Source organism: Streptomyces sp. NPDC003393, assembly GCF_053589015.1.
In genome coordinates this window covers 55,214-112,884 of the sequence record NZ_JBSFRB010000026.1, presented here as the reverse complement: position 1 = coordinate 112,884, position 57,671 = coordinate 55,214, and the positions used below count along the sequence as shown (strand labels likewise).

43 protein-coding genes, 1 tRNA gene and 3 pseudogenes (1 of these 47 cut by a window edge) are annotated in these 57,671 nt (G+C 72.8%); 27 read left to right on the top strand and 20 right to left on the bottom strand.

The window, feature by feature from the left end; all coding sequences use genetic code 11:
• The 4 genes from katG to ACWDUZ_RS24080 all read right to left on the bottom strand — a co-directional run.
• Positions 1–2,006, bottom strand: the 5' portion of a protein-coding gene (gene katG / locus ACWDUZ_RS24095; RefSeq protein ID WP_451633858.1) for a catalase/peroxidase HPI. The gene continues 226 nt to the left of window position 1, outside the view; 2,006 of the gene's 2,232 nt are visible here — the first part of the coding sequence; it begins with the start codon at positions 2,004–2,006; the stop codon falls past the left edge of the window.
• A 24-nt stretch (positions 2,007–2,030) separates the two neighbouring features.
• Complete coding sequence (locus tag ACWDUZ_RS24090) at positions 2,031–2,477, bottom strand: Fur family transcriptional regulator (protein ID WP_451633857.1); 447 nt, start codon at positions 2,475–2,477, stop codon at positions 2,031–2,033.
• Positions 2,478–2,759: 282 nt separating this feature from the next.
• Positions 2,760–4,400, bottom strand: a complete 1,641-nt coding sequence (pgm, locus tag ACWDUZ_RS24085) for a phosphoglucomutase (alpha-D-glucose-1,6-bisphosphate-dependent) (protein ID WP_451633856.1) — start codon at positions 4,398–4,400, stop codon at positions 2,760–2,762.
• Positions 4,401–4,587: 187 nt separating this feature from the next.
• Positions 4,588–5,610, bottom strand: coding sequence for a GAF domain-containing protein (locus tag ACWDUZ_RS24080; protein WP_451633855.1), 1,023 nt, complete (start codon positions 5,608–5,610; stop codon positions 4,588–4,590).
• Positions 5,611–6,368: 758 nt separating this feature from the next.
• Between ACWDUZ_RS24080 and ACWDUZ_RS24075 the strand changes: the two genes are divergently transcribed.
• From ACWDUZ_RS24075 to ACWDUZ_RS24040, 8 genes are all read left to right on the top strand, one after another.
• Positions 6,369–8,321: a beta-ketoacyl synthase N-terminal-like domain-containing protein gene (locus ACWDUZ_RS24075; RefSeq protein WP_451633854.1), complete on the top strand. Its 1,953-nt coding sequence runs from the start codon at positions 6,369–6,371 to the stop codon at positions 8,319–8,321.
• Complete coding sequence (locus tag ACWDUZ_RS24070; protein ID WP_451633853.1) at positions 8,318–9,871, top strand: amino acid adenylation domain-containing protein; 1,554 nt, start codon at positions 8,318–8,320, stop codon at positions 9,869–9,871. The genes ACWDUZ_RS24075 and ACWDUZ_RS24070 overlap by 4 nt, the downstream gene beginning before the upstream one ends.
• 71 nt (positions 9,872–9,942) lie before the next feature.
• Positions 9,943–11,127: an NAD(P)/FAD-dependent oxidoreductase gene (locus ACWDUZ_RS24065; RefSeq protein ID WP_451633852.1), complete on the top strand. Its 1,185-nt coding sequence runs from the start codon at positions 9,943–9,945 to the stop codon at positions 11,125–11,127.
• 322 nt (positions 11,128–11,449) lie between these two features.
• Positions 11,450–14,062, top strand: coding sequence for a nitrate- and nitrite sensing domain-containing protein (locus ACWDUZ_RS24060; RefSeq protein WP_451633851.1), 2,613 nt, complete (start codon positions 11,450–11,452; stop codon positions 14,060–14,062).
• 12 nt (positions 14,063–14,074) lie between these two features.
• Positions 14,075–14,506 (top strand): roadblock/LC7 domain-containing protein, encoded by a 432-nt coding sequence (locus ACWDUZ_RS24055; RefSeq protein WP_451633850.1) that lies wholly within the window; start codon positions 14,075–14,077, stop codon positions 14,504–14,506.
• A complete protein-coding gene (locus ACWDUZ_RS24050) occupies positions 14,499–14,873 on the top strand; it encodes a DUF742 domain-containing protein (RefSeq protein ID WP_451633849.1) in 375 nt (124 codons plus the stop codon). The genes ACWDUZ_RS24055 and ACWDUZ_RS24050 overlap by 8 nt, the downstream gene beginning before the upstream one ends.
• Complete coding sequence (locus tag ACWDUZ_RS24045) at positions 14,854–15,450, top strand: GTP-binding protein (protein ID WP_451633848.1); 597 nt, start codon at positions 14,854–14,856, stop codon at positions 15,448–15,450. Before ACWDUZ_RS24050 ends, ACWDUZ_RS24045 begins: the two co-directional genes overlap by 20 nt.
• Before the next feature lie 170 nt (positions 15,451–15,620).
• Positions 15,621–16,301, top strand: coding sequence for a GPR1/FUN34/YaaH family transporter (locus ACWDUZ_RS24040; RefSeq protein ID WP_451633847.1), 681 nt, complete (start codon positions 15,621–15,623; stop codon positions 16,299–16,301).
• A 28-nt stretch (positions 16,302–16,329) separates the two neighbouring features.
• On the opposite strand, the gene ACWDUZ_RS24035 is transcribed toward ACWDUZ_RS24040, so the two are convergent.
• The 3 genes from ACWDUZ_RS24035 to ACWDUZ_RS24025 form a co-directional block, all read right to left on the bottom strand.
• Complete coding sequence (locus ACWDUZ_RS24035) at positions 16,330–16,698, bottom strand: cytochrome C oxidase subunit I (RefSeq protein WP_451633846.1); 369 nt, start codon at positions 16,696–16,698, stop codon at positions 16,330–16,332.
• Positions 16,695–18,374: an aa3-type cytochrome oxidase subunit I gene (gene ctaD / locus ACWDUZ_RS24030; protein ID WP_451633845.1), complete on the bottom strand. Its 1,680-nt coding sequence runs from the start codon at positions 18,372–18,374 to the stop codon at positions 16,695–16,697. Before ctaD ends, ACWDUZ_RS24035 begins: the two co-directional genes overlap by 4 nt.
• Positions 18,375–18,544: 170 nt before the next feature.
• Entirely contained in the window at positions 18,545–19,504 is a 960-nt protein-coding gene (locus ACWDUZ_RS24025; protein WP_451633864.1) for a LysR family transcriptional regulator, read from the bottom strand.
• A 103-nt stretch (positions 19,505–19,607) separates the two neighbouring features.
• On the opposite strand from ACWDUZ_RS24025, the gene mdlC reads away from it, so the two are divergent.
• The 4 genes and pseudogenes from mdlC (at position 19,608) to ACWDUZ_RS24005 (ending at position 25,077) form a co-directional block, all read left to right on the top strand.
• Positions 19,608–21,188: a benzoylformate decarboxylase gene (gene mdlC / locus ACWDUZ_RS24020; RefSeq protein WP_451633844.1), complete on the top strand. Its 1,581-nt coding sequence runs from the start codon at positions 19,608–19,610 to the stop codon at positions 21,186–21,188.
• A 65-nt stretch (positions 21,189–21,253) separates the two neighbouring features.
• Positions 21,254–22,708, top strand: coding sequence for a benzaldehyde dehydrogenase (locus ACWDUZ_RS24015; RefSeq protein WP_451633843.1), 1,455 nt, complete (start codon positions 21,254–21,256; stop codon positions 22,706–22,708).
• Between the two features lie 90 nt (positions 22,709–22,798).
• A complete protein-coding gene (locus ACWDUZ_RS24010) occupies positions 22,799–24,046 on the top strand; it encodes an MFS transporter (RefSeq protein WP_451633842.1) in 1,248 nt (415 codons plus the stop codon).
• 156 nt (positions 24,047–24,202) lie between these two features.
• Positions 24,203–25,077: pseudogene (locus ACWDUZ_RS24005) on the top strand (hypothetical protein).
• Here ACWDUZ_RS24005 and ACWDUZ_RS24000 read toward each other — a convergent pair.
• From ACWDUZ_RS24000 to ACWDUZ_RS23990, 3 genes are all read right to left on the bottom strand, one after another.
• Positions 25,020–27,629 carry a SpoIIE family protein phosphatase gene (locus tag ACWDUZ_RS24000; RefSeq protein WP_451633841.1) on the bottom strand — a complete coding sequence of 870 codons (2,610 nt, stop codon included), beginning with the start codon at positions 27,627–27,629 and terminating at the stop codon, positions 25,020–25,022. The pseudogene ACWDUZ_RS24005 and the gene ACWDUZ_RS24000 overlap by 58 nt on opposite strands.
• A gap of 320 nt (positions 27,630–27,949) precedes the next feature.
• On the bottom strand, positions 27,950–28,519 hold the full coding sequence (locus tag ACWDUZ_RS23995; protein ID WP_451633863.1) for a TetR/AcrR family transcriptional regulator: 570 nt from the start codon (positions 28,517–28,519) through the stop codon (positions 27,950–27,952).
• An 88-nt stretch (positions 28,520–28,607) separates the two neighbouring features.
• Complete coding sequence (locus tag ACWDUZ_RS23990; RefSeq protein ID WP_451633840.1) at positions 28,608–29,804, bottom strand: FAD-dependent oxidoreductase; 1,197 nt, start codon at positions 29,802–29,804, stop codon at positions 28,608–28,610.
• A gap of 679 nt (positions 29,805–30,483) precedes the next feature.
• Here ACWDUZ_RS23990 and ACWDUZ_RS23985 point away from each other — a divergent pair.
• Positions 30,484–31,224: a hypothetical protein gene (locus tag ACWDUZ_RS23985; RefSeq protein ID WP_451633839.1), complete on the top strand. Its 741-nt coding sequence runs from the start codon at positions 30,484–30,486 to the stop codon at positions 31,222–31,224.
• On the opposite strand, the gene ACWDUZ_RS23980 is transcribed toward ACWDUZ_RS23985, so the two are convergent.
• Positions 31,214–31,690, bottom strand: a complete 477-nt coding sequence (locus ACWDUZ_RS23980) for an ATP-binding protein (RefSeq protein WP_451633838.1) — start codon at positions 31,688–31,690, stop codon at positions 31,214–31,216. The two genes, ACWDUZ_RS23985 and ACWDUZ_RS23980, sit on opposite strands and share 11 nt — an antisense overlap.
• A 252-nt stretch (positions 31,691–31,942) precedes the next feature.
• On the opposite strand from ACWDUZ_RS23980, the gene ACWDUZ_RS23975 reads away from it, so the two are divergent.
• Together ACWDUZ_RS23975 and ACWDUZ_RS23970 are read left to right on the top strand one after the other, a co-directional pair.
• Positions 31,943–32,770, top strand: a complete 828-nt coding sequence (locus ACWDUZ_RS23975; RefSeq protein ID WP_451633837.1) for an ABC transporter ATP-binding protein — start codon at positions 31,943–31,945, stop codon at positions 32,768–32,770.
• Between the two features lie 148 nt (positions 32,771–32,918).
• Positions 32,919–33,080, top strand: coding sequence for a hypothetical protein (locus ACWDUZ_RS23970; RefSeq protein WP_451633836.1), 162 nt, complete (start codon positions 32,919–32,921; stop codon positions 33,078–33,080).
• Between the two features lie 25 nt (positions 33,081–33,105).
• Here ACWDUZ_RS23970 and ACWDUZ_RS23965 read toward each other — a convergent pair whose 3' ends face one another.
• Positions 33,106–34,749, bottom strand: coding sequence for a DUF1996 domain-containing protein (locus tag ACWDUZ_RS23965; RefSeq protein ID WP_451633835.1), 1,644 nt, complete (start codon positions 34,747–34,749; stop codon positions 33,106–33,108).
• A gap of 250 nt (positions 34,750–34,999) precedes the next feature.
• On the opposite strand from ACWDUZ_RS23965, the gene ACWDUZ_RS23960 reads away from it, so the two are divergent.
• From ACWDUZ_RS23960 to ACWDUZ_RS23940, 5 genes are all read left to right on the top strand, one after another.
• Positions 35,000–36,652, top strand: a complete 1,653-nt coding sequence (locus ACWDUZ_RS23960; protein WP_451633834.1) for a multicopper oxidase family protein — start codon at positions 35,000–35,002, stop codon at positions 36,650–36,652.
• A gap of 206 nt (positions 36,653–36,858) precedes the next feature.
• Positions 36,859–37,104 (top strand): ferredoxin, encoded by a 246-nt coding sequence (locus ACWDUZ_RS23955; RefSeq protein ID WP_451633833.1) that lies wholly within the window; start codon positions 36,859–36,861, stop codon positions 37,102–37,104.
• Positions 37,094–38,488, top strand: a complete 1,395-nt coding sequence (locus ACWDUZ_RS23950) for an NAD(P)/FAD-dependent oxidoreductase (RefSeq protein ID WP_451633832.1) — start codon at positions 37,094–37,096, stop codon at positions 38,486–38,488. The genes ACWDUZ_RS23955 and ACWDUZ_RS23950 overlap by 11 nt, the downstream gene beginning before the upstream one ends.
• A 22-nt stretch (positions 38,489–38,510) precedes the next feature.
• A complete protein-coding gene (locus ACWDUZ_RS23945) occupies positions 38,511–39,749 on the top strand; it encodes a cytochrome P450 (protein WP_451633831.1) in 1,239 nt (412 codons plus the stop codon).
• Between the two features lie 464 nt (positions 39,750–40,213).
• Entirely contained in the window at positions 40,214–40,678 is a 465-nt protein-coding gene (locus tag ACWDUZ_RS23940; RefSeq protein ID WP_451633830.1) for a hypothetical protein, read from the top strand.
• 77 nt (positions 40,679–40,755) lie between these two features.
• Here ACWDUZ_RS23940 and ACWDUZ_RS23935 read toward each other — a convergent pair whose 3' ends face one another.
• Complete coding sequence (locus ACWDUZ_RS23935) at positions 40,756–41,736, bottom strand: pyridoxal-phosphate dependent enzyme (protein ID WP_451633829.1); 981 nt, start codon at positions 41,734–41,736, stop codon at positions 40,756–40,758.
• 164 nt (positions 41,737–41,900) lie between these two features.
• Between ACWDUZ_RS23935 and ACWDUZ_RS23930 the strand changes: the two genes are divergently transcribed.
• The 5 genes from ACWDUZ_RS23930 (at position 41,901) to fdh (ending at position 49,152) form a co-directional block, all read left to right on the top strand.
• On the top strand, positions 41,901–42,353 hold the full coding sequence (locus tag ACWDUZ_RS23930) for a hypothetical protein (protein WP_451633828.1): 453 nt from the start codon (positions 41,901–41,903) through the stop codon (positions 42,351–42,353).
• A gap of 77 nt (positions 42,354–42,430) precedes the next feature.
• A complete protein-coding gene (locus tag ACWDUZ_RS23925; protein WP_451633827.1) occupies positions 42,431–43,609 on the top strand; it encodes a carboxylate-amine ligase in 1,179 nt (392 codons plus the stop codon).
• 47 nt (positions 43,610–43,656) lie between these two features.
• Complete coding sequence (locus tag ACWDUZ_RS23920; RefSeq protein ID WP_451633826.1) at positions 43,657–44,661, top strand: 4Fe-4S dicluster domain-containing protein; 1,005 nt, start codon at positions 43,657–43,659, stop codon at positions 44,659–44,661.
• Positions 44,658–45,695 carry an NrfD/PsrC family molybdoenzyme membrane anchor subunit gene (gene nrfD / locus ACWDUZ_RS23915; protein ID WP_451633825.1) on the top strand — a complete coding sequence of 346 codons (1,038 nt, stop codon included), beginning with the start codon at positions 44,658–44,660 and terminating at the stop codon, positions 45,693–45,695. Before ACWDUZ_RS23920 ends, nrfD begins: the two co-directional genes overlap by 4 nt.
• Positions 45,696–45,891: 196 nt before the next feature.
• A complete protein-coding gene (fdh, locus tag ACWDUZ_RS23910) occupies positions 45,892–49,152 on the top strand; it encodes a formate dehydrogenase (protein WP_451633824.1) in 3,261 nt (1,086 codons plus the stop codon).
• 58 nt (positions 49,153–49,210) lie between these two features.
• Here fdh and selD read toward each other — a convergent pair whose 3' ends face one another.
• Positions 49,211–50,236: a selenide, water dikinase SelD gene (gene selD, locus ACWDUZ_RS23905; protein WP_451633823.1), complete on the bottom strand. Its 1,026-nt coding sequence runs from the start codon at positions 50,234–50,236 to the stop codon at positions 49,211–49,213.
• A 31-nt stretch (positions 50,237–50,267) separates the two neighbouring features.
• Between selD and ACWDUZ_RS23900 the strand changes: the two genes are divergently transcribed.
• Positions 50,268–50,360 (top strand) — tRNA-Sec (locus ACWDUZ_RS23900).
• Between the two features lie 110 nt (positions 50,361–50,470).
• Here ACWDUZ_RS23900 and ACWDUZ_RS23895 read toward each other — a convergent pair.
• From ACWDUZ_RS23895 to ACWDUZ_RS23880, 4 genes and pseudogenes are all read right to left on the bottom strand, one after another.
• A pseudogene (locus ACWDUZ_RS23895) lies at positions 50,471–52,171 on the bottom strand (GTP-binding protein); the annotation flags it as partial.
• 9 nt (positions 52,172–52,180) lie between these two features.
• Entirely contained in the window at positions 52,181–53,464 is a 1,284-nt protein-coding gene (gene selA / locus ACWDUZ_RS23890) for an L-seryl-tRNA(Sec) selenium transferase (RefSeq protein ID WP_451633862.1), read from the bottom strand.
• Between the two features lie 323 nt (positions 53,465–53,787).
• Positions 53,788–54,399: a hypothetical protein gene (locus ACWDUZ_RS23885; RefSeq protein WP_451633822.1), complete on the bottom strand. Its 612-nt coding sequence runs from the start codon at positions 54,397–54,399 to the stop codon at positions 53,788–53,790.
• Positions 54,400–54,444: 45 nt separating this feature from the next.
• On the bottom strand, positions 54,445–55,002 hold the full coding sequence (locus ACWDUZ_RS23880; protein WP_451633821.1) for a hypothetical protein: 558 nt from the start codon (positions 55,000–55,002) through the stop codon (positions 54,445–54,447).
• A gap of 464 nt (positions 55,003–55,466) precedes the next feature.
• Here ACWDUZ_RS23880 and ACWDUZ_RS23875 point away from each other — a divergent pair, with 464 nt between their 5' ends.
• A complete protein-coding gene (locus tag ACWDUZ_RS23875) occupies positions 55,467–55,799 on the top strand; it encodes a hypothetical protein (protein ID WP_451633820.1) in 333 nt (110 codons plus the stop codon).
• Positions 55,800–55,936: 137 nt separating this feature from the next.
• On the opposite strand, the pseudogene ACWDUZ_RS23870 reads toward ACWDUZ_RS23875, so the two are convergent.
• A pseudogene (locus ACWDUZ_RS23870) lies at positions 55,937–56,349 on the bottom strand (SRPBCC family protein).
• A gap of 114 nt (positions 56,350–56,463) precedes the next feature.
• On the bottom strand, positions 56,464–57,669 hold the full coding sequence (locus tag ACWDUZ_RS23865) for an AI-2E family transporter (RefSeq protein WP_451633819.1): 1,206 nt from the start codon (positions 57,667–57,669) through the stop codon (positions 56,464–56,466).
• Positions 57,670–57,671: the final 2 nt, after the last annotated feature.

Genomic DNA, 57,671 nt, shown 5'->3' with positions numbered 1-57,671 from the left:
GTCGTGCCCAGGTCGAGCAGGTTGACGAAGAAGTCGTTGGTCAGCGAGCCGGGGGTGGTGGTGAACACGCCGAGCTGCGACTGCTGGTGGTTCGCGCCCAGCACGCGCAGACCACCGACGAGGACCGTCATCTCCGGGGCGCTCAGGGTCAGCAGGTTGGCCCGGTCGAGCAGGAGGTACTCGGCCGGCAGGCGGTTGCCCTTGCCGATGTAGTTGCGGAAGCCGTCTGCGGTCGGCTCCAGCGCCGCGAACGACTCCACGTCCGTCTGCTCCTGCGAGGCGTCCACGCGGCCCGGCGTGAAGGGCACCTCGATCTGGTAGCCGGCCTCCTTGGCGGCCCGCTCGACGGCGGCGCCGCCGGCGAGCACGATCAGGTCGGCGAGCGAGATCCGCTTGCCGCCGGTCTGGGCCGAGTTGAAGGACTCCTGGATGCCCTCCAGGGTGCGCAGCACCAGGGCCAGCTGGTCGGGGTCGTTGACCTCCCAGTTGCGCTGGGGCTCCAGGCGGACCCGGGCGCCGTTGGCGCCGCCGCGCTTGTCGCTGCCGCGGAAGGACGAGGCCGACGCCCACGCGGCGGACACCAGCTGGGACACCGTGAGGCCGGAATCGAGGACCTTGGCCTTGAGGGAGGCGATGTCCTCGGCGCCGACGAGCTCGTACGTCCGCTCGGGCAGCGGGTCCTGCCACAGCAGGACCTCGGTCGGCACCTCCGGGCCGAGGTAGCGGGCGACCGGGCCCATGTCGCGGTGGGTCAGCTTGAACCAGGCCCGGGCGAAGGCGTCCGCGAACTCGTCGGGGTTCTCCAGGAAGCGCCGCGAGATCTGCTCGTAGACCGGGTCGAAGCGGAGCGCGAGGTCGGTGGTGAGCATCGTCGGGGCGTGGCGCTCGGAGGGGTCGTGGGCGTCGGGTACGGTCCCGGCTCCGGCGCCGTCCTTCGGCCGCCACTGGTTCGCTCCGGCCGGGCTCTTGAACAGCTCCCACTCGTAGCCGAAGAGGATCTCGAAGAAGCTGTTGTCCCAGGTCGTCGGGGTGTTGGTCCAGGTGACCTCGAGACCGCTGGTGATCGTGTCGCCACCCTTGCCGGTGCCGTAGGTGTTCTTCCAGCCCAGGCCCATCTCCTCCAGGCCCGCGGCCTCGGGGTCGGGGCCGACGTGGTCGGCCGGGCCGGCGCCGTGGGTCTTGCCGAAGGTGTGGCCGCCCGCGATCAGCGCGACGGTCTCCTCGTCGTTCATCGCCATCCGGCGGAACGTCTCGCGGATGTCGCGGGCCGCGGCGATCGGGTCCGGGTTGCCGTTCGGACCCTCCGGGTTGACGTAGATCAGGCCCATCTGGACCGCGCCGAGGGGGTTCTCCAGCTCCCGGTCACCGGTGTAGCGCTCGTCACCGAGCCAGGTGGTCTCGGGACCCCAGTAGACGTCCTCCTCGGGCTCCCAGACGTCCTCGCGGCCGCCGGCGAAGCCGAACGTCGTGAAGCCCATCGACTCCAGGGCGACGTTGCCCGCCAGGACCATCAGGTCGGCCCACGACAGGTTGCGGCCGTACTTCTTCTTCACCGGCCACAGCAGGCGGCGGGCCTTGTCCAGGTTGGCGTTGTCCGGCCAGCTGTTGAGCGGGGCGAACCGCTGCTGGCCGGCGCCGGCGCCGCCGCGGCCGTCGCTGATCCGGTAGGTGCCCGCGCTGTGCCAGGCCATACGGATGATGAGCGGGCCGTAGTGCCCGAAGTCGGCGGGCCACCAGTCCTGCGAGGTCGTCAGGACCTCGGCGATGTCCCGCTTCACGACGGGCAGGTCGAGGGACTGGAACGCCTTGGCGTAGTCGAAGTCCTCACCGAGGGGGTTGGCCACGGCGGGGTTCTTCGCGAGGATCTTCAGATTCAGCCGTTCCGGCCACCACTGACGGTTTCCGCCACCCTGAGTCGGGTGCGTGGCGCGCCCGTGCGCGACCGGGCAGCCGCCCTTGGCCTCCGTCTTGGCGTCGGTGACGACTGCATCGTGGTTCTCGGACATGGGAATCCTTCCGGACAGGGCGGATCACGGTGCTGAGGAACTACGGCTGGTGGCACAGTCGGGGCACAGGCCCCAGTAGATGACCTCGGCCTCGTCTATGGCGAAGCCGTGGTCGTCGGACGCGGTCAGGCAGGGTGCCTCGCCCGCCGCGCAGTCCACGTCGGCGACGGCACCGCACGACCGGCACACGACGTGGTGATGGTTGTCCCCGACACGTCCCTCGAACCGCGCCGGGCTGCCGGCCGGTTCGATACGGCGCACGAGTTTCGCCGCGGTGAGGGCGTGCAGAGCCTCGTACACGGCCTGGAGGGAGACATGGCCGACGCGCTCACGCACTCCGGACGCGATCGCCTCCACGCCGAGGTGGTCACCCGCCCGCACGGTCTCCAGAAGTGCGACGCGCGCGGCCGTCACCCGCAGGCCCGCCCCGCGCAACTCCTGGGCCGCCGTCGGACGCTCGGCTTCCGTCATGCCGCCGAACCTACCCTCATAAACACGAACGGTTCAAGAAAACGAACGGTGAACGTCTGGTGTTTTTCGCACCGTCCGGCCGGTGTTCCTCGTTCCGGCCGGGGCCCCGGCCGAAAACGCGTCGGTCCCGGGAGGGCCCGGGCGTCGGATTTCCGCCGGGCGGGCGCTGTGACGGCAGGGCACGGGACCGCCCCGCCCGGACCGACGTACACCTCTGCCGTCCTCCCTCCTCATCCCGTCACCCCCGCGTCCGGTTCCGCCGCGTACGGCGCCCCGGGCCGGTCAGCCGCCCAGCGCCGCCAGGACCACCTGCTTGGCCTCGTCCTGCACCTGGCGGAGGTGGTCGGTGCCCCGGAAGGACTCCGCGTAGATCTTGTAGACGTCCTCGGTTCCGGAGGGACGCGCGGCGAACCAGGCGTTCTCGGTGGCCACCTTGATGCCCCCGATGGGCGCGCCGTTGCCCGGCGCCTCGGTGAGCACGGCGGTGACCGGCTCCCCGGCGAGGGCGTCGGCGCGAACCTGGGCCGGGGACAGCTTGGCCAGGCGTGCCTTCTCCTCCCGGGAGGCCGGTGCGTCGATGCGGGCGTAGGCGGGCTCTCCGAAGCGCGCGGTGAGGGCCGCGTAGTGCTCGGAGGGGCTCCTGCCGGTGACGGCCGTGATCTCGGAGGCGAGCAGGGCCAGGACGATGCCGTCCTTGTCGGTCGTCCACACCGAGCCGTCCCGGCGCAGGAACGACGCCCCCGCGGACTCCTCGCCGCCGAAGCCGAGCGAGCCGTCGACCAGTCCGTCCACGAACCACTTGAAGCCCACGGGGACTTCCACGAGCCGGCGGCCGAGGTCCGCGGCGACCCGGTCGATCATTCCGGAGGACACCAGGGTCTTGCCCACGGCGGCCTCGGCGGGCCACCGCGTGCGGTGGGCGTAGAGGTAGGAGATGGCGGTGGCCAGGTAGTGGTTGGGGTTCATCAGTCCGCCGTCGGGGGTGACGATGCCGTGCCGGTCGGCGTCGGCGTCGTTGCCCGTGGCGATCCGGAAGCGGTCGCGCTGCTCGATCAGCGAGGCCATCGCGTACGGCGAGGAGCAGTCCATGCGGATCCTGCCGTCCCAGTCCAGCGTCATGAACCGCCAGGTGGGGTCGGTGAGCGGATTGACCACGGTGAGGTCGAGGCGGTGCTGTTCGGCGACGCGGCCCCAGTAGGCGACGGAGGCTCCGCCGAGCGGGTCGGCGCCGATGCGCAGGCCGGCGTCGCGGATCGCGTCGAGGTCCAGCACGCTCGGGAGGTCCGAGACGTAGGCGCCGAGGTAGTCGTGGCGGCCGGTGCCGGGGGCGGCGAGCGCCCTGGTGTAGGGGACGCGCCGTACGTCCTTCAGCCCGGCGGCGATGATCTCGTTGGCCCGGTCCTGGATCCAGGAGGTCGCCTCGGAGCCGGCCGGCCCGCCGCTCGGCGGGTTGTACTTGAAGCCGCCGTCCCCGGGCGGGTTGTGGGAGGGGGTGACGACCACGCCGTCGGCGAGGTGCGAGGTGCGGCCCCGGTTGTGGGTCAGGATGGCGTGCGAGACGGCCGGGGTGGGTGTGTAGCCGTCCGCGGCGTCGATGAGCACGGTGACGTCGTTGGCGGCGAACACCTCCAGCGCGGTCGTCCTCGCCGGTTCGGACAGGGCGTGCGTGTCCGCGCCGAGGAAGAGGGGGCCGTCGGTGCCCTGTCCGGCGCGGTACTCGCAGATGGCCTGGCTGGTCGCGGCGATGTGGTCCTCGTTGAACGCCGCCGCCAGGGACGAACCGCGGTGGCCGGAGGTGCCGAACGCCACGCGCTGGCCCGGTTCGGCCGGGTCGGGGTGCAGAGCGTAGTACGCGGTCACCAGCCGGGCGACGTCGATCAGGTCCTCGGGCCCGGCCGGCCTGCCCGCTCGTTCGTGCTGCATGGCGCACTCCTCGCGTTCGATCGTGTGTCCGCTCGCCATGTCATCTTCCCCCTCTCCGGGGCCGCGGGCGCAGCGACTCGGCAGCGCGACGGCCGACGGGGCGGGAGCGCCCTGCCGGCCGACGTCCGGGACCGGGCCTTCGCCACGTGCCCTGGGGCCGGGGCTGCCGGGCGTCGCGCGGGGCTCGTCACCCGAGGGGCATGCCGTCGGACAGCGCGCCACCGCCCAGTTGCTCGAACCGCTGCTGGACGTTGGCCGCGAAGGCCTGCGACTCGGCGCCGCCGTAGCCCTGCCCGGCGGCGCTCATCGCCACCGTCAGGACGCCCTTGAAGGGCGCGCTGGGGGAAGTACGCACCGGTGTGCACAGGAAGTTGAAGTCCTGGGGCGCCGGCGCGTCGTAGGTCCTCAGGGAGACCCGGGGCACGCTGGTCGGCCGACCGGTGCGCAGCGCGTCGTCCATCGCCCGGAACACGCCGACCTCGTCCAGGCCGGGCAGCACGCTGCGACCGAGGCTGAACTGCGGCACCATGCCGAAGGCCTGGCCCTGCTTGCCGTTGGCGTAGCGCAGCAGGTGGTCGGGGCCCTCGGTGAGCATGATGGGGAAGGGCGCGCCGTCGAACACCGCGAACAGCTCCTGCTGCTGGGCGAGCAGGCTGTCGCGCAGCTTGAACTCGGACAGCAGGGTCTCGGTGAGTTCCTGCATGCCCTGCCTGAGCTGGCGGTCCCACGTGCGTGGCTTGAAATCGGCGACGCACACGGTGCCGAGGATCACGCCGGTGTTGTCCCGCAGCGGAGTGCCCAGGTAGGAGCGCACGCCGAGGTCGTTGACCAGGGCGTTGCCCTTGAAGCGGGGGTAGTCGAAGACGTCGTCCAGGGCGAGTTGGGACTGCTGGGCGACCACGTGCGGGCAGAAGCCGTAGTCGCCGGGCGCCTCGCGGGCGAGGTTGCTCAGGTCGAACGGAATCCCGCCGCCCGCGGTGTCCACGGGGTCCTCGCCGGATCCGGGGGGCACGAACATGCCCCGGAACATCTGCCGCTCGTCGTTGATGAAGTTGACCATGGCCAGCGGGGACTGGGTGAAGGTGGCCGCGAGGCGGGCGACGCGGTCGAACGTGGCCTCCGCCTCGACCGTGTTGAGGCCGAGAATCCTCAGCCGGTGCGTCCGCTGCTCGCCGGCGGCACGCTGCTGTTCGGGTGACAGGGAATCCATGGGGTCAGATCAAAGCAGAGTTCCGGCCGCCTGTGGATCACCACTCCCGGTCATTTCCGCCCCAGCCGACTCACCGTCAACACGTGTGTCCGTTCCAGGACTTGGCGTACGGGCGGGTCACCCCGGGGCGTTCCGGCCGGCACCGGGCGGCACCGGAACATGCCCATTCGGGGATCCTGTCCAAACTTTTCGATGTTTCAACACCCAGCGATCACTTCCCGTCAATCTTCGAACGCCCGGCGAACCGAAACGATTTTGCCCCTGACAATCATGCGGTGGACTTGCTGTCGACCCTGACGCGTTCAGTCCAGCACGACATCAGGCGCTCGAATACTAGTTCGATATTGGGGAGGGTGAGGCGGGTGCACGGTCCCCGGCCCGGGCCCGAGCAGTGGGTGCGTCGAGACCGCCGGCCCCGCCTCCGAGGGCGGGCGCCACACCGTCGGCCCCGTGTCCCCGCACCGGTTTTACGCCACGACTCACACCTGCCGTGATCGCACGGCCGGGACGCGGCGGCCGCCCGCCGGCCTGAACGCGGTGCCGCCCGGTGCCCGCGCGGCCGGCCGGCCGCCGGACGGGACCGCCCCGCGACGGGACCGCCCGCGAGGCCGGTACGCCGCTCCCTTCGCCGCCGTCCTCGTTCCGGGACGGTTGCTCAGCCTCCGACAAGTGACGTATGCGTACGGCAAGTTGCGATGGGGCAAGATCAACTGCGCCAGGGCGTAGGAGTCGTGGCGACGTATGAACGGAGTTCTCTCATGAACAGGTCCGACGTGGACCCCCGGTCGGTCGCGGTGATCGGCATGGCCTGCCGGCTGCCCGGCGCCGCCACGCCCGGTCAGCTGTGGGCTCTGCTGCGGGACGGCGTGGACGCCACCAGCGAGACGCCTCCCGAACGCTACGACGTGGACGCCCTCCACTCCCCCGGCGCCGGTCCGGGTCGCATAGCCGCCCGCCGCGGCGGCTACGTGGACCGGGTGGCGGAGTTCGACGCGGAGTTCTTCGGGATGTCGCCCACCGAGGCCACCGAACTCGACCCGCAGCAGCGACTGTTGCTGATGACGGCCTGGGACGCCCTGGAGGACGCCGGACAGCGTCCCGACCGGCTGGCGGGCAGCCGCTCCGCAGTCTTCGTCGGCAACGCCCGAGCCGACCACCTGGAACTTTCCCTGCGCCGTGGCCCCGACTCGGTGACGGCCGCCCAGCTCAACAACTTCCGCTCCCTGCTGTCCGCCCGGCTGTCCCACTTCTTCGACCTCCGCGGCCCCAGCGTCGTCGTGGACACCGCCTGTTCGTCCTCGCTGGTCGCCGTGCACCAGGCCGTGCAGAGCCTGCGCGCCGGGGAGAGCCCGCTGGCCCTGGCCGCCGGGGTGAACCTCGCGCTGCGTCCGGACGAGGGCCTGGTCCTCACTCATGCCGGAGCGATGGCCGGTGACGGGCGCACCAAGTTCGGCGACGCGGGCGCGGACGGCTACTCCCCGAGCGACGCGGTGGCCGTGGTCGTCCTCAAGCGCCTGACCGACGCGCTGGCCGACGGCGACCGCGTCCGCGCGGTCATCCGGGGCAGCGCGATCGGCAACGACGGCGGCACCAGCGACTCGGTGCTCAACCCCTCGCTCCAGGGCCAGCTCGACGTGCTGCGCTGGGCGTACGAGGACGCCGGCGTGGACCCGGCCGACGTCGACTACGTCGAGGCGCACGGCTCCGGTTCGCCGGCCCTCGACCCGCTGGAGCTGAGCGCGCTGGGCGAGGTGCTCGGCGCGGGACGGCCCGCCCACCGGCCGCTGCTGGTCGGCTCGGTCAAGACCAACGTCGGACACGCGGAGGCCGCCGGCGGCATGGCGGGGCTCATCAAGGCAGTGCTGTGCCTGGAGCACGGCCAGATACCGGCCAGCCTGCACCTGGACACCCCGCACCCGGGCGTCGCCTGGAACAGCCTGCCGCTGGAGGTGCCGGCCAAGCTGCGGGACCTGCCCGACCCGGGCCGGCCCGCCGTCGTCGGCGTCGGCGGGCAGGGCTCCTCGGCGCTCAACGCCCACGTGGTGCTCGCCCAGGCCGACGCCCCGGCCGCGGCGCCCGCCGGCGGGACGGACACCACGCCGTACGTCCTGGCCCTCTCGGCGCACAGCCCCGCCGCCCTCGAGGCACTGGCCGCGGCCTACGCCGCCTATCTGCGTCCGGGCGGCGAGGGAGCGTCGTACGCGCTGCGCGACATCTGCTACAGCGCGGCCACCCGGCGGCAGCACCACGCGCACCGCGTCGCGGTGGTCGGCCGCACCCACGAGGAACTGGCGGACGCGCTCACCGGGACCCCGGCGCTGGGCGGGCGTCCGCTGTCGGCCGTCGCCGACCGCTACCGCGCGGGCGAGGAGCCGGACTGGGAGGCGGTGTTCGGCACGCCGGGCCGCTACGTCCCGCTGCCCGCCTACCCCTGGCAACTGCGCCGGTACTGGCCCGGCGAGGAGCACGGCGACGGGCACGGCGAGGCCGGCGACCTGGCCGCCTGGGTGCTGCGCGAGCACGCCCGCAGCGGTTTCGACGACGGATCCTCCCTCAGCGACATAGGCATCGACTCGCTGGCGAAGCTACGGATCGTCGTGGAACTGGCCAAGCGGTGCCGGCAGGAGGTCGACCCCGAGGAGTTCGGCCGGCTGCGCACCGTCGGCGAGCTGCGGCAGTGGACCCGGGCGCTGGAGGCGGCGGCCCGGTGAACGCCCCCGAGACCCTCTACGAGTGGTTCGCCCGCACGGCCGCCGCGCACCCCGGGGAGCCGGCCCTGGAGGTCGACGGGTCCCGGCTGACCTACGGGGAACTGCGCGAGCACGCCGAGCGGACGGCCGCGGACCTCGTCGCGGCGGCCGGCGGCGTCCCGCCGCGCCGGGTCGGGCTGCTCGCCACCCGCTCGGTGACCGCCTACGCCGGTTACCTCGCCATCCTGCGGGCCGGTGCGACCGTCGTCCCCCTGAACCCGGAGCACCCCACCGCGCGAACGGCAGGCGTCGTGGAGGCGGCCGCCCTCGACCTCGTCCTGGCCGAGGCCGCCGACGCCGCCGCGGGTCTCGGCGTCCCCGTCCACGTGTCCGATCCGGCCGCCCGGCACGCGGACGCCCCGGACGCCGGCGCGGGCGGCCCGGGGCCGGACGGCGCGGACGGCGTGACGTCGCGGCAGGTGGAGCCCGACGATGTCGCGTACATCATCTTCACCTCCGGCTCGACCGGGGCGCCCAAGGGGGTGCCGGTGCGGCACCGGAACATCTGCGCCTATCTGGAGCAGGTCGCCGGACGGTACGGCATCGGCCCGGGCAGCCGGCTGTCCCAGGCCTTCGAGCTGACCTTCGACGGCTCCGTGCACGACCTCTTCGTCGCCTGGGCGGGCGGCGGCACCCTTGTGGTGCCCCGGCGCAGCCAGTTGCTGTCCCCGGTCAGGACCGTCAACGATCTGCGGCTGACGCACTGGTTCTCGGTGCCGTCACTGATCGGCTTCGCCTCCCGCCTGGGCACCCTCGCCCCCGGCAGCATGCCGACGCTGCGCTGGAGCGTCTTCGGCGGCGAGCCGCTCACGATCCAGGCGGCCCGCGAGTGGCGCACCGCGGCTCCGGGCAGCCGCCTCGAAGTCCTCTACGGCCCCACCGAAGTGACCATCTCCTGCACCGCCTACCGGTTCCCCGAGGACGTCGCCGACTGGCCGCACACCCCCAACGGCACCGCGCCGATCGGTACCGGCCACCCGGCCGTGGACCTCGTGCTGCTGGGCGAGGACGGCCGACCGGGTGACACCGGCGAGCTGTGCGTGCGGGGCCCGCTGCGCTTCGCCGGATACCTGGACCCCGCGCACAACGCGGGCCGCTTCCTCACCGAGGACCTGCGGCCGGCCGGCGACGGGCCGCCCGAGCGGCGGCACTGGTACCGGACGGGAGACCGGGTCACGGTCCACCACGGCCGGCTCGTCCACCTCGGACGGACCGACCATCAGGTCAAGATCCGCGGTCACCGGATCGAACTGGGCGAGATCGAGGCCGCGTTGCGCGGGCAGCCGGGGGTGCGGGACGCGATCGTCGTCACCGTGCCGGCCACCGACGGCGAACCGGAGCTGCGGGCCGCGGTGAGCGGGCCGGGCTGCGTGCCCGACCGGCTGTACACGGCCCTCAGCGACCGGTTGCCGCCGTACATGATGCCCAGCCGGATCACCGTCCTGGACCGGCTGCCCCTCAACCCCAACGGCAAGATCGACCGCCGGGCCGTGCTCACCGAACTCGGGTGAGCCCGCCGAGTTCTTCCTGACCTCCGCGTCCCCGACCCCTCGCCCACCCACGTCCGTTGTGAGGCATCCGCATGTACGACGCCATCGTGGTGGGAGCGCGCTGCGCCGGCGCGCCCACCGCCCTGCTGCTGGCCCGGGCGGGACACCGGGTGCTCCTGCTCGACAAGGCGGCGTACGGCTCCGACACCCTGTCCACCCACCTGATCCACCAGCCCGGCGTCGCCGCGCTCGCCCGCTGGGACCTGCTGGAGCGGGTGCGCGCCTCGGGCTGCCCGCCCATCGAGCGCGCGGTCTACGAGGTCGCCGACGTCCACATCGAGGGCTGCGCCCGGGGTGTGGAGGGGCAGCGGGCGGGGTTCGCGCCGCGGCGGCACGTGCTGGACGCGCTGCTGGTGGACGCGGCCGTCGAGGCGGGGGCCGAGTTCCGCGACCACTGCCGGGTGACCGGGCTGCTGCGCGACGGATCCGGCCGGGTCGTCGGCGTCGAGGGCAGGCACGGCACCCGCGCGTTCACCGAGCGCGCTCACCTGGTGATCGGCGCGGACGGGATGCGCTCCGCGGTCGCCCGGCTGGCGGAGGCGCCGTACACGGTCCAGGACCCCCGGCTGACCTGCGCCTACTACACCTACTGGAAGGACGTCCCGGCCGATCTGGAGCTGTACGAGCGGCCCGGCGGCTGGGTGGCCACGGTGCCCACGCACGACGCGGCGACCCTCGTCCTGGCCTACTTCCCCCAGCCCCGCTTCGAGGAGGTCCGTACCGACGCGCGACGCGCCTACCGGGAGCAGATACGCGCCACCGCGCCGGCCCTGCACGACCGGCTGGCCGGCGCCACCCCGGTGGAGCGGCTGCACGGCACCGGCGACCAGCAGAACTTCTTCCGGCGGCCGACCGGGCCCGGCTGGGTCCTGGTGGGCGACGCCGCCCACCACAAGGACTCCATCACGGCACGGGGGATCACCGACGCCTTCCATCAGGCCGAGGCGCTGGCGGCGGCGGTGAGCGGCACGCTGGGCGGCGATCCCGCCCGACTGGACGCCGCGCTGAGCCGGTTCGCCGAGGACTGCGGGGCCTCCCTCGCACCGGGCTACGAGGCCACGCTCGGTGTCGCCCGGCTGGACCCGCACGAGCAGCGGCTCTCCCTGCTGCGGGCCGTACAGTCGGACCCGGAACTCACCGCGATCTACCTCGACATGGTGGCCGGCATCGCCTCCGCCTCCGACCTGTACACCCCGCGACTGCTCACGCTGTTGTGAGGAGCGCCAACTATATGGAGATACAGGCCAGTTGTCGCGGACCGCATATGACGCTGCGCGATGATCCTGATACCGTGCAGCTCGCGCCGACCTCGATCACGGTGAGCCACCGGGCCGCAGCGCGGGGATCGTCGAACGTCGAGCGCACCTGCCCGCACCGCTGTACCGCTGCTGTACGAGGAATCAGATGCCAGGCACTCGCGACCGGCGGACACGTCACCGCGCCGCTTCTTCCCGATCACTGCGATCCTCGTTCGTCCTCCCCTTCGTCATTCCCGCGGTCTGTCTCAGCGGCCTGTGGGGGTACACGGCGGCCGGGCTCGTGGACGACCAGGTCCAGTCGCACACCGAGGCCGACCGTGTCACGTCCCTCGCCCGGCCCGCGCAGGAACTGCTGTCGCGGCTCCAGGACGAGCGCCGGCTGACCGCCGTGTGGCAGACGGCCCGTACCGGCGCCGCCCGGGCCGACCTGGACGCGGCCCGCAAGAAGACCGACACCGCCCTCAGCGAGTACCACCGGCAGGTGGACGGCGCGGACACGGCGACGTTGCGGCGCCGGGCCGGGGCGTTCGACTCCGCGCTGGCGTCGCTGGCGCAGCGCCGGTCCGCGGTCGACGCGCGCAGGCTGTCGCCGGATGCCGCCTTCGCGTACTTCACCGACGCCGCCGCCCAGGGGCTCGCCCTGCTCACCGCGGCGGTCCGCAGCGACGACGGGACACTGGAGCGCGCGGGCACCGCGACGGTGGCCCTGGCGCAGATCACCGAGATGCTGGCGCGCGAGGACGCACTGGTCTCCGCGGCCCTGCCCGCCCGCCGCATCCCGGAGGCCGGCCGGGTCCGCTTCGGCGAGTACCTGGGCTTCCAGCGGGCCGCACGGACGCGGCTGATCGCCGAGGACCTGCCCGGCGACGCGTCCGCGGCGTACGCGCGGATCACCTCCGGCACGCGGTGGGCCACGGTCGGCTCGGTGGAGGATGCCGTCTCCGGCGGCCGGGGCACCGCTCTGCCGCAGCGCGCCTCCGACTGGCCGGCCGCCGCGGGCAGCGTCGTGGGTGACACCCAGACCCTGGAGGCCACCGCCTTGGAGGCCTGGGCCGGCGAGGCTTCGGACCGGGCCGACGACTTGTTGCTCGCCACCCTGCTGGGAACGGCGGCCACGCTGGCGGCGCTGGCCGGCGCCGCGGTGCTGGCGCTGCGCACGCGCCGCTCGGCGGTGGCCCGCCTCGCCGAGTCCGACCGCCTCGCCGAGCAGCTGTCCGCACTCCGGTCGAGCGCCGAGCACCTGGCGGCGCACCGACTCCCCGAGGTGCTGGGCCGGATAGAACGGGGCGAGCGGATCGATCCGGCCGTGCTCACCCCCCGGCGGTCGCAGGAGGCCGACGAGATCGGGCGGTTGTACTCGGCCGTCGACCAACTGGCATACATCGCCGCTCAGTCGACGCTGCGCCAGTCCCGGGGCCGGGAGGGCTCGGACAAGGTCGTGGGGCAGCTCATCCGGCGCGCCCAGGTGCTGATCCACCGCCTGATCGCGCTGCTGGACGACCTCGAACGCAAGCACGAGGACTCGGACCTGCTCAAGGACATCTTCCGCGTCGACCATCTGGCCACCCGGGTGCGGCGGCACGCGGAGAACCTGATGATCCTCAGCGGTGCGCCGCCGAGCCGCCGTACGACGCAGCCCGTCGCGCTCACCGATGTGATGCGCAGCGCGGTGGCGGAGACCGAGCAGTACACCAGGGTCAGGGTGAAGAACACGCCGGCGGACCGGCGGGTGGCGCTGGCCGGCCGCGCCGTCGCCGACGTCACGCATCTGCTGGCCGAACTCATCGAGAACGGCACCAGCTTCTCCCCGCCGGACACCCAGGTGACGGTCAGCACCACCCGGGTCGCCAAGGGCCTGGCCGTCCATGTGGAGGACCAGGGCCTCGGCATGCCCGCGGACCTGCTGGAGCGGGCCAACCGGCTGCTCGCCGAGCCGCCCAGGGTCGACATGACCGTGTTCGGCGACGACCCCCGCCTGGGGCACTTCGTGGTGGCGCGGCTCGCCGAGCGGCACGGCATCAAGGTGGTGCTGCGCGAGTCGGACTACGGCGGCACGCTCGCCCTGGTGGTGATCCCCGTCCAGCTGCTGGAGGAGACCTCCTCGCCCGTCGTCGACCAGCTCCAGTCGGCGGCGGTCGCCGCCGGCCGGGCCGTGGAGAGCGGACCGGAGCCCCAGCTGACAGGTGCCGGGCAGCGCCCGGCCGCCGCCGGCCACGACGCCCTGACGGGAGTGGGTGCCCGTGCGACCGGCGCCGAGAGCGCCATCGTCCACACGGCGCTCCCGGACCACAACGGTTTCCCCGAGTACGGAGGTGCAGGTCTGTTGCCCCCCGCGTCGGAACACCCCGCGACCTCGGTCCCGGAGCCGGCCTCGCCCATCCGGCCGGCCCCGCCGACTCGACCCACCCACCCGGCACCACCGGCCCAGCCGGCACCAGCGCCGTCGGCCCGACGCGCCGAGCAGGCCGGAGCGGGCGCGCAGCCCTTCCGGCGGACGGCGGCGCCGTCCGTGCAGTCCGCCGCACAGTCGCCCGCTCGGCCGCCCGCACACGCACCCGCGCGACAGACCCCGGACTCGTCCGCAGAACCCGGCGCGCCGGACACCCCCCGTTCGCTCACGACGCCCTCGGTCCTGCCGCAACGGGTCAGGGGGGCGAGTCTGGCCCAGCAGTTGCGCAGTCAGGCCGCACAGGCCGAGGACGAGCCCGGTGGTACGAGCGACGACGACGTCATCTCCCCGCACGCGTCGGCCCGTGCGATGAGCGCCATCCACCAGGGACTCAAACGGGCCTGGAGCTCCGAGAACGCCCAGGACGCCGAGGACGACGACACGGCGCACGGCGCGTACGAGCAACCCAGCGACGCGGCAGGCCCCACTGCCCCTGAACTGTGAGGACGTTTAGCAATGACTGAGCAGGTACACACCGGACGTCAGCTCGACTGGCTCCTGGACGGTCTGGTGGACCGGATACCGGAGATCCGGTGCGCCATCGTGCTCTCCGGTGACGGTCTTCTGATCGGCAAGTCCAAGGACATGCTCCGCGACGACGCCGAGCACCTGTCCGCGGTGGCCTCAGGCGTGCACAGCCTCGCCCGCGGCGCCGCGCGTCACTTCCACAGCGGACGCGTGCAGCAGACGGTCATTCAGATGGACAAGGCCTTCCTCTTCGTCACGGCCGCGGGCAAGGGCGCTCGCTTGGCATCGCTCGCCTCGGAGGAAGTGGACGTGGGGATGATGGCGTACGAGATGGGCACGCTCGTCAAGCAGGTGGGCCAGTATCTGACGGCCGCGCCGCGCGTGGAGTCCGCGACCGGCGGCCCCGTTCAGGATGCCTGAGCCGCGGCGGCACGACGTCGAAGAGGCCGGACGCTACTTACGGCCGTACGCCATCACCGGCGGACGCACCCAGCACAGCCAGTACGCGTTCACGCTGATCACGCTGGTCGTGGCGCGGTCGGCGCACGGGTCGGCCTCGGGCCATCTGGAGCCGGAGGCGGCCCAGATCCTCGACCTGTGCCGGGACCGTGCGCTGGCGGTCGCAGAGATCGCCGCGCTGCTGGACCTGCCGGTGAGCGTGGTGAAGGTGCTGTGCGGGGATCTGCTCGACGCCTCGCTGATCCTGGTGCAGTCGCCGCCGGGTCAGGAGAGCCGACCGAGTGTGGAACTCATCGAAAGGGTGATGGATGGTATCCGTCAGCTCTGACCCGGTCATGCCGACCGCGCTGAAGATCCTCATCGCGGGCGGCTTCGGAGTGGGCAAGACCACCATGGTGGCCGCCGTGAGCGAGGTGCCCCCGCTGGAGACGGAGGAACGGATGACCGAGGCGAGCCTCGGCGTCGACGACCTGTCGGGGGTCGAGCGCAAGTCCTCGACGACGGTGGCGATGGACTTCGGCCGCATCACCATCGCGCCGGAACTGGTGCTGTACCTGTTCGGCACGCCCGGACAGGACCGGTTCTGGTTCATGTGGGACGACCTGGCCACCGGCGCGCTCGCCGCGGTGGTCCTCGCGGACACCCGGCGGCTGGAGGCGTCGTTCGCCTCGATCGACTTCTTCGAGGCGCGTGGCATCCCCTTCGCGGTCGGCGTCAACTGCTTCCACGGCCGGCGCGACTGCACCGCCGAGGAGGTGCGGGCCGCGCTGGACCTGGACGCGTCCACGCCGGTGGTGCTGTGCGACGTGCGCGACCGCGCCTCCGGCAAGCAGGTCCTCCTCAGCTCGCTGGAGGCGGCCCGTGCCCGGGCCACCGCGGAACGGGACATGACCTACGCCGTGTGACGATGGGGACGTTCCGCCCGGCGCGGTGATGTTCCCGCCGCGGGTCCGTCGCTCCTGACGGGCGTCGGCCGCTCGCGTCCCAGGACACCGACCGGCCGCGCCGGCCGTCGGATGATCAGGCCTCTCGGGCGGTGCCGTTTCCTCCTGGTGCCGACGGGTACGCGGCGAGGATGCTCCCCACTCCGGAGAACGGCCCGGAGGCCGCCACCGTCACCGTCCGGCCGTACGGCAATCCACTGCCCCTGGGGTTCTTCTCGTTCGGCATCGGCATGGTGTTGCTGGCCGGGATCAGCCTGGGCCTGCTCACCGGTGACGAGGTGCGCTCCGCGGGCATCCTGCTCGCGGTCTTCGTCTTCCCGCTGGAGTTCCTCGCCGCCGTCATGGCCTTTCTGACCCGGGACACCGCCGCCGCGGCGGCGCTCGGGCTGTTCGCCACGTCGTGGGCCGGGCTGGGGGTGCTGCACGTCGTGGCGTCCGGGCAGCGGGCCAGCACCGCGCTCGGCATGTACCTGTGCGCCTTCGCGCTCATGCTGCTGCCGCTGGCGGTGACCGGCTTCCTGGGCAAGGGGCTGCTCGGCGTGGTCCTGAGCGTCTCCACGCTGCGGGCCGCGCTGGCGGCCGCCTATCAGCTCGGCGCGCCGCACGCACTCGAACTCGCCGACGCCGCTGCCGCGTTGCTGCTGGCGGCACTGGCGCTGTACGCCGGTACCGCCTTCCTGGTCGAGGACCTGCGGCAGCGTACGGTCCTGCCGGTGCTGCGCCGCGGAGACGCCCGGCGGGCGGTCGAGGAGGATCCGGACGGCCGGCGGACCGGCCGGGCGCGGGAGCCGGGCGTCCGCAAGCAGTTGTGAGGGCGTCCGGCACCCCGTGGCCGGCGCGTCAGGACTGGGCGACGGCGAGGGTGAGCAGTGCCGCCGCGGTGAGGACGGCCACGGCGGCGATCAGAAAGGCCACGCAGCGCGCCCGCAACCGTGCGTACCGCTCCTCGTACTCGCCGCGCAGGCTCCGGCAGCGCTCCGCGACACGTTGGAGGTCCGCACGGGCCCGGAGCAGGCAGTCGCGGACGTAGTGCTGCTCGATCTCCTCCCGCTGGGCGGTGGTCAGCCACTCCAGCGGCTCGGTGAAGGCGCGGGCCCGCTCCTCGGCCTCGGCGACGCGGGCCTGCCACAGCAGGTAGCCCTCGACCTGGTTGACGACGTGGGCGGGTGAGACGGGTTCGTCGTCCGTGTGTCTGTGTGCGTCCGTCATGTCGGCAGGCCCAGGTTCTCGCGCTTGTCCGTGAGCGAGACCTCGGGGTGGTTCATGTCGAAGGCCGGGGACTCGCTGCGGATCACGGGCATGGTGACGAAGTTGTGGCGCGGCGGCGGGCACGAGGTCGCCCACTCCAGGGAACGGCCGTAGCCCCAGGGGTCGTCGATGTCGATCTTCTTGCCGTACTTGGCCGTCCTCCACACGTTGTAGAAGAACGGCAGGAGCGACAGGCCGAGCACGAAGGAGCCGATGGTGGAGACCGTGTTGAGCGCGGTGAAGCCGTCGGCGGCCAGGTAGTCGGCGTACCGGCGCGGCATGCCCTCCGCGCCCAGCCAGTGCTGCACCAGGAACGTGGTGTGGAAGCCGACGAACAGCATCCAGAAGTTCATCTTGCCCAGGCGTTCGTCGAGCATCTTGCCGGTCCACTTGGGCCACCAGAAGTAGAAGCCGGCGAACATCGCGAAGACGACCGTGCCGAACACCACGTAGTGGAAGTGCGCCACCACGAAGTACGAGTCCGACACCTCGAAGTCCAGGGGCGGCGAGGCCAGCAGGACGCCGGTCAGACCGCCGAAGAGGAAGGTCACCAGGAAGCCGAGCGACCACAGCATCGGTGTCTCGAAGGACAGCGAACCCTTCCACATGGTGCCGATCCAGTTGAAGAACTTCACCCCGGTCGGAACCGCGATCAGGAAGCTCATGAAGGAGAAGAACGGCAGCAGCACACCGCCGGTGACGAACATGTGGTGCGCCCACACGGTCACCGACAGGCCGGCGATCGAGATGGTCGCGCCGACCAGGCCCATGTAGCCGAAGATCGGCTTGCGGGAGAAGACAGGGATGATCTCCGTGACGATCCCGAAGAACGGCAGTGCGATGATGTACACCTCAGGATGGCCGAAGAACCAGAAGAGGTGCTGCCACAGCAGCGCACCGCCGTTGGTCGGGTCGAAGACGTGTGCGCCGAACTTGCGGTCCGCCTCCAGTACGAGCAACGCACCCGCCAGCACGGGGAAGGCGAGCAGCACCAGGATGCTGGTGAGCATCACGTTCCACACGAAGATCGGCATCCGGAACATCGTCAGGCCCGGCGCGCGCATGCAGACGATCGTGGTGACGAAGTTGACCGAGCCCAGGATGGTGCCGAAGCCCGACAGGGCCAGACCCATGATCCACAGATCGGGGCCGACGCCCGGCGAGTGCTCCAGGTCGTTCAGCGGGGAGTAGGCGAACCACCCGAAGTCGGCGGCGCCGTCCGGAGTGAGGAAGCCGCCCACCGCGATCAGCGAACCGAGCAGGTACAGCCAGTAGGCCAGCATGTTCAGCCGCGGGAAGGCGACGTCCGGGGCGCCGATCTGCAGCGGCATGATCCAGTTCGTGAAGCCCGCGAACAGCGGCGTCGCGAACATCAGCAGCATGATCGTGCCGTGCATCGTGAAGAACTGGTTGTACTGCTCGTTCGACATGATCTGCAGGCCCGGCCGGGCGAGTTCGGCCCGGATCAGCAGCGCCAGGATGCCGCCGAACACGAAGAACAGGAAGGAGGTGATCAGATACAACGAGCCGATCGTCTTGTGATCGGTCGTCGTCACCCATTTCACCACCACGGATCCGGCCCGCAGGCGGCGACGGGGACCGGCGGTTTCCGGCGTGATGTGCTGAACGTCTGTCATGCGGCCCGTGACACGCTTTCTCGCGAAGACATGGATCGTTGAGTTCCGCGGTGATGTCCGCAGGGCTCGGCACCATCCTCGTGGCTCGGGCACGCACGGCACGGTCCGCCGTCCCCGGGATGGCCCAACATCGGGCCGATTGCACCCGGACGGCCTACACCGATCGAGGGTCAGAGGGACCGGGCCGGCCGCTCGGGCCCGACCGCGTACGGCGGGAGCTGCGCCGGGCTCACCCGCTCCCCCAGCACCTCGGCCATGAACCGCACCAGCCACCGCTGTGAGGGACTGCGGGAGGACTCGTGCCGGGCGTAGAGGGCGATCTCGATCGGCTCGGTCTCGAAGGGCAGCCGGACCAGCCGCAGCCGGTGGGACGCGGTGAAGACCTCTCCGACGTACTCGGGGACGAGGGCGATCAGGTCGGTCTGTTCCAGCAGGTAGGGCAGCATCGAGAAGCGGGTGGCGTCGACCACCACGCGATCCAGCAGGTCGTGCGTGGCCAGCACGGCCCGCGGCACCACGTGCCCGCTGGGGCCGAAGACGGTGGCGTGGTGCTCGGCGGCGAGCTCCTCCAGGGTGACCGCCTCGCCCCGGATGCGAGGGTGATCGGCGGCCACCATGCCGACGTAGCGCTCGTGGAAGAGCGGAATCCGCACGGTCCGGTGGGAGGTCAGCACCGGGGTGGCCACGAACGCGTCGAGGTCGCCGCGGCGCAACTGCTGCTCGGCGTCGTCCACGTCGAGCGGCCGGACGATGAAGGACACCCGGGGCGCGCGCTCGCGGGCCGCCGCCAGGAGGCGGGGCAGCAGGGTGGCCTCGCCGAGATCGGAGAGGGCGAGCGTGAACCGGCCCGGCATGGTGGCGGGGTCGAAGGCGTCCGCCTGGCGGATGGTGCCGTCGATCTCTGCCAGGGCTCGGCGCAGCGGCTCGTACAGCCGGCGGGCGCCGGCGGTGGGCGTCAGGCCGCGTCCCGTGCGCCGGAACAGCTCGTCGTCGAAGTGCCGGCGCAGCTTGCCCAGGCTGTAGCTGACGGTGGGCTGGGTGACGTGGAGGGTCTCCGCGGTGGCCGTGACACTGCCCGTCTCGTACAGCAGCACGAACACCCGCGCCAGATTGAGATCGAAACTCCGCATGGTCCCCATATCGAGGCACTCTATATCGGCGCTCCGGAACATTTATTGGTGCCCATGTCGGGGCCTTGCCTAGCGTGCGTCGCATCACTCGAAAGGAACGTCCGTGCCCTCCGTACGTCATGTCTCCCACGAGCTCCTGCGACGCCAGGGGCTCACCACCGTCTTCGGCAATCCCGGTTCCAACGAGCTGCCGTTCCTGGCCGGTCTGCCGGACGGCTTCCGCTATGTCCTGGGTCTGCACGAGGGGGCGGTCGTCGGCATGGCCGACGGCTACGCCCAGGCGACCGGGCGGCCCGTGCTGGTCAACCTGCACGCGGCCGCCGGCTCCGGGAACGCGATGGGTGCGCTGACCAATGCGGTGGCATCGCGGACCCCGCTGGTGATCGTGGCCGGGCAGCAGGTGCGTCCCGCCGTCGGCCCGGAGGCCAACCTGGCCAACGTGGACGCCCCGGCGCTGATGAAGCCGCTGGTCGGCTGGGCGGCGGAGCCGGCGTGCGCCGAGGACGTGCCGCGCGCGCTCGCGCAGGCGGTGTTCGAGGCGGAGCTGCGGCGGCGGCCGACCTATCTGTCCGTGCCCTACGACGACTGGGCGGCCGAGGTCGACGACAACTGCCTGGCCGTGCTGGACCGGCGGGTCGAGCAGGCCCGTGTACCGGACGGGGAGCAGTCCCGCCGCCTGGTCGAGCGGGTGGCCGCGGCCGAGCGGCCCGCGCTGGTCCTCGGCGGCGACATCGACTCCGCCGGCCTGTTCGACGACGCCGTGCGGCTGGCCGAGCTCCTGGGCGGCCCGGTCTGGGCGGCGCCCTCGCTGTTCCGGCTTCCCTTCCCCAACCGGCATCCGCTGTTCCGCGGGGTGCTGCCCGCCGGGATCGCGCCGGTGTGCCAGGCGCTGGAAGGGCACGACCTGGTGCTGGTGCTGGGCGCTCCGGTGTTCCGGTACCACGAGTACCAGCCGGGCCGGTATCTGCCGGAGGGCACCCGGCTGATCCAGGTGACCGAGGACGCCTCCGCCGCCGCGCGGGCGCCGATGGGCGAGGCGCTGGTCGCCGACCCGGGCGCGGTGATGGACCTGCTGATCCGGCGGCTCGGCGCGCCGGCCGCACCCGCGGGCGGGTACCGGCCCGTACCCGAGCCGCCGACCGCCGAGCGCCCGCTCCTGCACCCCGAGGAGGTCTTCGCGGCGCTGCGCGACCGGCTGCCCGAGGACACCGCGTACGTGGTCGAGTCGACCTCGACGAACTCCTCCTGGTGGCGCCAGATGGATCTGCGCCGGCCCGGCTCGTACTACTTCCCGGCGGCCGGCGGACTGGGATTCGGGCTGCCGGGCGCGGTCGGGGTCGCGCTGGCACAGCCGGACCGGCCGGTCGTGGGCGTGATCGGCGACGGCTCGGCCAACTACGGCATCACCGCGCTGTGGACGGCCGCCCAGCACCGCGTTCCGCTGACGATCGTGCTGCTGCGCAACGGGACGTACGGCGCGCTGCGCTGGTTCGGCGGACTGCTCGGTGTGCCGGACGCCCCGGGGCTGGACATCCCGGGGCTGGACTTCATCCGGATCGCGGAGGGCTACGGGGTCCGCGCGACGCAGGTGGGCGACGTCGAGGAACTGCGGGCCGTCCTCGCCGAAGCCCCCGACGGGCCACGGCTCCTCCAGGTGGACACGGCCCTCACCACCCCTTCCTGAACACCACCCGCCCGCCCGGGCCGCACCGGGCGGACCGACGAACCGCTTCGACGAAAGGGACACCGATGCCACTCCTGGACAGCGACGTCTGGGCAAGCAAGTTCTTCAGCGACGGCTGGCTGAAGTCCGCCACCGAGCAGCCGGTCGTCGAGCCGGCGACCGGCGACCGGCTCGCCACGGTGGGCCTGGCGACGGCCGAGGACGTCGGCCGGGCCGCCGCGCGGGCGGCCGAGGCCCAGCGCACGTGGGCGGCGACCGCCCCGCAGCGGCGGGCGGCGGTGCTGCGCCGGGCGGGCGAGCTGTTCGCCGAGCACGCCGCCGAGGTGGAGGACTGGCTGGTGCGCGAGGCCGGTTCGGTGCGGGCCAAGGCGGGCTTCGAGGTGGAACTCGCCGTGGGCGAGTGCTTCGAGTGCGCGGGTCTGCCGACGCATCCGCAGGGCGAGGTGCTGACCTCGGAGGAGGCCCGCTGGTCCCTCGCCCGGCGCCGCCCGGCCGGTGTCGTGAGCGTCATCGCTCCCTTCAACTTCCCGCTGATCCTCGGTCTGCGCTCGGTGGCTCCCGCGCTCGCCCTGGGCAACGCGGTCCTGCTCAAGCCGGATCCGCGCACCGCGGTCAGCGGTGGCGTGGTCATCGCGCGGATCTTCGAGGAGGCCGGGCTGCCGGCCGGGGTGCTGCACCTGCTGCCGGGCGACGGCGCGGTCGGCCAGGCGGTCGTCGAGGCCCCAGAGGTGCGCGTGGTCTCCTTCACCGGGTCCACGGCGGTGGGCCGGGCGATCGGAGAGCGGGCGGGCCGGCTGCTCAAGCGGGCTCATCTGGAGCTGGGCGGCAACAACGCGCTGGTGGTGCTGGAGGGCGCCGATGTGCACAGGGCGGCGTCGGCCGGAGCGTTCGGCTCGTATCTGCACCAGGGACAGATCTGCATGACGACCGGCCGTCACATCGTCCACGAGTCGCTGCTGGCGGAGTACACCGCCGCGCTGGCCGCGAAGGCGAAGGCACTGCCGGTGGGCGACCCGGCCCGCGAGGACGTGGCCCTCGGCCCGCTCATCGACCGGCGTCAGCTGGAGCGGGTGCACGGCATCGTCACCGAGTCCGTCGCGGCGGGTGCGACCCTCGCGGCCGGCGGCGAGATCGTCGGCGCCGGCTATCGGGCCACCGTCCTGAGCGGTGTCACGCCCGACATGCCGGCCTGGCGCGAGGAGATCTTCGGCCCGGTGGCGCCGGTGATCGGCTTCTCCACCCCGGAGGAGGCCGCGGAGATCGTCAACGACTGCGAGTACGGACTGTCGGTCGGCATCCTCGGCGACGTCGGCACCGCGATGAAGCTCGCCGACCGGATCGACTCCGGCAAGATCCACATCAACGAGCAGACCGTCAGCGACGAGCCCAACGCGCCCTTCGGCGGGGTCAAAGCCTCCGGCACCGGCTCCCGGTTCGGCGGCGCGGCCGCGAACCTCGAGGCCTTCACCGAGACCCAGTGGGTCACGGTCCGCCCGGACATCGCCGACTACCCGTTCTGACGCTCCCGGCCCCACCCCGATCCATCCTGCTCCACCCCGATCCACCCCGATCCCGTCCGCCCGCACCCGTCCCCTGGGGGGTATGTCCCGATGACATCCATCGCCTCGTCCCGCACACCGGCGCAGCCAGGCACCACCGGGCGCAATGCCTGGACCGTCGTACTGTGCTGGATCACCGTCATGCTCGAGGGATACGACCTCGTCGTCCTCGGCGCGATCATCCCGGTCCTGCTCCGCACCCACCACCTCGGCATGACCGCCGGCGACGCCACCACGATCGCTACGCTGTCGCTGGTCGGCGTGGCCATCGGCGCGGTCTGTGTCGGGCCGCTGGCCGACCGGCTGGGGCGGCGACTGCTGCTCATCGGGTCGGTCGTGCTGTTCTCCGTGTTCACCCTGCTGGTGCCGCTCGCCGGCTCGGTGACGATGTTCGCCCTGCTGCGTCTGATCGCCGGCGTCGGCCTCGGCGCCTGCATGCCGGTCTCGCTCACGATGATGGCCGAGCACATGCCGGCCGCGCGCCGGGCCCGGGCCAGCACGCTGACCATGACCGGCTACCACACCGGCGCCGTGATCACCTCGCTGCTCGCGCTCCAGGTGACGGACGACTGGCAGATACTGTTCTACGTCCTCGGCGTCGCCGGTCTCGTCATCGCCGCCGTCCAGTGGTTCCGGCTGCCGGAGTCGGAGGCGTTCGTCCGGGCCAAGGAGGCCGAGGGCGCGCAGCGCGTGCCGTTCACGGAGCTGCTGAAGCCGGCGTACCTGCGCGCGGGCATCGGGGTCTGGGTGGCCTCCTTCATGGGGCTGCTGCTCGTCTACGGCCTCAACACCTGGCTGCCGAAGCTGATGAACGACGCCGGCTACCCCGTCCCCACGGCCGTCACCCAGCTGCTGGTGCTCAACGTCGGCGGTGTCGTCGGGCTGGTCGTGGGCGGCCTCGTCGCCGACCGGCGGGGCATCAAGGGCACCACGCTCGTCTGGTTCGCGGTCTCGGTGCTGATGCTGGCCTGCCTGAGCGTCAAGATGGACAGCGACCTGCTGCTCGACACCGTCGTCTTCTTCACCGGCGTGTTCGTCTTCTCCGCACAGGTGCTCGTCTACGCCTACGTGACCGCGTACTACCCGGCCGCCGTCCGCAGTACCGCCCTGGGCTCGGCCTCCGGGATCGGCCGGATCGGCTCGATCGTCGGCCCGTCGATCACCGGCGCCCTGGTCACCGCCGGCATCGGCCACCCGTGGGGCTTCTACTTCTTCGCCACCGTCGCGGTCCTCGGCTTCGCCGCCGTACTGACCCTGCCCCGGGCGACACGGACGCCCCACGTGACGTCCGCCGAGTGACACCTCGCGGGGCAGTCCCGGGGCGCCTTGCGCGCCCCGGGACTGCCCCGTTCCGCCGGGCCGGCCCGCGGACCCGGCCGACGGTCACCCGCAACCACCGAGCCTTCGCGCAGTTGCTTCCCTGTACCCCCCATGCAACGGCGGCTTCCCGTGCGTATGACCGACCTCCAGCGCTGCGAGGTCCGGCCCGGGCTCCTGGTCGAATTCAGTCTCGATCCGGCGGCCGTCCAGTCCGCGACGGGCCTCCCGGACGACTCCCGGCCACCGGCGTACATCCAGGAGTCGCACATCAGGACGGCCAGGTCCGTGCGGGAGGACGGCCTGTTCGTGCCGACCTGGCTGGGCACGGCCTTCGACATCCCGGGAAGAGTCGACCTGGACGTGCTCCAGGAGGCGCTGCGCGGCTGGATGCTCCGCCACGAGACGCTGCGCAGCGGCTTCCGCTGGGCCGGCGACGACATGCGCCGCTTCACGCTGGACGCCGCCGACGTGACCCTGCGCCGCGAGACGATCGGCGAGGTCGTGCCGTTCCACACCAGGAGGAACTCCCGGTGGCTGGACTCCGTGGGCTGGTACGTCGGCGGCGCCCCCGTCGTCGAGATCCACACGGCACAGGCGCCCGATTTCGACAGCCTGCTGCGGATGGTGAGCGCCCGGCTGCGCGCCAGCAGGTCGCTGGCCCGGATGCCGCTCGCCCACGTGCTGCGGCTGCTCGGCTCGGATTTCCGTCCGACCTGTACTCGACCGTGTCGTTCGTCGACGCCCGGGGCGTCCCGGGCTCGGAGCGCTGGACGGAGCTGAAGGCCTTCGGCCTGCTCCGGGTGTCCCACGGCGACCAGGTGTGCGCGTGGGTCACCCGGCTCCACGAGGGGCTCCAGTTCGCGAGCCGCTACCCGGACACCGATGTCGCGCACAAGAACCTGCGGCTGTACGCCGAGCGGCTGCGGGAGGCGATCGTGTCGGTGGCCCGCTCTCAGCAGCTCCGCGGGTCGTCCGGCAGTGCCAGTTCCGCCCAGATCACCTTGCCCTGAGGAATGTAGCGGGTGCCCCAGCGCTCGGTCATCTGCGAGACCAGGAACAGGCCCCGGCCGCCCTCCTCGGTGGTCGCGGCGTACCGCAGGTGCGGGGAGGTGCTGCTGCCGTCGAAGACCTCGCAGATGAGGGTGCGGTCGTGGATGAGCCGCACATGGATGGGCTCGGAGCCGTACCGGAGTGCGTTGGTGACGAGTTCGCTCAGGACGAGTTCCATGCTGAAGGCGAGCTCGCCGAGACCCCACTCGTCGAGTGTCGCGCTGGCCGCGTCGCGGATCCGGGCGACGGCGGCCGGGTCGGCCGGTACGTCCCAGTCGGCGATCCGGTCGGACGGCAGTGCCCGGGTGCGGGCGACCAGCAGGGCGACGTCGTCCTTGGGCCGCGGGGGCAGCAGGGCCTCCAGCACCGCCTGACAGCTCTCCTCCGGCGGCCGGTCCGGGTGACCGGCGAGAGCCACGCGCAGCATTTCCATGCCCTCGTCCAGGTCGCGGCTGCGGTCCTCGACCAGGCCGTCGGTGTACAGCACCAGCTGGGTCCCCTCCTCCAGTTCCATCTCGGCCGTGCGGAACGGCATGCCGCCGAGGCCGAGCGGCGGGCCGAAGGGCAGGTCGGGGAAGGTGGCGCTGCCGTCCGGGTGGACCAGCACGGGCGCCAGGTGCCCCGCGCGCGCCATGGCGCAGCGGCGGGTCACGGGATCGTAGATCGCGTAGAGGCAGGTGGCGCCGACGACGCCCGCGGCCGCCTCCGGACAGGCCTCGTCCTGGTCGATCCGGCCCACGAGGTCGTCCAGGTGACTGAGGAGTTCGTCGGGGGGCAGGTCGAGGGCGGAGAAGTTGTGCACCGCGGTGCGCAGCCGGCCCATGGTGGCGGCCGCGTGCAGTCCGTGGCCGACGACGTCTCCGACGACCAGCGCGACCCGGCCGCCGGGCAGGGGGATCACGTCGAACCAGTCGCCGCTGACGCCCGACTGGGCGGGCAGGTAGCGGTAGCCGGCCTCGATGGCGCTCTGCTCGGGCAGGGCCCGCGGCAGCAGGCTGCGCTGGAGGGTGACCGCCATGGCGTGCTCGCGGGCGTAGCGACGGGCGTTGTCCATGCTGACGGCGGCGCGGGCCACCAACTCCTCGGCCAGGGACAGCTCCTCCGCCTCGAAGGGGCCGTGCTCCTTGGTGCGCCAGAAGTTGACCACGCCGAGCACGACACCCCGGGCCAGGATGGGGGCCGTGATGAGCGAGTGGATGCCGTAGTCCACGATCTGTGCGGCGCGCCGGGGGTCCTGGAGATACCAGCCTTCGGCCGTCAGCAGGTCGGTCACCAGCTCCGAGCGGCCGGTGCCGAAGCCACGGCCCTGGGGGGTGGAGGGCAGGAAGTCGATCAGCCGGCCCTTCTCGTAGAGCGGGTGGTCGTCGCGGACGCCGTGCACGGTGATCCGCCGAACGCCCGCCGCGGTGGGGCCCGGCTCCTCGCCGTGCAGTACGCCGTCGGCGAGGTCGACGGTGACGAAGTCGGCGAAGCGAGGGACGGCGACCTGGGCGAGTTCATCGGCGGTGCGCGTCACGTCGAGGCTGGTGCCGATGCTCAGACCGGCGTCGTACAGCAGTTTGAGCCGCTCGCGGGCGACCTCGGCCCGGCCGGACAGGGCCTGGAGTTCGGTGGAGTCGCGCAGAGTGACGACCGTGCCCTTGGGGCCTCCGTCACGGTCCGTGGGCCGCTGGTTGACGGCGAGCAGCAGGCCGCCGGCCAGGTGGACCTCGTCGGTGGCCTCGCGGCCGGAGGCGAGCAGCGCCACCGTCTCGGGTTCGAGGCCGGGCAGCTGTGTCACGTACCGGTTCTCCGCGTCCGGGGGCAGGTCCAGCAGGCGCCGGGCCTCGTCGTTCGCGAGCAGCAGCCGTCCGTCGTCGTCGACGATGAGCACTCCTTCGCGCACGGAGTGCAGCACCGCGTCGTGGTGGTCGTACATGCGCCTCATCTCGTCCGGAGCGAGGCTGTGGGTCTGGCGGCGCAGCCGCCTGCCCACGAGCGCCGTCACCGTGGTGGCCACGCCGAGCGCGACCGCTCCGGCGGTGAGGATGAGCGGGATCTGCCGGTTCACCTGGCTGGTGACGTTCTTGACCTTCAGCCCGGCGGAGACCAGGGCCACCACGTGGCCGTCGGCGTCGTCGACGGGCACGGTGGCCTGCATCTCCTCGCCGAGCGGTCCGTGGACGCTCTCCGTGTAGACCTTGCCGGCCAGGGACGGACCGATCGTGCCGACGAAGCGCTTGCCGATGCGATCGGGCATGGGGTGGGTGTAACGGATGCCGTGGGTGTTCATGACCACGATGAAGTCGACGCCGGCGGACCTGCGCCCCGCCTCGGTCAGGGGCTGGAGCACGGCCGACGGGTCGGGGGCCTTCAGTGCGGTCAGGACGCCCGGGGAGTGCGCGAAGGTCTGTGCGACGGCTATGGAGCGGCGCTTGGCCTCGTCGCTGGTGTCCCGCTCCGACTGCATGACGAGAGCGAAGACGGCGAAGGCCACCAGCAGCACCACGAGGGCCACCTGCAGGAGGAACATCTGTCCGGCAACGCTTCGCGGACTCTTTCCCACCAGCGACCGCCACGATATCCGTCGAAGACGGGCAAAACGGTCTGCCATCTGGCCTTTCTAGCATCGACTTGCCCAAGTCGTCACGACTTGACCCGATAATCCTACGTGATGGATGTCACCGGGACGTCGGGAAGCAGGTCGCGTGGATCACGGATCGGCCGGTCAGGACATGGTCACCGAGGTCGCGGCGGGCCGGTTCGGAGGAGAGAGAGTCAGGCCGGTTCAGAGGACGGAGCGGGCGGTTCGAAGGACAGAGCGGGCCGGTTCGGAAAACGGTGCGGACCGGTTCAGGAAGCGGGGCCGCCGCGGAGCAGGGCGTCCAGCCGGTCGAGGATCCATGTCCAGCTGTCCTGCGGGTCGGGCGTGCTGTGGCTGAAGCCTCCGGCCAGCTCCAGACTGACGTAGCCGTGGAAGACGGCGCCCAGCAGGCGGACCGCGTGCGTCTGGTCCGGTTCCGGCAGGTCGTAGCCGCGCAGGATGGCCCGCATCATCTGAGCGTGACGCACCCCCGCGCTCGCGGCTGCCGTCTCGGGGTCGAGGCGGAGCCGGGCGGCGGTGTAGCGGCCGGGGTGTTCGCGCGCGTAGTCGCGGTGGACGTCCGCGAACGCGGCCAGGGCGTCCCGGCCGGCCCGCCCGGCCAGGGCGTCGGCGGCCCGGTCGGCGAGCTCCTCCAGCGCCAGCAGGGCGATCCTGGTCCTGAGGTCCTGCGAGTTCCTCAGGTGCGAGTACAGGCTGGCGACCTTGACGTCGAACCGTCTGGCCAGCGCCGACACGGTCACCTGGTCGAAACCGACCTCGTCGGCCAGATCGGCTCCTGCCCGGACCAGTCGTTCGGTGGTGAGTCCAGCGCGCGCCACGGCTGCCATCCCTTCGTTTTACTGAAGGGATTATGCGCTTTCCTAAAATTCTTAGGCAACCTCCTCGGTCGGGGCTCGCCGCATGTCGTCAGCGGCCGGCCAGGGCCCGGGCGACCCGTGTGGCCGCGTACTCCACACCGGCCACGAAGCGCATCATCGGGCCGAACATCGGGGCGGCCAGCGATCCGGTGAAGTGCAGACCCGGCACCGACGACTCGAAGGCGGCGGACAGCCGGGGCGCCCGCGAGCCGGGCACGTGCTCCAGCGCGCCGCGCACCGCCGGTGACAGGAAGGGGACCGCGTCCAGGTCGAGGCGGTATCCGGTGGCGGCCAGCACGTGGTCGACGGCGAGTGTCTCCGCCGCCCGGCCCGGCCCGGCGAGGTCCAGCCGGACGCCGGTCCCGGCCGCCTCGGCCCGGGTGACCCGGCACGCCGTACGCACCGGTACGACCCCTTCGACCCGGTCTCGCAGCCACCATCCGCCCGAGGGCCGCAGCGCACGCCGGAACAGCAGCAACCGGGCGGCGGCGGGCAGGTGCCGCACCCCGCCCGGGGCCCGGCAGACCGCGGCCAGGATCCAGCCGGTGCCCAGCGGCGAGGCGGGCCGGGCCAACCGCGTCGCCCACGGCCGGGCCCGCGTGGGAGTCGTCCCCCACAGCAGGCTCCGCTCCCGCACGAGGACCTGCGCCCGGGCGCCCGCCTCTGTCAGCAGCGCCGCGCTCTCCAGCGCGGACTGGCCGCCGCCGATCACGGCGACGCGCCGGCCCGCGTAGCGGGACAGGTCGGTGTGGTGGCTCGTGTGCGACACCAGCGCTTGGGCACCCGGCCCCTCGGGCGCGAGACGGCTCAGCTCCCGCGGGATGTGGGCCAGCCCGTTCAGCCCCGTGGCCACGACGACGGTGCGGGCCGCGAGCTCCTCCCCGTCGTCCAGACGTACGGTGAGTCCCGAGCCGTCGGCCGGGCGGTCCACGGCCACCACCCGCGCAGCCTCCACCTCACCGACGTACCGCTTCTGGAACCACTGTCCGTAGCGGACGAACACATCGCACGGGATCGGTGTCAGCTCGGTCAGCTCCGGCTCGCCGTGCATCCTCCGGAAGTCCGCCAGCCGCCCGCCGGGCTCCGGCGCGGACAGGTCGACGGCGTCCGGGGTCGACTTCAGGAACATCCCGGTCGCCATGGCGTGCCGCCAGCTGCCCATGACCTCGCCGAAGACCCGCACCGGCACACCGCGCGCCCGCAGATGGGCGGCGACGGACAGGCCGTACGGGCCGGCGCCGATCACGACGGCCGATGACTCCTGACGCCCGGGGGACGCCTCCTTTCGAGCAGGGCGTTGCCTCGGAAACGACTGCGTCATGCATCCCCCCGACCGGTCCCCTCGCCGCCTTCCCCAAGGCCGGCGCCACTTCGGGACGGCACGACGGCGCGGCGCCGCCGCGCACCTCCCCCCTCCGCCGCTCAGTGTTACCCATCGGCCGCCGCCGGGATGCCACATGCCGTCACGTTGCCAAAAGATGGTCGAAGCGTTGTCCGAAGCCCGACGTACGGACAGGGCGAAGGCCTGCCCTGGCGGGGCAGGCCTTCGGGCGCGGACCGTCAGTGGTCCGTGCCGGCGGGAGAGCTGACGGCCGGTGGTGCGGTCATCAGCTTCCCGAACAGGGCCATGCACGTGGAACAGTGACCAGCCCGCTGTGCGCTCGCTCCGTCGACGCGTTGACCGAGCCGACGGCCGCACAACGTCTTGGCCGCATTCTTGGCCATGACATGCCACACCATTGCGCCGCCGGGTTTGTCGACTCCTGCACACATCTCATACATGATCGGCTCCCTTGATGGACGCCTCTCTGCCTCCAGGAGACACCCGATCAGCCCCACCCACGCTGCCACGGCCGACCATTCGGGTGATGCGGCCCGGCGGGGGCCGGGACGAAGCGCCGCGGCGCGATGGGAAGATGGGGTCCATGCGCAGAAGCGGTGCGGTGCGTACGGCGGCCCTGATGGCCCTGTGCGGTGCGATGACGATGTCCCTGACGTCCTGCGGCGGTTCCGGACACGGGGACCCGAAGAACGCGGCCGCCGACGGACGGCGGACGGACGACGCATCGCCGTCGCCCACCTCCTTCCGGCGCGTACCCGGCATCGGCGAGCGGCTGTGGCAGCGCGTCCCCGCGGGCTCCCGCCAGGTCGTCGCGGTCTACGGAGCCGGACCCGACTCGCCCGACTCGACCGTCGAACTCTTCGTCAAGGACGGTTCCACCTGGAAGCGCGAGCGGTCCTGGGCGGCGCACAACGGCACGAAGGGCTGGACGACGGACCACCACGAGGGCGACAAGCGCAGCCCCGTCGGGGTCTTCACGCTGAGCGACGCGGGCGGCGTCCTGAAGGATCCCGGGGCCAGGCTGCCGTACACCAGGTCCGCCGCGTTCCAGGCACCCCATTACTGGAACAAGGCCTACTGGCACGACTTCGACTACGTCATCGCCATCGACTACAACCGGGTCAAGGGCACCTCGCCCAACGATCCCACCCGGCCCGAAGGGCAGAGCAAGGGCGGCAGCATCTGGCTTCACATGGACCACGGCAGCGGCACCTCGGCGTGTGTGAGCCTGCCCAAGCCGGCGATGCGGTACCTGCTGCGCACCCTCGACCCGCGACTCCACCCGGTCGTGGTGATGGGCGACCGACAGGACCTCAAGGCCTGACGGCGGCCGTGTCGCCGCCCGGGCCGTCGAACAGGGCGACGCGGGCGATGACGCGTTTGCCCACGGGCTCCCGCCGGGCTTCGAACCCCTGCACGACCGCCAGCACGATCTCCAGGCCGTGCTGCCCCACCCGGCCCGGATCGGCGGCTCGGGCCACCGGCAGCACCGGATCCCTGTCCCACACCGCGACCTCCACGGTGTCACCGGTGACCAGCAGGTTCATCAGAATGGGACCGGCGGCGTACTTGCGTGCGTTGGTGACCAGTTCGCTGACCACCAGTTGGGTCAGGTCCATGGCCCGGTCGGAGACCGGCAGGCCGTGCTCGGCCCGCACCCGGGTCAGAAACCCGGCCGCGAGACGACGCGCCTCGGCGATGCACGTGGCGTCCCCGCAGAGGGCCGCGGCCGCCCTCGGCGCGCCGGCGTCCGAGGCCCTGCCCTCACCTCCGAGGAGTACCGAATCCATGTCCACCGCCTTCACTCTTCACCGGGCTGCGTGTACCCCTCTTCCGGCCGGACACGCCCAGGCAATTCCTGTCATCTCCGTCACACCCGCCCCGGTGGTGACGTCCGGGGCCGTCCATCGGGCCGACCGGCCGCCACCCGTCCGTCAACCGGACGGCCCGGCGACAACCTGGCGAATACATCTACCGTCTGTGCTGCCGGGTGCGGCGGAGGCCGGGCGGGCCGGCCCGAACGCGTCGAGGGGAGACGGCCGATGACGCAGCAGTCAGCGCAGCGGGAACCGGGACCGGGGGCCGTCGTCGCGCTCCGAGAGGTGAGCGTACGCCGTTACACCACCGACCAGGTGATCCTCGACGCCGTCGACTGGACGGTCCGGCCCGGTGAGCACTGGGCACTGCTGGGCGCCAACGGCGCCGGCAAGACCACGCTGCTGCGGCTGCTCGGCGCCCTGATGCACCCCACCAGCGGCAGCGTCGAGGTGCTGGGCTGCCGGCTCGGCCGGGTCGACGTACGGGAACTGCGCGCCCGCATCGGGCATGTGACCTCCGCCCAGCGCGTGCCTCAGGACCTCGACGCCCACACGGTCGTGCTGACCGGCCACACCGGCACCGTGCAGCCGCTGTGGCGGATGTACGACGATGCGGTACGGCGGCGGGCCCACGAGCTTCTGGCGGAGTTGGAGATCAAGGAACTGGCGGACCGGCCGTACGGGGTGTGCTCGGGCGGACAACGGGCGCGCGTTCTCATCGCCAGGGCCCTGATGGCGGATCCGGCCCTGCTGCTCCTGGACGAGCCGTTCAACGCCCTGGACCTGCCCTCCCGCGAGGATCTCGTCGAGGCCATGCACCGGCTGGCCGAGGGGCGTCCGCGGCTCGCCACCGTGACGGTCACCCACCACCTCGAGGAGTTGTCGCCCGCGGTCAGCCACGCACTGCTGCTGCGCGAGGGCCGGATCCTGGCCCGGGGGCCGGTGGAGGAGACGTTGACCGGCGACCGGCTGACGGCCTGCTTCGCCCGCCCCATCGCCGTCAACCGGCACGAGGGCCGCTGGTGGGCATACTCCGGACGACAGCGGCCGTAACGGACGGTTACCGCCGGTTCGTCGAACCCCGGGGACGGATGCGCTTTCCACTACCGGCAGTAACGTGATCAACTCTGTCATCAGGCGCTCCCTCCAACCGAGTTGAGGGCTCACCATGCCGTCCGACACCCCCGTGCGAGGAAACCCCATGCCGTCCCAGGACGATGCCCTGCAGCAAGCGCATGCCGACTACGAGCAGCACATGCAGAACTGTCGCCAGTGCCGCGCCGACACCGTGCCGTGCGCGGTGGCCAAGCACCTGCTGCGCCTGTACAACAACGCCCGGCGGAGCGCCGCCCGGGCCCACTGACCGGGCGGCGCCGCCCCCGGCGTTCTCACCTGGCGGCGCGTCGGATGCGCCGGAGCAGCAGGAACCCGGCGAGCACCAGCACCGCGCCCGCGGCCGCCGGCCACAGCCGCGTACCGGTCTCGGCCAAGTTGCCCTGGACCGCCTGCGGTTCGGTGTGCGTGCCGCCGCCGGTACCGGAGGGGGCCGGGGCCGACTCAACTGCCGTGTCGTCACCGGACGCGCCGACACCGGACGCACCGTCATCGGAGGGGCGCGGCGCCTGGGTGGGGGCGCCGACGTCGCCTCCACGGCCCGCGTCGCTCTGCGGGGCTCCGCCGGCTGCGGTGCGCGCGGGGGTCGCCGAGGCGGTACGCGCGGGCGCGGGGCCCGTGGACGTGGTGCGCACGGGCGACGTGCGCGCCGGTGAAGGACTCGCGGAGGCGGTGCGCGAAGGCGTGGCGGTGCGCGAGGGCGTGGCGCTCGCGGGTGCGGGTACGGCCGCGCTCTGCGTGGCCGTGGGTGAGGTGGAGGCCTGGGGTTCCGCGGGGGGTCGGGTCTCCTGGGGCGGTGCGGGGGCGTGCGACGGCTCCTGGTCCCGCCCGGAGCCGCACCGTCGCCCGCTGTTGATGCAGTCGACCATCTCCCGCATGAGCCGGTCGTCGAAGACGTTGATGAAGTCGCCGTGGTCCGTGACCGGCTTGTGCAGCTGCTCGGGGAAGGAGTCCACGGCGAACAGCGGACTGGTGCGGCCACCGTCCTCGAGGCTCGGGGCGGCGACGTCGTAGACGATGCGCTGCACCAGTCGCGGAACGGCGCGGAAGCCGTCCGGGCAGCTGCCGTCGGCGCCGACGAAGGCCATGTGGGTGCGATGGTTGGCGCTGTCGATGTTCCGGCCGTCCCAGCAGCTCTGGAACCTGAAGGTGCGCACCACCTTGCTGCCGGCGGGACACAGTGGGTACTTGTCCTTCAGTTGGCGGTCCTCGAAGCCGGTGCAGGACCAGGAGGCGTTGGCGTTGGCGGGGCCGTTGACGAACGCCTTGGCGTCGCCGGTGATGATGCGCAGGAAGCGCGGCATGGCGGTGACCTTGCCACGCGGGTTCCCCTCGAAGGTCAGCGTCACCTGCTCGGGCGTGAGGATCCGTCCCGTGTTGCCCTCGATGCCGCCGCCGGGCGCGTCGGCGTCCCGTTCCCGGGTGCCGTCACGCAGTCGCAGGACGGGCCAGTAGTACGTCGACCTGTCTCCCTTGTCGGCGCAGCTGGTGTCGCCGGCGGCCAGGGTCTCGTTGCTCGCGAAGGCGTTGTTGGCCTGGTTCCCGACGTAGTCGTGGAAGTGGTGGGCGCCGTTGCCCACGCCGGGGGCGGCGATCACGTTGTCCGAGTTGAACAGGCCGTTCGCGTTCACCCCGCAGCTGGAGGTGAAACTGCCCCGCGAGGCGTCCGCCGACTCCCGGGGCGCGCTCCCTTCGGGCCGCACCTGGGTGATGTCCGCGTAGTCCGCGGCCACGGGACCGCTCTGTTCCCCGCTCCTGTCCCGCCCCTCGTTCTGGCCCACGGCCTGGTTCGGGTCCGGTTCGGTGGCCGAGGCGTAGACGTTGCCCACCATCAGGCCGCCGCCGCCCAGGATGAGTGCGATCGCGGCGAACGTGGCGCGTCGCGGGCCTGTGGGTCGTCTGCGCGAGGTGCGTCTCACGAAAGTGCTCCTGGACGTCGTCGTGGTCGGGCCGAGCATGGGGATCCCCCGGCCCCATACGGATGTGAGCCGCCGGGTGTTCAAACGTCCACGCGATTCACAGCAACCTCATGGGCGGCCCGCTGGTCCGCCGGGCGGGTGATGACGCCCCGGCAGCAGGGCCCAGAAGCGACAGAATTGGTGGCCGAGATCCCCGGACGCGCCGCCCGGGTTCTCCCACATACCGGCCCAAAACGTGTGTTATTCATCCATGCACTCACCTACGCGGCGCACCTTGCTCAGTGCCTCGATCTTGGCTGCCGGCCCGGGATTCCTGGGCGCCTGTACCGGGGCCGACTCCTCCTCGGAGTCGGGCCCGCGTTCGGGCACCACGCGGGCTGCGGAGTCGGACTCGGGCACCACCCGGCGCTTCGTCCCCAAGGGGCCCAAGGGGTACGTGAACCCGTCCGACCCCGAGGTCCTCGCCGCGGAGAAGAAGCGCGGTGGCGGACCGGTGCGCAGGTTCAGGCTGACCGCCGCCGAGGCACGGGTGGACCTGGGCGGGCGCACCCTGAGGACCTGGGCCTACGGGGACGACCTGCCCGGCAAGGAGGTCAGGGTCACCGCGGGGGACACTCTGGACCTCACGCTCGTCAATCACCTGCCCGTGGACACCACGCTGCACTCGCACGGCATTCGCCTGCGCTGCGACATGGACGGTGTGCCGGACCTGACCCAGGCGGGCATCAAGCCGGGCGCGGAGTTCTCGTACCGCTTCGCCGTGCAGCATCCGGGTACCTACTGGCTGCACTCGCATTCCGGCATGCAGCTCGACCGCGGCCTGTACGCGCCGCTGATCGTGGAGGATCCCAAGGAGCCGCTGACGTACGACAAGGAGTGGGTCGTCGTCCTGGACGACTGGGTGGACGGCGTGGACGGCTCCACCCCCGACGGTGTGCTGACCCAACTGCACCGCGGAAAGCGCCCGCCGATGGACATGGGCTCGGGCGGCACGTCCGGGCACGGCGGCTCCGCCGGCCACCACGCCGCGGCCCGGGGACCCGCGCGGGCCGGCTCGTCCGGTCCCTCCCGTGTGCTGCGCGACTCGCACAGCGACCTGCTGCACAGCATGGGCGGCAATGTCGGCTTCCCCTATTACCTGGTCAACGGCCGCCTCCCGCACGCCCCGACGGTGTTCCAGGCCAAGCCCGGGGACCGTGTCCGGCTGCGCATCATCAACGCCGGCGCCGACACCGCGTTCCGGGTGGCCCTGGGCGGCCACGAGATGACGATCACGCACACCGACGGCTACCCGGTCCAGCCCAGGACCACGGACGCCCTGCTGCTGGGCATGGCCGAGCGCTACGACGTCCTGGTCACCGCGAAGGACGGCGTGTTCCCGCTGGTCGCGCTGGCCGAGGGCAAGAAGGCCAGGGCCCTGGCGGTGCTGCGCACGGCCAAGACCGGGGCGCTGCCCGCGCCCTCAGTGAACCCCGCCGAGCTCCAGGGCCGTCTCGTGCCGGCCCAGCGCCTGGTGCCGGGCGACTCGGTGGCGTACGCCGACCGCAAGCCGGACCGAGAGATCCGGCTCAGGCTGACCGGCAACATGAAGGACTTCGACTGGAGCTTCGACCACAAGCCCTACTCGCCCGAGCAGCGCCACGCCGTCCGCCAGGACGAGCGGGTCAGGCTCACCGTCATCAACGCCACCAACATGTGGCACCCGATCCACCTGCACGGCCACACGTTCGCCATGACCGGCCTGGACGATGCCGGCGCCCGCAAGGACACGGCGATCGTGCTGCCGCATCGCAAACTGGTCTTCGACTTCTACGCCGACAACCCCGGTCTGTGGATGCTGCACTGCCACAATCAGTACCACTCCGAGTCCGGCATGATGACCGTCCTCGGCTACCACAAGTGACAGGCGCGGGACCGCGGGCCGCGTGGTCGGCGTCCCTCCCGAACCCCCGGCCGGGCCGCGCGGTCCGTCACCCTCTCGGCCCGCCCGGGCCGGCGCCCGGCCCGCCGCGCCTTCGATCCTGGGCCGGGGAACCCGACCGTCGTCCGAGGACGCCCGCCGGCCGGGTGGTCGCCGAGGACCTGGCCGCCGGAAGGACGGGGACGCCGATGAGGCTCGTCGTCGATCTCAACAAGTGCCAGGGCTACGCCCAGTGCGCGTTCCTCGCGCCGGACGTCTTCACCCTGCGCGGCGAGGAGGCGCTCGTCTACAGCCCCTGGGCCGGCGACGAGCATCGGGAGAAGGTGGCGCGGGCGGTCGCGGCCTGCCCGGTGCAGGCGATCACGGTCGACGGCCTCGACGAGCCGGGTGCGGGGTCCACCGGAGCCGTGCAGGGAGCGTCCGATGCCCGATGAGCAGTTCCACGAGTGGCTCAGACGCGAGGGGCGCATCGTCGTCGTGGGTGCCTCGCTGGCCGGACTGCGCGCCGCCGAGACGCTCCGTGCCGAGGGTTTCACCGGCTCACTGACCATGATCGGCGACGAGCCGTACCAGCCGTACGACCGTCCGCCGCTGTCCAAGGCGGTGCTGCTCGGCAAGGCGCCTCCGGAGTGCACCGAACTCCCCCGGCGCCGTGAGCTCGACGCCACCTGGCGCCTCGGCGTCGCCGCGACCGGCCTGGACCTGGCGGGCAAGCGGGTGCGGCTCGCGGATGGCGACGAGGTGCCGTACGACCGCCTGCTGATCGCGACCGGGGTGCGCGCCCGTCCGTGGCCGAAGGAGGAGGAGGCGCAGCTCGACGGGGTCTGTGTGCTGCGCACCCGGGACGACGCCGCCCGGCTGCACCGTCGGCTGAAGGCCGGGCCGCGCCGCGTGTTCGTCATCGGTGCGGGCTTCACCGGTTCGGAGATCGCGTCGGCCTGCCGGGACCGGGGCATCGCGGTCACCGTGGCCGAGCGGGCCGACGCTCCGCTGGTGGGCGCGCTCAGCGGGGTGATCGGCGCGGTGGCCGCGGAGCTCCACCGGGACAACGGGGTGGACCTGCGCACCGGTGTCATGGTGACCCGGCTGGAGGGAGACTCGGTGGGGCGGGTGCGGGCCGCTCATCTGTCCGACGGCAGCGTCGTCGAGACGGACGTCGTGGTCGTCGCGCTGGGCGCGACCCGCAACACCGACTGGCTGGCCGGCTCCGGTCTGGGCGCCGGGCCGCGCGGCGTCGCCTGCGACGCGGGCTGCCGGGCCTTCGACTTCCGGGGCATCGTCACCGACGACGTCTTCGTGGCCGGCGACGTGGCCCGCTCCCCGCATCCGCTGTTCGGCTACCAGTTCCTGTCGCTGGAGCACTGGGGCAACGCCGTGGCGCAGGCCGAGGTGGCCGCCCACAACATGATCAGCGCCAGTTCCGACCGGCTCCCGCACCTGTGGGTGCCCGCGTTCTGGTCCGCGCAGTTCGGGGTGAACATCAAGTCCGTCGGGGTGCCGTCCATGGGCACCGAGATCATGGTCACGCAGGGCTCGCTCGCCGAGCACCGGTTCGTCGGTGTCTACGGCTACCAGGGACGGATCATCGCCGCCGTGAGCTTCGACAACACGCGGTGGCTGGAGTTCTACGAGCGGCAGATCGAACGGGGTGCGCCGTTCCCGGTGGAGTACGCGACGGTGGACCGCCGGCCGGAGGGCCGCAAGCCGGTGCCGGCCGACTTCCCCGACCCGTCGCTGCCGACCCACGGCCCGACGGTGACGCTCAGCGGCTACTCCCCCGCCGACCGGCGCCTGGTCTTCACCCCGGCCCGCCACTGACCGAAGCGACCCGAGGACCTCCATGACACACGCCTCGCTCCTGCGCCGGATCACCGACTTCTCCAGCCGCGCCAACCCCTATCCCCTGTACGAGGAGCTGCGCCGGACGCCCGTGCTGCACGAGGAGGAGGGCGGCCCCTACGCCGTCAGTTCGTACTACGACATCCAGAGCCTGCTGCACGACCCGCGGATCAGCTCGGACGCCGCCCGTCTCTCCGCGCCGGGCGCCGACGAGCTGTCGAATCCGGAGGGCACGGGACTGCCGCCGAGCTTCATCCGGCTCGATCCGCCCGAGCACGACCGCCTGCGGCGCATCGCCAACAGCTCCTTCGGCCCGCCGCACCGGCCGCACCGGATCGACGCGATGCGCGGCGAGCTGCTCCGGATCGTCACCGAACTCGTCGACGGCCTCGGGGACACCCGCCGGATCGACCTCGTCGACCAGGTCGCCTACCCCTTCCCGGTGACCGTGATCTGCCGGCTGCTCGGGGTGCCGCGCGAGGACGAGCCGCGCTTTCGCTCCTGGGTCGACCCCATCGTCGCCGCGTTGGACCCGCAGAGCCGCGACGATCCCGAGGCGCCGGCGCAACGGGCCGGCCGGGAGGCGCAGCTCCAGCTGGGCATGTACCTGGCCGGCCTGGTCGAGCAGCGCACCCGGGAGCCGCGTGACGACATGCTGTCCGACCTCGTCGCCGGCCACGGCCCCGACGGGTCGATGTCGATGATGGAGGTGCTCAGCACGGCCGTCCTGCTGCTGATCGCCGGGCACGAGACGACCGTCAACCTCATCACCAACGGCATGCTCACCCTGCTGCGTCATCCCGAGCACCTGGAGCGGCTGCGGCAGGACCCCGGGCTGTCCGCCAGGATCGTCGAGGAGCTCCTGCGCTACGAGCCGCCGGTGCAGTTGCTGGCCCAGCGCACCTGCGTCACGGACATCGAGCTGCGCGGGGTGACGATCCCCAAGGGCGCGCGCATCTGGCTCGTCCTGGCGGCGGGCAACCGGGACCCGGAGCGGTTCAAGGATCCGGACGTGTTCGACCCGGACCGCCCCGACCTCCAGCACCTGGGTTTCGGCAGCGGCATCCACAGCTGCTTCGGGGCGCCGCTGGCCCGGGTGGAGACCCAGATCGCGCTGGCCGAGCTGGCCCGTCGGCTCGACAACCCGCGCCTGGTCGAGGATCCGCCGCCGTACCGGGAGAACGCGGTGCTGCGCGGCCCGCGCCATCTCCGGCTCGACATCGACGGCGTACGTCCCTGACGGCACGACCGGCACCTCCGTCCCTGCTCCGGCGGCGGCTTCGCCGAACCGCGCTCCGGCCGCCGGTCGCGCAGGGTCCAGCACCGATCGCCCCGAAGAATTTTCTGGACAATCGAGAAAAATCAGACAAAATGGTGTGACGTCCACCACGCGACCCGGAGGAGCCGCCCCCGCATGGCGTACGGAGCCCACCACAGCCCCACCCCGCCTCCCCGCCCCGACCTGAGCCTGGCTCGTGACTGCGACCAGTGCCTGGGCTGGGGAACCGTCATCACCCGCGACGGTCAGCATCAACTCTGCGACACCTGTCAGCCGGATCCCGGCGGCGACCCGCCGTTCGGTATCCCCCCACACCGGCCGTTCCCCGGATGACACCGCCCGTCCCCGGTGCGTCCGAGTGGTGCCGCAACCGCCACGGCCGTAGCGTCGTTACAGCAATCGGACGTCATCGGCCGGGAGCCAACATGCGCACACACACGGTGAGGACAGTCGTCACGCTCGCTGCCGCGGCACTGCTCGGCGCGGGCGGGACAACGGCCTTCGCCGCGCCCGCGGGGCAGCCGTCGGCGCCGGCGGGGCACGGAGGATCACCCGAGCCCGTGCTCGTCGACTGCTTCTGGAAACCGCAGGCGCGCCCGGACTCGTTCATCCTCGCCTGCGGCGACGCCAACAGTCGTCTGTCCTCGCTGCACTGGTCGACGTGGAACGGCAGGACCGCGGTGGCGCGGGGCGTCAACTTCGTCAACGACTGCAAGCCGTACTGCGCGAAGGGCACCTTCCACTCATATCCGGTCATCGTGCGGCTGGACCGCCCGGAGCCCTGGAAGAAGGACCCGAAGGTGGAGCACTACACCCGGATCAGTCTGGTCTTCACGGGCGCGCGGCCGGACGGGTACGACCGCGTGATGACCACACCGCTGTGGAACTGAGACCGTCGCGGCCTCCCGCCCGGTGGGACCGGCGTGACGTGGCCCGGGTGCCCGCGAAAGCGGGCGCCCGCGGGCCGTCAGCCGCCGATGATCTCGGTGAAGCGCCGGGTGTCGATGTTGCCTCCGGAGACGATGACACCGACCCTGCGGGGCAGCGGGTCGACCCGGTGCGCGAGCAACGCGGCGAGGGCGCTCGCACCGCTGGGCTCGACGACGATCTTCAGACGTTCGAAGGCGAACCGCATGGCCTCGCGGATGTCCTCGTCGCTCACCAGGCTGATCGCGTCCACCAGACGCCGGTTGAGCGAGAAGGTCAGCTCCCCGGGGATGTCGGCGGCCTGGCCGTCGGCGATGGTCCGGGGCACCGGTACTCCGACGCGCCGGCCGGCCGCGAGGGAACGCTTGGTGTCGTCGCCGGCCTCCGGTTCGACGCCGACGACCCGCAGGTCGGGCAGCAGGCCCTTGCCCGCCGTGGCGCTGCCCGCGATCAGCCCACCGCCGCCGACCGGAACGACGAGGGCGTCCAGTTCGCCGGCCTCCTCGATCAGTTCCAGGGCCGCGGTGCCCTGGCCCGCGATGACGTGCGGATGTTCGTAGGGCGGGATGAGCGCGAGTCCGCGCTCGGCCGCGAGCGCCTCCCCGATGGCGACGCGGTCGCCGCTGTAGCGGTCGTAGGTGACGATCTCCGCTCCGTAGCCCGCCGTCGCCTCCCGCTTGGAGCGCGGTGTGTCCTCCGGCATGACGATCACCGCGCTCGTGCCCAGCTCCCGGGCCGAAAGGGCCACGGCCTGGGCGTGGTTGCCGGAGGAGTACGCGGCGATCCCCCGGGCCAGCTGCCCCGCGGGCAGCCGGGACGCGGCGTTGTAGGCACCGCGGAACTTGAAGGCGCCGACCCGCTGGAAGTTCTCGCACTTGACGTGCACCTCCGCGCCGACCAGGGCGTCCAGGGCGCGCGAGCGCAGGACGGGGGTGCGGTGCGCCACGCCCTTGATCCGCTCGGCGGCGTCGCGGACGTCGTCCAGGGTGACGGACGCGGTCGCGGGCGGGGTGTCGGTCATGCGGGTGCTCCATCCTGGCCGGTGACGCTGCTCATCGCGTCATCCCAGCACTCCGCCCACCGGGCTGCCAACGATTTTCCCCGCTGTTTTGCCGCTCCCACGGATGGAACCCGAAGGACCCGTGAACACACCGGCAACCACCGCCACCGAGGGAGCGCCCGGTCATGCACTCGATCACCAAGGGCCTGCTGGCAGGCGCCGCGGGCACGCTCGCGCTGGACGTGGTGTCCTACGGCGACATATTGCTGCGCGGGCGGTCGGCCAGCGGGCTGCCCGCGCAGGTCGCGGACCGTCTGGCCGACCGCGCCCAGGTGCCGCTCGGGGAGGGCGAGGAGAAGGACAACCGCGCCCAGGCGGTCGGCGCGCTCCTGGGGTACGTCAACGGCGTCGGCACCGGTGTGGCGTACGGGCTGCTGCGACACCGTCGCCCGGCCCTGCCGACCGGGGCGGCCGGACCACTGCTCGCCGTCGCCGCCATGGCGGGCAGCATCGCCCCCGCCGCCGCGCTGGGACTGACCGATCCCACCTCTTGGGACCTGATCTCCTGGGTGTCCGACGTCGTACCGCACCTGGCGTACGGCCTGACGACCGCGGCGGCGTACCGGGCCATGGGCTGACCGGACAGGCCGGCGAGGCGGGAGCCACCCGCCGGTCGCACCACAGGGTGGAAACCGAACGAGGGCGAGAACGAGCCGTGACGCTGCGCATCGGGGTCGAGGAGGAGTTCCACCTGCTGGACGCTCACAGCGGGCTGCCGGTGCCGGACGCGCACGCCGTGCTCGACCGGCTGACCGGAGCCGGGTTCGCGCCCGAGTTCCAGAGCTGTGTGGTGGAGAGCAACAGCGGGGTGCACGAGTCACTGGAAGGCCTCCGCGCCGACCTGGCCGCGTCCCGGCGCCGGCTGGACGCGGCGGCCGCCCCGCTGGGTCTCGCGGCGGTGGCCGCCGGCACCGCGCCGCTGGCCCGGCTCGGTGCGCACGACGGCGTCACCGACCATCCCCGCTACCGGCACATGGCCGACGAGTACCGCCGGGTCGCCGAGGAACAGCTGATCTGCAGCGCGCAGGTGCACGTCGACGTTCCCGACCGGGACACGGCGGTGCGCGCCATGTGCCTGGTGTCGCCGTGGCTTCCGCCGCTGCTCGCGCTGTCGGCGAGTTCGCCGTTCTGGCTCGGCGGTGACACCGGCTACGCGAGTTGGCGGACGATGCTGTGGCAACGCTGGCCCACGGCCGGGCCGGCCGGGTGCTACTCCGGTGCCGCCGACTACGACGCGGCCCTGGAGGAGCTGATCGGCTCGGGCGTCATCACCGACCCCGGAATGGTCTACTACGACATACGGCCCTCCGCGCACCAGCGCACGCTGGAGCTTCGGATCTGCGACGCCTGTCCTCGGGTGGAGACGGTCGTCCTGGTGGCCGGGCTGTTCCGGGCCCTGGTGCACGACGCGTGCACACGACTGGCCCGACGGACCGGGCCCGCCTGTCCCGGACACCACGAGTGGCTGCGGGCCGCCGTCTGGCGAGCCGCCCGCTCCGGCCTCGAGGGCCCGCTGGTCGATCCGGCCACCCGTCGCGCGGTCCCCGCCCGCGAGGTGCTGGGCGGCCTCCCGGACCGGTTGCGCCCGGCGCTGGAGGCGTCCGGCGACTGGGAGGGCGTGCGCGAACTGATGGGCCGGGCACTGGCCGACGGCAGCGCCGCGTGCCGGTTGCGGCGGACCGCCGAGAGCGGTGGCCTGATCGCCGCGGTCCGTCTGCTGATCGCCGAGACACGGGGGGACACCGGCGCCGTGGCGCCCTCCGGCGCGGACGGCGAGCCGCCGCCGGCGCGGTTTCGGACGCGCGCCGGCCGGGCACCCGTGCCAGGCTCGTGAGCGGGGACAGGGTGAGAGCCGCACCCCTGGGTCGAGGAGGTCGGAGCATGTCCGAGGGCGACACGACGGCGGTGAGCGCGGCGGTCGGCGAGCCCGTGCCGCCGTCCGGGAACCTGCTGTTCGGGCCGCAGCCGAACGTGGCGGGGGCGGCCGGATATCCCGACGCCCCGCCGCGGGTGGGATTCTTCACCGACACGTCCGTGTGCATCGGCTGCAAGGCGTGCGAGGTGGCGTGCAAGGAGTGGAACGCCGTGCCGGAGGACGGCCTGGAACTCACGGGCATGTCCTACGACAACACGCAGGGGCTGGGCGCGGACACCTGGCGGCACGTGGCGTTCGTCGAACAGCGCCTGCCCGGGACCGGTGGCGAACCCGGCGGCGGGCACGGCGGCTTCGACGCGTTCGAGGCCGCCCGCAACCTCGGCACTCCCCCCGACGACTCCCCCGGCGGGACCATCTCGCCGGTGTCCCCCGACGGGCGGACGGAGTTGCGCTGGCTGATGTCCTCCGACGTCTGCAAGCACTGCACGCACGCGGGCTGCCTGGACGTGTGCCCCACCGGGGCGCTGTTCCGCACCGAGTTCGGCACGGTGGTGGTCCAGGCCGACGTGTGCAACGGCTGCGGGTACTGCGTGCCCGCCTGCCCGTACGGCGTCATCGACCAGCGCAAGGAGGACGGCCGGGTCTGGAAGTGCACGCTGTGCTACGACCGGCTCGGGGCCGGCATGGAGCCGGCCTGCGCCAAGTCGTGCCCCACCGAGTCCATCCAGTTCGGCCCGCTGGAGGAGCTGCGCGGCCGGGCGGCGGCCCGGGTGGCGCAGTTGCACGCGGCCGGCGTCACCGAGGCCCGGCTGTACGGTGAGAGCCCCGACGACGGGGTCGGCGGCGACGGCGCGTTCTTCCTGCTGCTCGACGAGCCCGAGGTGTACGGCCTGCCGCCGGATCCGGTGGTCACCACCCGGGACCTGCCCGCCATGTGGCGGCACGCGGCGACGGCGGCCGTCTCGCTCGCCGCGCTGGGTGTCGCGAGTTTCGCCGGGAGGCGGCGATGAGCGAATCGGACGTGACCCGTGGGGGCGTGCGAGGAGCGCGGCCCGGCCGGGAGGCCGTGACGGGCGCTCAGGACGCCGGGCGCTCGCGGCGCGGCCGCCGTCGCCGGGGCCGCGGTGAGCAGCCGGTGGTCCCCGAGGCGCGGTTCTCGTCGTACTACGGCAGACCGATCATCAACAAGCCGACGTGGCAGGCGCTCGACATCGCCGGCTATCTCTTCCTCGGGGGTCTGGCGGGCGCGTCGTCGCTGCTGGCGGCCGGCGGGCAGGCCACCGGGCGGCCGGGCCTGGCGCGGGTGGCGAAGCTGGGGGCGGCGGGCGCCATCAGCGGGTCGCTGGTCGCGCTCGTGCACGACCTGGGCCGGCCCGCCCGGTTCCTCAACATGCTCCGCGTGTTCAAGCCCACGTCGCCGATGAGCGTGGGCTCGTGGCTGCTGGCCGGGTACGCGCCTCTGACGATGGCGGCCGCCGCCGCCGACGTCACGGGCCGTGGACGTGCCGCCGGCGCGGGCGCCACGGCCGGCGCCGCCTGCCTGGGCCCAGCGGTCGCCACCTACACCGCCGTCCTGCTCTCCGACACCGCCGTGCCCTCCTGGCACGAGGGCTACCGCGAGCTTCCGTTCGTCTTCGCGGGCTCCGCGTCGAGTGCGGCGGCCGGACTGGCGCTGGCCTGCGCACCGGCCGGGCAGACGGTTCCGGCGCGCCGCATGGCGGTGCTCGGCGCCGCGCTGGAGCTGGGCGCGTTCCGCCTGATGAAGCACCGGATGGGGCTGGTCGCGGAGCCGTTCGAGCAGGGCACGCCGCACCGGCTGCTGCGGGCCGCCGAGGCGCTGACGGCGGGCGGCGCCGCGCTGGCGGCGTACACGGGAACGGGCCGCCGGTGGGGCCGGGCGTCCGCGGTGGCGGCCGGGGCGGCACTGCTGACCGGTTCGGCCGCGCTGCGGTTCGCGGTGTTCCACGCGGGGGTGGCCTCCGCCGAGGATCCCCGCTACACGGTCGTACCGCAGCGTGAGCGGTTGCGGGCCCGCGGGGGCTGACGGCGCGGCCCCCGGCCGGCGGACGGGCGAATGCACCGGCGAAGCGGTCGCCGCCCGGATGCCGCGGTGGTCCGGCTGCGGAAGAATGAGCAGCCGAGGCGACGGCCGGCGCGCGGCGCCACCGTGGAGCGCACGAGAAGGATCCCGAACAGGACGCGAAGAACAGGACCCGAGCAGTACGCGAAGGGCTGACGTGATGGGTGTACGTACCTGGATCGACTCCTGGCCGGTCTACCGCCAGCTGACGGGCACCGACCCACTGGGGCGCGGCGCCGCGGCCAAGAGCGGGCCGAGCGCGCGGCTGACGCCCAGGGTGGCCACCGCGGACCGGGTGGTGAAGTCCATCTGCCCGTTCTGCGCGGTGGGCTGCGGCCAGAACGTGTACGTCGAGAAAGGGCGGGTCACGCAGATCGAGGGCGACCCGGACTCTCCCGTCTCCCGTGGCAGGCTGTGCCCCAAGGGCGCGGCCAGTCTCCAGCTGACCACGGGCGGCGCGCGGGAGCACCACGTCCTGTACCGGCCGCCGTACGGCACCGAGTGGGAGCGTCTCGACCTGGACACGGCGATGGACATGATCGCCGACCGGGTGATCGAGGCCCGCCGCGCGGGCTGGGAGTGGGAGGTCGACGGCAACCGCACCCGGCGCACCATGGGCATCGCGAGCCTCGGCGGGGCGACGCTGGACAACGAGGAGAACTACCTCATCAAGAAGCTGTTCACCGCCCTGGGCGCGATCCAGATCGAGAACCAGGCGCGTGTTTGACACTCCTCCACCGTTCCCGGTCTGGGAACCTCGTTCGGCCGCGGCGGCGCGACCACCTTCCAGCAGGACCTGCAGAACTCGGACTGCATCGTCATCCAGGGCTCGAACATGGCCGAGTGCCATCCGGTCGGGTTCCAGTGGGTGATGGAGGCCAAGGCCCGCGGGGCGAAGGTGATCCATGTCGATCCGCGGTTCACCCGGACCAGCGCGCTGGCCGATCTGCACGTGCCGCTGCGCGCGGGCTCGGACATCGCCTTCCTCGGCGGGATCATCAACCACGTCCTGAGCACGGGCACGTACTTCCGCGACTACGTGGTGGCCTACACCAACGGCCCGGTCGTGCTGCGGGAGGACTTCCGGGGCACCGAGGACCTGGACGGCGTGTTCTCCGGCCTGGACGCCGCGAACCGCACCTACGACAACACCAGCTGGCAGTACGAGGGCACGGAGGTGCAGGCGGCCTCCGGGGCACGCGACCAGGAGTACGACAAGCGCGCCGGCGAGCGCAGTTCGGTGAGCGAGGCCGGACGCGGCGAGGCCCACGGCTCGGGCGGTGCCGTCATCGGCGAGGGCGAGATCGAACGCGACGAGACGATGACGCATCCCCGGTGCGTGTTCCAGGTGCTCAAGCGGCACTACGCCCGGTACACCCCCGAGATGGTGGAGCGGATCTGCGGGGTGCCGCAGGACCTGTTCCGCCGGGTGTGCGAGCTGGTCACGGAGAACTCCGGGCGCGAACGGACCACCGCGTTCGCCTACGCGGTCGGCTGGACGCAGCACACCGTGGGCGTGCAGTACATCCGTGCGGCGGCCGTGCTGCAGAGCCTGCTCGGCAACATCGGCCGCCCGGGCGGCGGCATCCTGGCCCTGCGCGGCCACGCGTCCATCCAGGGCTCGACGGACATCCCGACCCTGTTCAACCTGCTGCCCGGGTACATCCCGATGCCGCACGCGCACCGGAACGAGGACCTGGACGCCTTCGTCCAGGCCGAGGCGGCCCACAAGGGCTACTGGGGCAACATGCGCGCGTACCTCGTCAGCCTGCTCAAGGCGTACTGGGGAGACGCGGCGACGGCGGAGAACGACTTCTGCTTCGACTACCTGCCGCGGCTGACCGGCTCGCACTCCACCTACGAGACGGTGCTGGCCCAGGTGGAAGGGGTGTGCAAGGGCTACTTCCTGATGGGCGAGAACCCGGCGGTCGGCTCCGCCAACGCGCGCATGCAGCGGCTCGGCATGGCCAACCTGGACTGGCTCGTCGTGCGCGACTTCTCCCTCATCGAGTCGGCCACCTGGTGGAAGGACGGCCCCGAGATCGAAAGCGGGGAGCTGCGCACCGAGGACATCGGCACCGAGGTGTTCTTCCTGCCGGCCGCCGCGCACACCGAGAAGGACGGCAGCTTCACCAGCACCCAGCGGCTGCTCCAGTGGCACCACCAGGCCGTCGAACCCCCGGGAGAGGCACGCAGCGACCTGTGGTTCACCTACCACCTCGGCCGGCTCGTGCGGAAGAAGCTCGCGGGTTCCGCCGACCCCATGGACCGGCCGGTGCTCGACCTGACCTGGGACTACCCCACCAAGGGCACGCTCGCCGAACCGGACGCGGAGGCGGTGCTGGCCGAGATCAACGGCCATGACGCGGAGGGCGCGCCGCTGGCGTCGTACGAGCAGCTCGAACCCGACGGCTCCACGGCGTGCGGCTGCTGGATCTACTGCGGTGTCCGTGCCGACGGGGTCAACCAGGCCGCCCGCCGCAAACCCGGCAGGGAGCAGAACTGGGTGGCGAACGAATGGGGCTGGGCGTGGCCCGCCAACCGCCGCATCCTGTACAACCGGGCCTCGGCGGACCCGGGCGGCAGGCCGTGGAGCGCGCGCAAGGCGCTGGTGTGGTGGGACGAGGCGAAGGGTGAGTGGACGGGCCACGACATCGCCGACTTCACGAAGGACAAGGCGCCCGGCCACCTGCCGCCTGAGGACGCGACGGGCCCCGAGGCGCTGTCGGGCACCGACCCGTTCGTGATGCAGGCCGACGGCAAGGCCTGGCTGTACGTGCCCTCCGGACTCACCGACGGCCCCCTGCCGGCCCATTACGAGCCGCAGGAGTCGCCCTTCCCGAACCTGCTGTACGAGCAGCAGCGCAATCCGGTACGGCAGGTGATGCCCTCGCTGCCGGACAACCGCTACCAGCCCAGCGGCGGCGAGCCCGGCACGGAGGTGTTCCCGTACGTGGCCACCACCTACCGGCTCACCGAGCACCACACGGCGGGCGGCATGTCGCGCTGGCTGCCGTATCTGTCGGAGCTCCAGCCGGAGTTCTTCTGCGAGGTGTCCCCGGAGCTCGCCGCGGAGCGCGGCCTGGAGCACACCGGCTGGGCGACGATCGTCAGCGCCCGGGGTGTGATCGAGGCGCGGGTGCTGGTCACCGACCGGGTGCCGCCGCTGACCGTGCACGGCCGCACCCTGCACCAGGTGGGGCTGCCCTACCACTGGGGGCCGAGCGGCTACAGCACGGGCGACGCCGCCAACGAACTGGTGCATCTGTCGCTCGACCCCAACACGCACATCCAGGAGACCAAGGCCTTCGCGGTCGACGTCCGTCCGGGGCGCCGGCCACGCGGCCCGGCCGCACGGGAACTGGTGCGCGCCTACCAGGCGCGGGCCGGTATCGACGACCGCACGGGTACCGAACCCTGACCGGGCGGCACGCGCGGGGCCGTCCCGGGGACCGCCTCGCGCGGGGCTCGTCCGAGGCTCATCCGAGGACGACCGAGTGGGCGCCGCGCGGCACGAGTTCGCCGATCACCGGGGCGCCGGGGATCTCGCCCGCGACGAGCAGCCCCCCGGAGGTCTGGGCGTCCGCCAGCAGCAGGCGGGTGTCGGCGTCCGTGTCGCCGAAGTCGGTGAACGGGGCCACCCAGGCGAGGTTGCGCCGGGTGCCGCCGCTGACGTAGCCGTCGCGCACGGCCTGCCGGGCCCCGTCGAGCAGGGGCACGGCGGCGGCGTCGAGGACCGCGCTCACGCCGGAGGCCCGGGCCAGTTTGTGCAGATGACCGAGGAGGCCGAAGCCCGTCACGTCGGTCGCGCAGGTGGCGCCCCGGGCGAGCGCGGCCTCGGCCGCGTCCCGGTTGAGGGCCACCATGGCGGCCACCGCCTGCTCGAACCGCTCCCCGGTGGCCTTGTGACGGTTGTTCAGCACGCCCAGACCGAGCGGCTTGGTCAGCGACAGGGGCATACCGGGCCGGCCGGCGTCGTTGCGCAGCAGCCGTGCCGGGTCGGCGAGCCCGGTGACGGCCATGCCGTACTTGGGTTCCGGGTCGTCCACGCTGTGCCCGCCGCCGACGTGGCAGCCGGCCTCGGCCGCGATGTCCAGCCCGCCGCGCAGCACCTCGCGGGCCAGCTCGAACGGCAGCCGGTCACGGGGCCAGGCCAGCAGGTTCACGGCCAGGACCGGCCGGCCGCCCATGGCGTACACGTCGGACAGCGCGTTGGCCGCGGCGATGCGTCCCCAGTCGTAGGGATCGTCGACGACCGGTGTGAAGAAGTCGGCGGTCGACACCACCGCCTGCGCGGCGGCCCCATCGTGTGCGGGCAGGGAGACCACGGCCGCGTCGTCGCCGGTGGCCAGCCCCACCAGCAGCGGAGTCCCACCGGGGGCCGGTGGCGCGGCCGCCAGGCCGCCGAGCACGTCCTCCAGCTCGCCGGGCGGGATCTTGCAGGCGCAGCCGCCGCCGTGGGCGAACTGCGTGAGTCGTACGGTCGTTGCGGGGGTGGCGGTCATGCCGGGTCCTTCCGGTAGCCTGACGGGCGGTGGAGGCGTGTGGGTGCCTGGTGGCCCTCCCGGTCTTCAAAACCGAGGTGTCCGAGGATCTCGGGCAGGCGGGTTCGATTCCCGTCCGCCTCCGTTGCTCCGCCCCGTTCCGGTCGTCCGGTGCGTCCGGTCCGTCCGGCATCGTCTGCGCTGGTCGTCGACGCGTTCCGTGAGCCCTGCGGCATCGAGGAACTCCAGCAGCGGCACGGCGACCCTGCGGGTGGTGTCGAGCGCCGTGCGGGCCTGGCTGAGCGTGAAGGGCTGCGGCAGCCGGCTCAGCACCTCGGCGGCCCGGGTGTCCGCCCCCGGCAGCAGGACGACGGTGTCGGAGATGCGCAGCAGCGCGCCCGCGCGGACGGCGGCGGCAACCGTTTGGCGGGTGAGCCCGAGTTCGGTGAGCCGGCCGGCCTCCGGCGCGCGGAAGGGCGTCTTCTCCAGCTCCTGCCGTACGGCGTCGACGGCGGCGCGGACGGGTCCGGGCAGGTCGGGGCACGCGCCGCCGGGCCCGTACAACCGCCCCTGACGGCACAGCAGTCCGGTGCCGCCCGGGGTCTGGGCGAGGGCGTCGACCAGGGCCCGGTCGGGCAGGTCGAGCAGCCGCCGGGCGGCCTCGAACGGCAGGCCCGGCTCCATGGGGTGCTCGCGCGCATGGCGCTCGACCTCCTCGGCGAGGCGCTCACGCAGCCGGGTCCAGTGCTCCGGGTCGGCCAGCCAGTCGCCGGCGACGGGCTCGCCGGACGCGGGCACGCCCATCGCCAGCAGGTCCGAGCGGCGTACGAGCCCCCGGCGCCGCAGCTCCGCCGCGCCGTCGGGACGGCCGGTCAACGCCGCCAGCTGCGCCGCCCTGGCCCGGCCCGCGCCGCGCCGGGTCAGGCGCGGCGGGCGCACGTCGAGCACCACGACGGCCGAAGGCATGCGTCCGCCGCCCGGTTCGCGCAGCACCGCGCGGTCCCCGACGCGCAGCGGCAGCCGGCGCGCCATGGTCAGTCTGGCGGTGTCGTCTCCCAGCGGACGGACCGTCACGGGGACCGCCGCGGTGCCGATGTGCAGGGTGACCGTGCGGGGCAGTTCGCCCGCGGGCTCGCCGGTGACACGGACGTCGATCAGGTCGGTGCGCAGCCAGCGGTCCGGGGTCAGCAGCACCTGGCCGCGCCCGAGTTCACCGTCCCGGTCGCCGTGCACGTTGACCGCCACGCGCGCCACCCCGCTGACGGTGGTCCGCTGCTGTTTCAGGCACTGGAGAGCGCGCACCCGCAGCACCGCCGAGCCGTCCCCGGTCGCCAGCCGGTCACCGACGCGCAGGGTGCCGGCGCCCAGCGTGCCCGTCACGACGGTGCCGTGGCCGCGTACCGTGAAGGCCCGGTCCAGCCAGAGCCGTACGTCGGCGTCGGCGGACGGCACGGGCAGCGTGCGGGCGACCCGGGTCAGCTCGGTGCGCAGGCCGTCCAGTCCGGCGCCGGTCACCGCGCTCACCGCGACCGACGGAACGCGCCCCAGCGACGTCGCGGCCAACCGCCGCAGCGCCTCGGCGCGCACCGGTTCCGGGTCGGCGAGATCGCTGCGGGTCACGGCGAGGACGGCGTGCCGTACGCCGAGGGCGTCGAGGATCGCCAGGTGCTCCTGCGACTGGGGCTGCCACCCCTGGTCGGCGGCGACCACGAACAGCACGGCGGGCACCGGCCCGACCCCGGCCAGCATGGTGGCCACGAACCTCTCGTGCCCGGGGACGTCCACGAAGGCCAGGTGCTCGCCGTCCGCGTCCGGGCCGGTCCAGACGAAGCCGAGATCCAGGGTGAGTCCGCGGCGGCGTTCCTCCGCGTGACGGTCGGGTTCCATCCCGGTCAGCGCCCGCACCAGGGCGGACTTGCCGTGGTCGACGTGGCCGGCGGTGGCCAGGACCCGCATGGCGCCCCCCTAGCCTTCCACCGCCGCGGCCGCGTCCCGTACGGCCTCGGCCAGCCGGTCGTCGTCCTGTGGCGCCACCGCCCGCAGGTCCAGCAGGCACCGCCCGGACTCCAGACGGCCGACCACGGGGACACGGCCGGTGCGCAGCGCGGAGCCGTACGGCTCCGGCAGGGACAGCGCGGCGCTGGCCAGGGTCACGCCGGGTGCGCCCCCGCCGCCGACCGTGGCGGTGCTGGTGACCGCCCGTACGTCCAGACCGGCGGCGCTCAGCGGGGCGGCGAGGCGTTCGGCGCGGCGCAGCAGCTCCCGCGGGTCGGCGGTCAGGGCCTCGGCGGTGGGGGTCGCGGGGCCGGTGAGGGTCGCCTCCAGCGCGGCCAGGGTGAGCTTGTCCACGCGCAGGGCGCGGGCCAGGGGGTGCCGGGCCAGGGCGTGGACGATGTCCTCGTCGCCGAGGAGCAGTCCGCACTGGGGTCCCCCGAGCAGTTTGTCCCCGCTGGCGGTCACCAGCGACGCGCCCGCCTTCAACTGGGTCTCGGCGTCGGGTTCGTCGGGCAGCAGCGGATGCGGGGCGAGCAGGCCGGAGCCGATGTCGACGACGACGGGCACGCCCAGTGCGGCCAGTTCGCGGGTGCCGGCGGCGCGGGTGAAGCCGGTGACGCGGAAGTTGGAGGGGTGGACCTTCAGGACGAAGGCGGTCTGCGGGCCGATCGCGTCGGCGTAGTCCTCGGCGTTCGTACGGTTGGTGGTCCCGACCTCGCGCAGCCGGGCGCCGGTGGACACCAGCAGGTCGGGCAGCCGGAAGCCGTCCCCGATCTCCACCATCTCCCCCCGGCTGATGACGATCTCCCGGCCGGCGGCCAGAGCGGTGGCGGCGAGGGCCAGGGCGGCGGCGCCGTTGTTGACGACGTGGGCCGCGGCGGCGGACGGCAGGCGGGCGCGCAGCGCGCCGAGGGCGGAACGGCCCCGGCGGGCCCGGACACCGGTCGGCAGGTCCAGTTCGACGTCGGTGGGTCCGGCGGCGTCCAGCACCGCGCGCCGAGCGGCCGCCGACAGCGGTGCCCGGCCGAGGTTGGTGTGCAGCAGCACTCCGGTGGCGTTGATGACCGGGCGCAGCCCGCAGGCCGTGGGCGGCAGCAGCGCCACCGCCGTGTCCGCGACCTCCTCGGGCCGGATGGTGCCACCGCGGGCCTGCTGCTGGGCCCGCCGGACGGCGGCCTTCACCGGTGCCGGCCCGAGGCGCGCCACCGCCGCCGCCAGGCGCGGGTCGCGCAGGACGGCGTCGGTGCGCGGGATCCGCCGGCGCGGGTCGGAGCCCTCCGTCCCGCGCTGTCCGGTCCCGCCGCGGTCGGTCCCGCGCCGCTCCGGCTTGTTGCGCCCGGTCTCGCGCCGCTCGCTCTCGTGCTGCCTCGACTCGCTCTGCTCCGCGACCCGCTGGTCCACGCAGCCCCTCCGTTCCTGGCCCGGCCTGATGGCGGTGCGGGTACCCCGCCCATCGTCTCCCGGTCCCGGCGACCGCTCCCATGACACGCCGGGCGTGTCCGCGGCGTCCGCGCGACACGCCGGAGGCGGTCGTCCGGGCCGTGGGGGCCGGGGCGGTGGTCAGCCGGTGCACACGGTCAGGTGCTCAGGAGGCGGTTGAAGAAGGACCGGTAGCGCTGGAGCGCCCTGCGCAGGTCCTCCGTGTCCACTCTCTCCCCCTGGCTCCACTGGCTCTCCAGATCCTGCTTGTGCCGGGCGAAGGTGGCGGCCAGGGTCTGCATGACGTCCGCGACGAGGGTGTCGGCGGAGTGCACCGCCTCGCGCGGGTCGTCCACGAACGTGCTCTGGACCGCGCGCCACCGGTCCCGGAAGCCCTGTTCCTCGTCCGGGGCCAGCAGCCGGGCCGTGATCTCCTCGGAGGCGGCCGGCTCCGGCTGGGCAGGGGTCGTGCCGGCGGTGGTGCCCGCCTCCCGGCCGGTGTCCGCGCCGGTCGCGGGCCGATCGGTCGGCTCGGGTCGTACGGCGCGTTCGGCTCGCTCGTCCCCCTCGGCGCGTCCGGCCCCCGCGGACCGCTCGGGTCGCTCGGGCTGCTCGGACCGCTCGGGCCGTTCCACGACGGGGCGCCGTGTCGTCGGCCCGCCCGTGCTCTCACCGGGATAGACCGGGGTTCCGGCCGCGCCCGTCTCCTGTGCGAGGTCCTCGGTGGACAGGCCGCGGCCGAAGCGGCTCGGATTCTCGTTGCTGTGCATGGCGTTCCGTTCCTCCCTGCCGGGACGGGCGGGGCAGACGGGTTCTCAGGAGGGGGCGGTTCGGGCACGGCCCCCGTCGGAGATCAGCTCGTCGAAGAGCGTCCGGTAGTGGACCATGGCGCCCCTGAGTTGCTCGGTCGTGGCCTTGCTGCTGGTGCTCAGCGCTTGGACCTCGTGGGCGGCGCGGTAGTGCTCGAGCGTGCGGCCGTGCTCCACCGAGAGGTCCGCGGCCTGCTGCTCGAAGCCTTCCGTCGGGTAGCCGCGCTCGTGCATCAGCGAGGTCACCAGCCGGTCGGCGTCGTGCACCGCGTCCTCGGGCCGGTCCACGAATTCTTGCTGCACGTTGCTCCACTCGCGTGCGTAGCGGTCCCGTGAGTCGGCCGGCAGCGGCTTGATGTCCAGCGCGTCGTGCCGCTTTTCGCGGGCCCTGAGCTCACGCTCGCCGGCCCGCCTGTTCTCGGCGTCCCCGACGGTCCGTTCGTACTCGGGGCCGAAGCGCTCACGAAGACGACGGCGCCTGGTCAGCAGGGCGATCGCCATCGCGATCAGGGCGAGCACGACGACGATCGGGATGATGATGGCGAGAAGGGTTCCCGTGGACATATACGCACCCCCTTGGGCATTGGTCCGTCTGCCCCCCGCCGGCCGCATCATGCGCGGGGTCGCCGCATCGCCCATCGGGCGGGCCGTGGCCGCGCGCGTGGACGCACCGTCACCGGTGCGTGCCTCACCGTCGCGTACTCGGGCCAGGACAAAGGGTGTTGCCGATCCGCCGGGGCTCCCTCCCGAGATGCCGACGGGCCGAGGGGCGGCTAGCGTCGGAAGGTGAGAGCCGCAAACGGGGGCATTCCCGTCCGGCGTGGTCTCCACCACGGGGGCCGTTGCCGCGACCCTCGCCCGTGCCATCCGGCGCGGGTGGGACGCGGCGGCGTCGCGCACGGAGACGTGCTTCTGACCTACGGCGGCCACACCTCAGACCGCGCCGCACTTCTCATCCATCCGGCCGGCGCGGCCATCATCCTCGTGCTGTTTCCTTGCGCGAGACGATGGAAGGAAAGGTAAAACCCATGCGAGCACAGCGCGTTAAGCGTCTCATCGCCATGTCCGCGGCCGGCATCGTCATGGCAGGCGGCGCCGCGATCGGCGCAGCGGGGACCGCTTCGGCTCACGACTCGGGCTATGACCACTCCGGTTACAGCTGGAACAACGACGACGACTGGTGGGGCGGAGACCACGGCGGCTACGGCGGCCACCACGGCTACAACGGCGGTGGGGACCACGGCGACCACGGCGGCTACGGCGACCACGGCGGGTACGGCGGCCACCACGGTTACAACGGCGGTGGCCACGGCGACCACGGTGGCGACCACGGTGACCACGGCGGCTACGACAGGTACTGAGGCCCCTGGTCCGAGCACCGGGCCTCCGGCCCGCTGACGCCGAGCCTCCAACCCACTCGGTCAACTACAGCCGCGGTGTGCGGTCCGGTGAGGATCGCACACCGCGGTACGTTCTGTTCCCGTCCGCGTGCGGCGGCTCAGCCGCCGGCGTGCTCCACGCGCATCGCACCTGGTCCTCCAGCCGCCGCAGGCTGTCGTCGAGGGCTTCCAGGGCGGTCCGCTCGCCCGGGTCGTGCCTGTCCTCGAGGAACGACAGGTGGACGGTCACCTCGCTGGCGCCGCCGCCGATGCCGGAGACCTGCAGCCAGCCCGCGTAGCTGCCCTGCTCGCGGGTCCCCCACTCGATCCGCATCTGCTCGCGCTCGGCGCGTATCAGGGCCGGGGTGTCCTGGTCGGTGTGATCCTCGTGCACGGTGACGGCGGGCGGCTCCTCGACGCGCACGTGCAGGTCGCCCGGCAGCCAGGAGTCGAGCCGGCCGACGTTGGCAGCCTGATCGAACACCTGCTCGGGCTGGGCGGGCATCGTGCGGGAACGTTCGTACTCGGACATCACGGCACCGTTCCTCTGCTGCTCGGGGGTCGTACCAGGAACGCGTGCCCCTTCTGCCGCGGCCGAAAAGGCCGCCGCCGGACGGCTCGGGCACCGGATGCGGGCTTCGGCGCGCTACGGCGGCGCGGTCCGCAGCGCGGACAGGACCGCCCAGACGACCGACACGAACGGGACGGCGACGACCGCGCCGATCACACCGGCGACGATGCTGCCGGCGATGACGGACACGGCGACGACGACCGGGTGCAGGCGGACCGCCCAGCTCATCACCAGGGGATGCAGGACGTGCCCCTCGAGCTGGCCGATGACGACGATGAGCAGCAGCACGGCCAGCGCCGTGATCGGGCCGCGTCCGGCCAGGGCGACCACCGTGGCCACGCCCAGCGCGACCGGCGAACCCACCAGCGGTACGAACGTGGCGAAGAACTCCAGCAGCGTCAGCGGCAGGGCGAGCGGCACGCGCAGCAGGACCAGGGCGACGCCGACCAGTACGGCGTTGGTGGCGGCCACGATGATGATGCCGCGCGTGTACCCGGCGAAGGCACGCCAGGCGGCGTGCCCGGCCCGGTCCCACACCGGCCGGGCGCCCGCGGGCAGCAGCGCGTCGCTCGCCCAGCGCCACAGCCGTTCTCCCGAGTGGATGAAGAACACGGACGTGAACAGCGCGAGCGCACCGGCGGTGACCAGCTCGACGATCCGGCCCAGGCCGCTGAGCGCGCTGTTGAGCAGGCTCGCCCGGTGCGCGGCCAGATAGTCCAGGAGCTGGTCCTGGAGGGCGGTGAGCCTTCCGGGGCTGATCCGGAAGGGGGGACCCTGGACCCACCGCTCGATCCGGTGGATGCCACCGCGCAGCTCCTCGGTCAGCTGGGCCCACTCCCCCGCGACCGCCTCGCCCACGAAGGCGAGCAGGGCGGACACGACCAACACGCTTCCGACCAGTACCGCGGCGACGCACAACGGCCGTGGCAGCAGCCGGTTCAGCAGGTCGGCCAGGGGGCGCAGGACGGAGGTGACGACGAGCGCGATGAAGAGGGCCACCGCGACGAGCTGGAAGCGGACGAGGATCGTGAAGACGCCGTAGACGACGACGCCGACGAGGATGAGCCGCCAGGCGTAGGCGGCGGCGACGCGCAGCCAGGGCACGGTGCGCTCGGCCCGGGGATGCTCGGCGGACAGGGCCGGGGGGCCGGAGCGGGAGGGCGGCGGCAGCCGTACGGAGTGGGCCGGCCGGCTGCCCAGCACCACCCTGCCGGCCCTGTCCGGCCCGCCCGCCCGGCGCCCGCGGCGCCGCCCGGACGCCGGACCGCCCGGTTCCGTCACCG

What these genes read in the sequence shown, in the direction of transcription:
- ACWDUZ_RS23885 (WP_451633822.1), bottom strand. Translation starts at nt 54,399, where the DNA reads ATGCACAGCAACGAGAATCCGAGCCGCTTCGGCCGCGGCCTGTCCACC.
- ACWDUZ_RS24015 (WP_451633843.1), top strand. Translation starts at nt 21,254, where the DNA reads ATGCCACTCCTGGACAGCGACGTCTGGGCAAGCAAGTTCTTCAGCGAC.
- ACWDUZ_RS24055 (WP_451633850.1), top strand. Translation starts at nt 14,075, where the DNA reads ATGACTGAGCAGGTACACACCGGACGTCAGCTCGACTGGCTCCTGGAC.
- ACWDUZ_RS24090 (WP_451633857.1), bottom strand. Translation starts at nt 2,477, where the DNA reads ATGACGGAAGCCGAGCGTCCGACGGCGGCCCAGGAGTTGCGCGGGGCG.
- ACWDUZ_RS23875 (WP_451633820.1), top strand. Translation starts at nt 55,467, where the DNA reads ATGCGAGCACAGCGCGTTAAGCGTCTCATCGCCATGTCCGCGGCCGGC.
- ACWDUZ_RS24050 (WP_451633849.1), top strand. Translation starts at nt 14,499, where the DNA reads ATGCCTGAGCCGCGGCGGCACGACGTCGAAGAGGCCGGACGCTACTTA.
- ACWDUZ_RS24065 (WP_451633852.1), top strand. Translation starts at nt 9,943, where the DNA reads ATGTACGACGCCATCGTGGTGGGAGCGCGCTGCGCCGGCGCGCCCACC.
- ACWDUZ_RS24010 (WP_451633842.1), top strand. Translation starts at nt 22,799, where the DNA reads ATGACATCCATCGCCTCGTCCCGCACACCGGCGCAGCCAGGCACCACC.
- ACWDUZ_RS23960 (WP_451633834.1), top strand. Translation starts at nt 35,000, where the DNA reads ATGCACTCACCTACGCGGCGCACCTTGCTCAGTGCCTCGATCTTGGCT.
- ACWDUZ_RS24035 (WP_451633846.1), bottom strand. Translation starts at nt 16,698, where the DNA reads ATGACGGACGCACACAGACACACGGACGACGAACCCGTCTCACCCGCC.
- ACWDUZ_RS23950 (WP_451633832.1), top strand. Translation starts at nt 37,094, where the DNA reads ATGCCCGATGAGCAGTTCCACGAGTGGCTCAGACGCGAGGGGCGCATC.
- ACWDUZ_RS23935 (WP_451633829.1), bottom strand. Translation starts at nt 41,736, where the DNA reads ATGACCGACACCCCGCCCGCGACCGCGTCCGTCACCCTGGACGACGTC.
- ACWDUZ_RS23930 (WP_451633828.1), top strand. Translation starts at nt 41,901, where the DNA reads ATGCACTCGATCACCAAGGGCCTGCTGGCAGGCGCCGCGGGCACGCTC.
- ACWDUZ_RS24040 (WP_451633847.1), top strand. Translation starts at nt 15,621, where the DNA reads ATGCTCCCCACTCCGGAGAACGGCCCGGAGGCCGCCACCGTCACCGTC.
- pgm (WP_451633856.1), bottom strand. Translation starts at nt 4,400, where the DNA reads ATGCAGCACGAACGAGCGGGCAGGCCGGCCGGGCCCGAGGACCTGATC.
- ACWDUZ_RS23985 (WP_451633839.1), top strand. Translation starts at nt 30,484, where the DNA reads ATGCGCAGAAGCGGTGCGGTGCGTACGGCGGCCCTGATGGCCCTGTGC.
- nrfD (WP_451633825.1), top strand. Translation starts at nt 44,658, where the DNA reads ATGAGCGAATCGGACGTGACCCGTGGGGGCGTGCGAGGAGCGCGGCCC.
- ACWDUZ_RS23945 (WP_451633831.1), top strand. Translation starts at nt 38,511, where the DNA reads ATGACACACGCCTCGCTCCTGCGCCGGATCACCGACTTCTCCAGCCGC.
- ACWDUZ_RS23880 (WP_451633821.1), bottom strand. Translation starts at nt 55,002, where the DNA reads ATGTCCACGGGAACCCTTCTCGCCATCATCATCCCGATCGTCGTCGTG.
- ACWDUZ_RS23940 (WP_451633830.1), top strand. Translation starts at nt 40,214, where the DNA reads ATGCGCACACACACGGTGAGGACAGTCGTCACGCTCGCTGCCGCGGCA.
- ACWDUZ_RS24045 (WP_451633848.1), top strand. Translation starts at nt 14,854, where the DNA reads ATGGTATCCGTCAGCTCTGACCCGGTCATGCCGACCGCGCTGAAGATC.
- ctaD (WP_451633845.1), bottom strand. Translation starts at nt 18,374, where the DNA reads ATGACAGACGTTCAGCACATCACGCCGGAAACCGCCGGTCCCCGTCGC.
- ACWDUZ_RS23920 (WP_451633826.1), top strand. Translation starts at nt 43,657, where the DNA reads ATGTCCGAGGGCGACACGACGGCGGTGAGCGCGGCGGTCGGCGAGCCC.
- ACWDUZ_RS24025 (WP_451633864.1), bottom strand. Translation starts at nt 19,504, where the DNA reads ATGCGGAGTTTCGATCTCAATCTGGCGCGGGTGTTCGTGCTGCTGTAC.
- ACWDUZ_RS23980 (WP_451633838.1), bottom strand. Translation starts at nt 31,690, where the DNA reads ATGGATTCGGTACTCCTCGGAGGTGAGGGCAGGGCCTCGGACGCCGGC.
- ACWDUZ_RS23975 (WP_451633837.1), top strand. Translation starts at nt 31,943, where the DNA reads ATGACGCAGCAGTCAGCGCAGCGGGAACCGGGACCGGGGGCCGTCGTC.
- ACWDUZ_RS23970 (WP_451633836.1), top strand. Translation starts at nt 32,919, where the DNA reads ATGCCGTCCCAGGACGATGCCCTGCAGCAAGCGCATGCCGACTACGAG.
- selD (WP_451633823.1), bottom strand. Translation starts at nt 50,236, where the DNA reads ATGACCGCCACCCCCGCAACGACCGTACGACTCACGCAGTTCGCCCAC.
- ACWDUZ_RS24000 (WP_451633841.1), bottom strand. Translation starts at nt 27,629, where the DNA reads ATGTTCCTCCTGCAGGTGGCCCTCGTGGTGCTGCTGGTGGCCTTCGCC.
- ACWDUZ_RS24075 (WP_451633854.1), top strand. Translation starts at nt 6,369, where the DNA reads ATGAACAGGTCCGACGTGGACCCCCGGTCGGTCGCGGTGATCGGCATG.
- ACWDUZ_RS24080 (WP_451633855.1), bottom strand. Translation starts at nt 5,610, where the DNA reads ATGGATTCCCTGTCACCCGAACAGCAGCGTGCCGCCGGCGAGCAGCGG.
- ACWDUZ_RS23955 (WP_451633833.1), top strand. Translation starts at nt 36,859, where the DNA reads ATGAGGCTCGTCGTCGATCTCAACAAGTGCCAGGGCTACGCCCAGTGC.